The 57,671-nt window shown below is 63.4% G+C and carries 43 protein-coding genes, 2 pseudogenes, 1 riboswitch and 1 other annotated feature (2 of these 47 running past the window's edge); of the genes and pseudogenes, 23 read left to right on the forward strand and 22 right to left on the reverse strand.

Going from position 1 to position 57,671, the window contains the following annotated elements:
• The 4 genes in view from CG51_RS09540 to CG51_RS09555 are tightly spaced (each overlapping or abutting the next) and all read right to left on the reverse strand, a layout consistent with a single transcriptional unit that may run on beyond the window.
• A protein-coding gene (locus tag CG51_RS09540) for a hypothetical protein (RefSeq protein WP_035744303.1) crosses the window boundary here: on the reverse strand, positions 1-367 show its beginning. 758 nt of this gene lie to the left of the window's left edge; only the first 367 of its 1,125 coding nucleotides appear in the window; its start codon is at positions 365-367; its stop codon lies beyond the left edge, outside the window.
• Positions 364-3,597, reverse strand: coding sequence for a cobaltochelatase subunit CobN (gene cobN / locus CG51_RS09545; protein WP_035744305.1), 3,234 nt, complete (start codon positions 3,595-3,597; stop codon positions 364-366). The genes CG51_RS09540 and cobN overlap by 4 nt, the downstream gene beginning before the upstream one ends.
• Entirely contained in the window at positions 3,597-4,613 is a 1,017-nt protein-coding gene (gene cobW, locus CG51_RS09550) for a cobalamin biosynthesis protein CobW (protein WP_035744307.1), read from the reverse strand. Before cobW ends, cobN begins: the two co-directional genes overlap by 1 nt.
• Positions 4,614-4,976, reverse strand: a complete 363-nt coding sequence (locus tag CG51_RS09555) for a DUF1636 domain-containing protein (RefSeq protein ID WP_035744309.1) — start codon at positions 4,974-4,976, stop codon at positions 4,614-4,616.
• Between the two features lie 107 nt (positions 4,977-5,083).
• A riboswitch (cobalamin riboswitch) is annotated at positions 5,084-5,288 on the reverse strand.
• A gap of 33 nt (positions 5,289-5,321) precedes the next feature.
• Between CG51_RS09555 and cobO the strand changes: the two genes are divergently transcribed.
• Positions 5,322-5,948 (forward strand): cob(I)yrinic acid a,c-diamide adenosyltransferase, encoded by a 627-nt coding sequence (gene cobO, locus CG51_RS09560; protein ID WP_035744421.1) that lies wholly within the window; start codon positions 5,322-5,324, stop codon positions 5,946-5,948.
• Positions 5,949-5,968: 20 nt separating this feature from the next.
• On the opposite strand, the gene CG51_RS09565 is transcribed toward cobO, so the two are convergent.
• Positions 5,969-6,895, reverse strand: coding sequence for a glycine reductase (locus CG51_RS09565; RefSeq protein WP_035744311.1), 927 nt, complete (start codon positions 6,893-6,895; stop codon positions 5,969-5,971).
• A gap of 104 nt (positions 6,896-6,999) precedes the next feature.
• Positions 7,000-9,678, reverse strand: a complete 2,679-nt coding sequence (locus tag CG51_RS09570; protein WP_051930339.1) for an aminotransferase class III-fold pyridoxal phosphate-dependent enzyme — start codon at positions 9,676-9,678, stop codon at positions 7,000-7,002.
• Positions 9,679-10,430: 752 nt separating this feature from the next.
• Here CG51_RS09570 and CG51_RS09575 point away from each other — a divergent pair.
• Both CG51_RS09575 and CG51_RS09580 read left to right on the forward strand, forming a co-directional pair.
• Complete coding sequence (locus tag CG51_RS09575) at positions 10,431-11,165, forward strand: VPLPA-CTERM sorting domain-containing protein (protein WP_035744314.1); 735 nt, start codon at positions 10,431-10,433, stop codon at positions 11,163-11,165.
• A gap of 347 nt (positions 11,166-11,512) precedes the next feature.
• The gene (locus tag CG51_RS09580) at positions 11,513-14,380 is read left to right on the forward strand and encodes a DUF11 domain-containing protein (protein ID WP_143412900.1); all 2,868 of its coding nucleotides are present in this window, start codon (positions 11,513-11,515) and stop codon (positions 14,378-14,380) included.
• Here CG51_RS09580 and CG51_RS09585 read toward each other — a convergent pair whose 3' ends face one another.
• From CG51_RS09585 to CG51_RS09615, 7 genes and pseudogenes are all read right to left on the reverse strand, one after another.
• The gene (locus CG51_RS09585; RefSeq protein ID WP_035744423.1) at positions 14,381-15,793 is read right to left on the reverse strand and encodes a SulP family inorganic anion transporter; all 1,413 of its coding nucleotides are present in this window, start codon (positions 15,791-15,793) and stop codon (positions 14,381-14,383) included.
• 26 nt (positions 15,794-15,819) lie between these two features.
• Positions 15,820-15,874: a sequence feature (sul1 is cis-regulatory element that is thought to sense ions involved in sulfur or methionine metabolism; They are found in Alphaproteobacteria), on the reverse strand.
• Between the two features lie 124 nt (positions 15,875-15,998).
• Positions 15,999-18,290 carry an arginine/lysine/ornithine decarboxylase gene (locus CG51_RS09590; protein ID WP_035744317.1) on the reverse strand — a complete coding sequence of 764 codons (2,292 nt, stop codon included), beginning with the start codon at positions 18,288-18,290 and terminating at the stop codon, positions 15,999-16,001.
• Positions 18,291-18,553: 263 nt separating this feature from the next.
• Positions 18,554-18,797: pseudogene (locus tag CG51_RS09595) on the reverse strand (transposase); the annotation flags it as partial.
• 325 nt (positions 18,798-19,122) lie between these two features.
• Positions 19,123-19,884: an ABC transporter ATP-binding protein gene (locus CG51_RS09600; RefSeq protein WP_051930341.1), complete on the reverse strand. Its 762-nt coding sequence runs from the start codon at positions 19,882-19,884 to the stop codon at positions 19,123-19,125.
• Positions 19,885-19,889: 5 nt separating this feature from the next.
• Positions 19,890-20,909, reverse strand: coding sequence for an ABC transporter substrate-binding protein (locus CG51_RS09605; RefSeq protein ID WP_035744319.1), 1,020 nt, complete (start codon positions 20,907-20,909; stop codon positions 19,890-19,892).
• A 6-nt stretch (positions 20,910-20,915) separates the two neighbouring features.
• Entirely contained in the window at positions 20,916-21,800 is an 885-nt protein-coding gene (locus tag CG51_RS09610; RefSeq protein ID WP_051930343.1) for an ABC transporter permease, read from the reverse strand.
• A 126-nt stretch (positions 21,801-21,926) separates the two neighbouring features.
• Complete coding sequence (locus CG51_RS09615; RefSeq protein ID WP_035744322.1) at positions 21,927-24,362, reverse strand: membrane-bound PQQ-dependent dehydrogenase, glucose/quinate/shikimate family; 2,436 nt, start codon at positions 24,360-24,362, stop codon at positions 21,927-21,929.
• Positions 24,363-24,458: 96 nt separating this feature from the next.
• Here CG51_RS09615 and CG51_RS20020 point away from each other — a divergent pair, with 96 nt between their 5' ends.
• Together CG51_RS20020 and CG51_RS19515 are read left to right on the forward strand one after the other, a co-directional pair.
• Positions 24,459-24,611, forward strand: a complete 153-nt coding sequence (locus tag CG51_RS20020) for a hypothetical protein (protein ID WP_233141222.1) — start codon at positions 24,459-24,461, stop codon at positions 24,609-24,611.
• A gap of 391 nt (positions 24,612-25,002) precedes the next feature.
• Positions 25,003-25,702: pseudogene (locus CG51_RS19515) on the forward strand (transposase); the annotation flags it as partial.
• Between the two features lie 335 nt (positions 25,703-26,037).
• On the opposite strand, the gene CG51_RS09625 reads toward CG51_RS19515, so the two are convergent.
• On the reverse strand, positions 26,038-26,910 hold the full coding sequence (locus CG51_RS09625; RefSeq protein ID WP_051930345.1) for an IclR family transcriptional regulator domain-containing protein: 873 nt from the start codon (positions 26,908-26,910) through the stop codon (positions 26,038-26,040).
• 237 nt (positions 26,911-27,147) lie between these two features.
• On the opposite strand from CG51_RS09625, the gene CG51_RS09630 reads away from it, so the two are divergent.
• The 9 genes from CG51_RS09630 (at position 27,148) to CG51_RS09670 (ending at position 37,229) form a co-directional block, all read left to right on the forward strand.
• Complete coding sequence (locus tag CG51_RS09630; RefSeq protein WP_156961337.1) at positions 27,148-27,936, forward strand: amino acid ABC transporter ATP-binding protein; 789 nt, start codon at positions 27,148-27,150, stop codon at positions 27,934-27,936.
• A 1-nt stretch (position 27,937) separates the two neighbouring features.
• Positions 27,938-30,268: a xanthine dehydrogenase family protein molybdopterin-binding subunit gene (locus CG51_RS09635; RefSeq protein ID WP_035744326.1), complete on the forward strand. Its 2,331-nt coding sequence runs from the start codon at positions 27,938-27,940 to the stop codon at positions 30,266-30,268.
• Positions 30,269-30,297: 29 nt separating this feature from the next.
• Entirely contained in the window at positions 30,298-31,155 is an 858-nt protein-coding gene (locus CG51_RS09640) for a transporter substrate-binding domain-containing protein (RefSeq protein WP_035744328.1), read from the forward strand.
• Between the two features lie 102 nt (positions 31,156-31,257).
• Positions 31,258-31,923: an amino acid ABC transporter permease gene (locus CG51_RS09645; protein ID WP_035744427.1), complete on the forward strand. Its 666-nt coding sequence runs from the start codon at positions 31,258-31,260 to the stop codon at positions 31,921-31,923.
• A gap of 3 nt (positions 31,924-31,926) precedes the next feature.
• Entirely contained in the window at positions 31,927-32,589 is a 663-nt protein-coding gene (locus tag CG51_RS09650) for an amino acid ABC transporter permease (protein ID WP_035744330.1), read from the forward strand.
• On the forward strand, positions 32,582-33,805 hold the full coding sequence (locus CG51_RS09655; protein WP_233141221.1) for a pyridoxal phosphate-dependent aminotransferase: 1,224 nt from the start codon (positions 32,582-32,584) through the stop codon (positions 33,803-33,805). Before CG51_RS09650 ends, CG51_RS09655 begins: the two co-directional genes overlap by 8 nt.
• Positions 33,806-34,248: 443 nt before the next feature.
• The gene (locus CG51_RS09660; RefSeq protein ID WP_035744333.1) at positions 34,249-34,683 is read left to right on the forward strand and encodes a PaaI family thioesterase; all 435 of its coding nucleotides are present in this window, start codon (positions 34,249-34,251) and stop codon (positions 34,681-34,683) included.
• Positions 34,684-35,568: 885 nt separating this feature from the next.
• Positions 35,569-36,792, forward strand: a complete 1,224-nt coding sequence (locus CG51_RS09665; RefSeq protein WP_035744335.1) for a GTP-binding protein — start codon at positions 35,569-35,571, stop codon at positions 36,790-36,792.
• An 89-nt stretch (positions 36,793-36,881) separates the two neighbouring features.
• Positions 36,882-37,229, forward strand: a complete 348-nt coding sequence (locus CG51_RS09670; RefSeq protein WP_233141220.1) for a DUF6525 family protein — start codon at positions 36,882-36,884, stop codon at positions 37,227-37,229.
• Positions 37,230-38,097: 868 nt separating this feature from the next.
• On the opposite strand, the gene CG51_RS09675 is transcribed toward CG51_RS09670, so the two are convergent.
• The 6 genes from CG51_RS09675 to CG51_RS19125 all read right to left on the reverse strand — a co-directional run bounded on the left by CG51_RS09675 (position 38,098) and on the right by CG51_RS19125 (position 45,419).
• Entirely contained in the window at positions 38,098-38,544 is a 447-nt protein-coding gene (locus CG51_RS09675) for an SRPBCC family protein (RefSeq protein ID WP_035744339.1), read from the reverse strand.
• A 12-nt stretch (positions 38,545-38,556) separates the two neighbouring features.
• Positions 38,557-40,173 carry a hydantoinase B/oxoprolinase family protein gene (locus tag CG51_RS09680; RefSeq protein ID WP_035744340.1) on the reverse strand — a complete coding sequence of 539 codons (1,617 nt, stop codon included), beginning with the start codon at positions 40,171-40,173 and terminating at the stop codon, positions 38,557-38,559.
• 23 nt (positions 40,174-40,196) lie between these two features.
• Positions 40,197-42,275, reverse strand: coding sequence for a hydantoinase/oxoprolinase family protein (locus CG51_RS09685; protein WP_035744342.1), 2,079 nt, complete (start codon positions 42,273-42,275; stop codon positions 40,197-40,199).
• A gap of 191 nt (positions 42,276-42,466) precedes the next feature.
• On the reverse strand, positions 42,467-43,282 hold the full coding sequence (locus tag CG51_RS19120) for a cupin domain-containing protein (RefSeq protein ID WP_051930349.1): 816 nt from the start codon (positions 43,280-43,282) through the stop codon (positions 42,467-42,469).
• Entirely contained in the window at positions 43,279-44,013 is a 735-nt protein-coding gene (locus CG51_RS09695; RefSeq protein ID WP_158212530.1) for an HpcH/HpaI aldolase family protein, read from the reverse strand. The genes CG51_RS19120 and CG51_RS09695 overlap by 4 nt, the downstream gene beginning before the upstream one ends.
• 110 nt (positions 44,014-44,123) lie before the next feature.
• Positions 44,124-45,419, reverse strand: coding sequence for an NAD(P)/FAD-dependent oxidoreductase (locus tag CG51_RS19125; RefSeq protein ID WP_084695131.1), 1,296 nt, complete (start codon positions 45,417-45,419; stop codon positions 44,124-44,126).
• A gap of 115 nt (positions 45,420-45,534) precedes the next feature.
• Here CG51_RS19125 and CG51_RS09705 point away from each other — a divergent pair, with 115 nt between their 5' ends.
• From CG51_RS09705 to CG51_RS09730, 6 genes are all read left to right on the forward strand, one after another.
• On the forward strand, positions 45,535-46,020 hold the full coding sequence (locus CG51_RS09705; RefSeq protein ID WP_035744347.1) for a (2Fe-2S)-binding protein: 486 nt from the start codon (positions 45,535-45,537) through the stop codon (positions 46,018-46,020).
• The gene (locus tag CG51_RS09710) at positions 46,013-46,858 is read left to right on the forward strand and encodes an FAD binding domain-containing protein (protein ID WP_051930354.1); all 846 of its coding nucleotides are present in this window, start codon (positions 46,013-46,015) and stop codon (positions 46,856-46,858) included. The genes CG51_RS09705 and CG51_RS09710 overlap by 8 nt, the downstream gene beginning before the upstream one ends.
• A 708-nt stretch (positions 46,859-47,566) precedes the next feature.
• Complete coding sequence (locus CG51_RS09715; RefSeq protein WP_035744350.1) at positions 47,567-48,961, forward strand: MmgE/PrpD family protein; 1,395 nt, start codon at positions 47,567-47,569, stop codon at positions 48,959-48,961.
• A 260-nt stretch (positions 48,962-49,221) separates the two neighbouring features.
• Entirely contained in the window at positions 49,222-49,596 is a 375-nt protein-coding gene (locus tag CG51_RS09720; protein WP_233141219.1) for a Zn-ribbon domain-containing OB-fold protein, read from the forward strand.
• Positions 49,597-49,599: 3 nt separating this feature from the next.
• Positions 49,600-50,751 carry a thiolase gene (locus CG51_RS09725; RefSeq protein WP_035744353.1) on the forward strand — a complete coding sequence of 384 codons (1,152 nt, stop codon included), beginning with the start codon at positions 49,600-49,602 and terminating at the stop codon, positions 50,749-50,751.
• 2 nt (positions 50,752-50,753) lie between these two features.
• Positions 50,754-52,883 carry an acetate--CoA ligase family protein gene (locus tag CG51_RS09730; protein WP_233141227.1) on the forward strand — a complete coding sequence of 710 codons (2,130 nt, stop codon included), beginning with the start codon at positions 50,754-50,756 and terminating at the stop codon, positions 52,881-52,883.
• Positions 52,884-53,002: 119 nt separating this feature from the next.
• On the opposite strand, the gene CG51_RS20025 is transcribed toward CG51_RS09730, so the two are convergent.
• On the reverse strand, positions 53,003-53,212 hold the full coding sequence (locus CG51_RS20025) for a hypothetical protein (protein WP_143412988.1): 210 nt from the start codon (positions 53,210-53,212) through the stop codon (positions 53,003-53,005).
• A gap of 286 nt (positions 53,213-53,498) precedes the next feature.
• Here CG51_RS20025 and CG51_RS09740 point away from each other — a divergent pair, with 286 nt between their 5' ends.
• Complete coding sequence (locus CG51_RS09740) at positions 53,499-54,422, forward strand: SDR family NAD(P)-dependent oxidoreductase (RefSeq protein ID WP_035744360.1); 924 nt, start codon at positions 53,499-53,501, stop codon at positions 54,420-54,422.
• Positions 54,423-54,505: 83 nt separating this feature from the next.
• Here the strand turns inward: CG51_RS09740 and CG51_RS09745 are convergent, their stop codons facing one another.
• Positions 54,506-55,414: a LysR family transcriptional regulator gene (locus CG51_RS09745; RefSeq protein ID WP_051930355.1), complete on the reverse strand. Its 909-nt coding sequence runs from the start codon at positions 55,412-55,414 to the stop codon at positions 54,506-54,508.
• Between the two features lie 150 nt (positions 55,415-55,564).
• Between CG51_RS09745 and CG51_RS09750 the strand changes: the two genes are divergently transcribed.
• Together CG51_RS09750 and CG51_RS09755 are read left to right on the forward strand one after the other, a co-directional pair.
• Positions 55,565-56,710: a TAXI family TRAP transporter solute-binding subunit gene (locus tag CG51_RS09750; protein WP_035744365.1), complete on the forward strand. Its 1,146-nt coding sequence runs from the start codon at positions 55,565-55,567 to the stop codon at positions 56,708-56,710.
• A gap of 67 nt (positions 56,711-56,777) precedes the next feature.
• Positions 56,778-57,671: the 5' end (the start) of a TRAP transporter permease gene (locus CG51_RS09755; RefSeq protein ID WP_198947657.1), read on the forward strand. Its footprint extends 1,080 nt past the window's final position; 894 of the gene's 1,974 nt are visible here — the first part of the coding sequence; it begins with the start codon at positions 56,778-56,780; its stop codon lies beyond the right edge, outside the window.

The raw sequence follows: 57,671 nt of genomic DNA on the forward strand, positions 1-57,671 counted from the left end.
CCAGATCCTCCGCCAGCGCGGCCTCCAGCGCGGCGCTCAGCCCGAGGGTCTCTGGATCATTCGTTATGGGGGTCGTCAGGATGTTCCGCCGCGCTTCCCTCGCGGGATCATCGTCGAGCAGGTCGAGGGTGTGCAGCGCCTGGTGCAGTTCGGGAAGCGATTTCTGCCGGATGCCACGGAACTGAAGACTCGCGCGGTTACCGAGATCGAATTCCCCAGACCCGTGCGCTTCCGCCAGATCGGCGAGGGCCAGCGCTTGCCCGATTCCGAGGCGTGAGGCCCGGGGGCGAAGGCGGACTATCAGCCCATCCCCGGATTCCATGGGGCGGAGCGCGCCTGGACACCAGCCCTTTACGTTGTGGCTCATGTCAGCCCCGCTGCGCGGCTGTTGGAACGGGATCGCCAGAGCCCCGCTTCGGCAAGAGCTGCGAAACACCCCTCCATGGCGTCAAGCGCCGCCGGATTTGCATGGGCGAGGAAAGCCCGAACGTCCGGTTCATCGAGCGTCGCCGCGTGGTAAAGGTCAAACAGATGCGTGGGCACGACACCAGCGAGATGGGCAAAGGCGGCCATGTGGTCGAGCGTGGCGGCGATTTCCGCCGCGCCGCGAAAGCCGTGCCGCATCATGCCGCGTATCCAGGCGGGATGGCTTGCCCTTGCCCGGACCACCCGGGCGATTTCCTCAGCCAACGGACGGGCGCGGGGGCGTTCGGGCCGCGTCGCGTCAAGGTGGTAGAGCGCGGGCGGCATCGCCCCGATCCGGGCCATTGCCGCCGCGAAACCGGCCTCATGCGCCGCATAGTCTTCGGCCAGGAGAAGGTCCGTCTCGGGGAGATCCTGCGTGTGGACGAAACTGTCGGCGTTTCGCAAGCGCTCCTCCAGCGCGGCACGGGCGGGTGCACCGTTCGCGTCATGGGCAGAGGCCGCGAGCCATGCCTCGCCCGCCGCCTGGCGCCCATCCTCCGTGAGATCGCCGAGCGTAATGCCAAGACCATAGCTGCCGGGTTTCGGGCAGAAGACCCGGGGCCCTCCGGGCGATGCGACGTAGGGATTCATGTCAGCGGCCTCGTCCCTGAGGGCGAGCGCCCCGATCGCGGCTTCGAAAAGCTGTGCAAGATCGGGAAAGACATCCCGGAACAGGCCCGAAACCCGCAGCGTCACTTCTGTCCGTGGCCGATCCATGAGGGCGAGGGGAATGATCTCGTAACCCGTCAGCCGGTCGGAGGCATCGTCCCAGACGGGCCTCACACCGGCGAGATGCAGCGCCATGGCGAAGTCCTCTCCCGCCGTTCGCATCGTCGCCGAGCCCCAGAGATTGACCACCAGTCCGCGTGGGTAATCGCCCCTATCCTGCAGGTGGCGCCGGACCAGTTCCTCGGCCAGTTTTACCCCCTGTGCGTGAGCCGCGCGCGAAGGAACGGCGCGCGGGTCCGTGCCGTACATGTTGCGCCCTGTCGGGAGAACGTCACTGCGCCCGCGATAAGGTGAGCCGGACGGCCCGGGCAGTATTGGCTTGCCGGAGAGGGCGGCGGGAAGAGACCTTTGCTCCGCCTCGACGGAGGCACGATCCCCTGCCAGTCCGCCCCCCGCCTGCGGCGTGCCGCGACCCCATATGTGCAGTCCCTCGCCGAACTGGCTTTCCTTCACGTCGCAGACGAAGCGGTCGATACGCGGGATCGCCTCCGCCGCCGATGCGTTCCCCGGAAGGCCAAGGTCGTCCTCGATGCCCGCCCGCTGGGCCTCCTCGCGAATGGCGGAGATCAGCCGGGTGCGGCGCGGCGGGTCCAGCCCGTCGGCGGTGGAATACTCATCCAGCAGACGCTCGATCCGCAGAAGTTCCGGTGAGAGGCCGCTCTCGGCCAGCGGCGGGGGCAGATGGCCGAGCGTCACGGCACCAAGGCGGCGGCGTGCCTGCGCGGCCTCTCCCGGATCGTTGACGATGAACGGGTAGATTACCGGCATCGCGCCGGTCAGCGCCTGCGGCCAGCACACAGGCGAAAGCGCAGCGGCCTTGCCGGGCAGCCATTCCAGCGTGCCATGTGCGCCGATATGCACGATGGCATCCACCTGCTCGCGCAGCCAGAGGTAGAAGGCGGCATAGGCGTGGCAGGGGACGCGGGTCGTATCGTGATAGGCGTCCTCCCGGTCCTCTCCGCCGCCGCGCTCCGGTTGAAGCGCCAGCAAAAGGTTGCCGCGACGGGTGGCGTGAAAGGCGAAGTCCGCACCCGCGACATCGCCGTGGGTCGCGCGCAGCTCCGCCTGCAATGCTTCGGGAAGGCTTTGGAGTGCGTGGCGGTAGGAGGCGAGGGGCCACTGCACTCTTTCGTCGAGTGCCGCTTCCAGCGCGGGGCCGGAGGGCGCCGAATGGCCTGCCTCGCGCAAATCCTCAAGCATCGCCTCTGCCGATGCAAACACGTCGAGTCCTACGGCATGTGCCGCTCGGTGGGCCTTGCCGGGGTAGGTGGACAGGACAAGCGCCACGCGTCGCTCTGCGGGAGGCAGCATCGCAAGCCGGTGCCAAGCGCGCACACGGGCGACCGTCGCGGCAATACCGGGCGCATCCGCCCCATGCCGGGACTGGGTGAACTGCAGATCCGCATTCCGCGCCCGCTGCTCCTTGAAAGAAATCACGCCTGCACCGATCCGCCCGTCCACCTCCGGCAGCGCGACATGCATGGCCAGATCGGAGGGGGAAAGGCCGCGCCCGGACTCCTGCCACGCCGCGCGTGTGGACGTGGCGTGGATAGCCTGAAACACCGGCACACGGGCCGCTTCGAGCGGCGACGCCCCCTCGCTTCGGGCGGAGAAGGCGGTAGTGTTGACGATCGCGACAGGTGCCAGCGCAGGCAAGATGTCACGAAGCCATGCGGCGGCCGCGCTGTCCTTCAGGCTTGGCAGGAACAGACCCGCGGCGCGAAAGCCCTCCCGTTCAAAGCCCCGGATCAGTTCCGCGATCCCATCCGTATCCGCAGAAGCGAGCCAAGCGCGATAGAACGGAAGGGCGACAAACGGCCGTGTGTCGCCGGGCGGATCGCACGTCGGGCCGGTATCGGGATGCCAGAAGCCGAAGGAGGGCAGCGTCTTGGACCCGGGGACGGGTCCGGCATACAGCCCCGCGGCCAGAGCAAGCTGTGCCAGAGCCCCTTGCGCCGCGATTTCTCCCCCTGCTTCGCAGAGGGTGGAAAGCCTTCGCAGCGTCGCCAAGGGGAGCGTGGAGGCAACGTCCAAAGCCGGATCTGGGCACCCGTCGGCAGGCAGGATGGCAAGGGCGATGCCCCTCTCCCGTGCCAGCCGCGAAACCTGTTCCACGCCGTAGGACCACCATGATGCGCCCCCGATGAGCCGGATCAGAACTCCCTTGGCCCCCGAAAGCGTACGGTCAATATATGTGTCCACGGACAGCGGATGGGCGAGCGCGGACAGATTGGCCAGCCGCAACGAGGGCAGCCCCTCCCGCCCCCGATGCCAGCCCGCCGCGAAAGCCCCGAGATCACTGTCGGAGAACGACAACACCACAAGATCCGCAGGCGATTGCCCCAGATCCTGCGGCGTGGCCGTCTCCTCCAGCCCGTGGCTTTCGCGGAACAGGACGTGCATCAGAGGAGCGCCGCCCGCACGGCTTCGGCATCGAGATCGCCCTTCTCCGCGATGACGACGAGCCGCCCCTGCCGCGGCTGCTCCCCCCAGAGGCGGTCGAACTGATGGCGAACGCGCGGGCCGACGGCCTGCACCAGAAGGCGGAGTGGTCTGTCCCTGACCGCCACATGTCCCTTCACGCGGAGAATCCTCTGCTCGCCCGCCAGCGCGGCGACCCGGTCGGCCAGCGCCTGCGGATCGGCTATCTCCGGCATGTCGAGGACAATGGTGTCGAAATCGTCGTGGTCATGCTCCTCCTCCCCGTCGTGGTGGGAGGGGCGGGCGTCCAGCCCATCTTCTGCGGCGGCGTTGAGCCCAAGCACGACGCGGGGGTCGATCATCCCCTCGGTGAGTGCGATCATCGGCAGCGCGCGGGGTGCTTCGGCTCCGATTATCCTGCGCGCTTCCGCCAACCCGGCCTCACCGGCCAGATCGGCCTTCGACAGCAGCACGATATCCGCGCAGGCGATCTGATCCTCGAACACCTCCGACAGCGGCGTTTCGTGATCGACCTCCGACGCGTCGCCCGGATGCGCTGGATCAGGCGCGAAAAGGCCCTTCGCAACCGCTTCTGCATCCGCCACGGCCACCACGCCATCGATCGTGATCCGCGAGCGCAGGTCGGGCCAGTCGAACGCCTTCAGCAACGGCTTCGGCAAGGCAAGGCCGGAGGTCTCGATCACGATATGATCGGGCCGCGGCTCCAGCGCCATCAGCCGCTCGATGGAGGGGATGAACTCATCGGCGACGGTGCAGCAGATGCAGCCGTTGGTAAGCTCGACGATATTCGCCTCCGGGCAATCGGCATCCGCACAGGCGCGGATCAGGTCGCCGTCCACCCCGACATCGCCGAATTCGTTGACCAGCACCGCCAGCCTGCGCCCGCCGGGATTCTGCAGAAGATGCCGGATCAGCGTGGTCTTTCCCGCGCCCAGAAATCCGGTGACGATGGTGACGGGGGTCTTTTCGATGGACATTCAATCCTCCAGAGGCGGGATGCGGGCGATGGTGTTCTTGCGGATGACCTCGGGTCGCGCACGCCACGGCACCACGCCATCGGGCGCGGCCGCATAGGCGTGGATCATGGCGATCAGGTCATCGAGGTGGAGGTCCGGGTTCAGGGCGCCCTGCACATAGGTCCAGCGCCCGCGCCCGCGAAGGACCACGGCGCAACCCTTCGAGCAGGCCGACAGGCATTGCTGGCGCCGGTGGTCGATGCCCGCGCGCGCAAGCGCGTCAGACAGACGCGCGCCATCGCGGGGCGCATCGGGGGCCACGGTTGAGTCGGCACCTTGCAGGCGGCAGGTGGTACAGACCACCAGTTCCATCGCATCGCTCATCGGCCCCTCCGGCCAGACGGTCTTGGCGGACGGGCACAGAACGGGGTTGCCGGAACGGCAATCACCGCCCTGCGGCACACCCCGGCCGCGGCTTCGGGCAACCGCCCTGGGGGCGGCAGATCGCGGCAGGTCTCCCGGCTTGCGGATGTCAGGGTTTCCCCTAGCGGGCGCCCCGCCTTCCCGGTTTCCCAGTGGCTCTGCGGGCGACCTCTCCGGTCACGGTCGCGGGGGCGGCTGCGTTGGGGCGGTGAAGCCTGTCGCATTCCCTCTTAGCCTGCCATATGGCAGGAACCAGCGATGCGGACAGCCAAGCCACGCCGCGCGCCGGAAGTCAAGGAGAGTGCCGTGCCCGATGACACCATCACGCCGGAGGAAGCCGCCGCCCATGCGGAGAAAAAGGCGCGCATCAAGGCAGCGCGGGACCGCATGATGGCCCAACGGACCGGAGAGAAGGGGCTGGTGATCGTTCTTACGGGTCCGGGGAAGGGCAAGTCCTCCTCCGCCTTCGGCATGGTGCTGCGCTCCATCGCCCATGGCATGCCAACCGCCGTGGTGCAGTTCATCAAGGGCGCGATGACCACCGGGGAGCGCGATCTGCTGACCGGCAGCTTCGGCCACCTCTGCCGGTTCCACACCATGGGCGAGGGTTTCACGTGGGAGACGCAGGACCTTGCCCGCGATCGCGCTGCCGCGGGGGCGGCGTGGGAAAAGGCGAAAGAGATGATCCGCGATCCCTCGATCCGTATGGTGCTCCTCGACGAGATCAATATCGCGCTCCGCTACGATTATCTCGACATCGCGGAGGTGGTGGCGTTCCTTCGGGATGAAAAACCCCCGATGACGCATGTCGTGCTCACCGGACGGAACGCGAAATCCGAATTGATCGAGGTTGCCGATCTGGTAACCGAGATGCAGGCCGTGAAACATCCGTTCCGCAATGGTATCCGCGCACAAGCGGGCGTCGAGTTCTGAACGCGGCGGCCGGCCGGTGTTCAGGGTGCCCCCAGCGTCTCGGCCCTGACCCGCCGGGCAGTCAGCCGCGCTCTCTCCGCTTCGGCCCGCAGGACGGCGACTTCATCTTGGGTGCGGCTGTGAATGTTAGAGTAATCGAGCTTCCAGCCCGGATCGGGTGAAAACGTCTCCGGCGAGTGCATTGTCGTCCGAGGTCCGGGCGCGTGTTCCAGCATGTCGAGGGCGCGATGAAGGTTACGCAGTTGCGATTCAGGGTCGTTGGGACGCCCCGCCGCATTGCCGAGCGGCATGTCGCTGAACAGCAGACGCGGGGCGCCGGCATGCTCCACGATGTCCTTCGCCGCGCCCATGATGACGGTGGCGATGCCGTTTTCCTCCAGATGCCGGGCCACGAGCGTGACCGTCTGATGGCAGACGGGGCAATTCGGCACGAGAATGGCGGCGGTCACGCCATCCTCCCGGCAGCGGGCCAGTATCTCCGGCGCATCCACCTCCATGGTGTGGCGTTGGCTGCGGTTGGTCGGAGCGCCGTGAAACCGGGGGGCGATCCGCCCGATGCGCGGAGCCGCCTGTCGCAGCGCCACCAGAGGGAACCACGCGCCCTGATCGGTCATGTCGGCATTCTTCCGGTCAATGCCGACATGGGCGATCCGCAGGTCCGGGTCTGTGGCGGTGGGGAGGGAATAGACCTCGTAGAACTTCGCCGCGGAATTGTACGGCGCACCCTGTCCCTGCGGACCCTTGGCCGCATCGTAGGGCACGGCTGTGGTGATGAGGGTGACCGTGCTCAAGGCCAATGGAACGGTCAGCGGAGTAAAGGGCGCGTCGGGATGGTGCGCCCATTCGTAGGGCCTCTCATAGCCGAGGCCAAGATACCAGTCCCGCGTCCGGCGCATGTAACCGACAGGTTCCGTCAACGCGGCATCAGTCTGGCGTCTTTGCATCATCCCGGCCCTCTCTCCCTCTCCGTGGCGCGTATCGAATGCGCCACGCAGCGGCCAGTTGTGCGCACAGACAGCCGGTTTGTCCATGGCCCGGTGATGCGGCAACCTTACCAGAAACGATCGGACCGGTTGCGGATGCCATTATCGGCGACGAGGGAGGACAGGGAATGCTCAGAGTACGGAGGCACACCCGCCCGTCCACCGACCCGGTCGACGGCTTTCCGGCGGAACTGAGCGGCGAAAGCGTTTATTTCCGCATCTGTCACCATATCGCCATACCACTGGGCAGGCGCCGGCTCGAAGCCATGTTCCTCAGCCAGAGCCGAGAGCAGGTCGGCATCCGCCAGGGTGAGTGTGGAGCCGATGCTGAAGTCTCGTTCCTGACCAGAGAGAGCCAGAAGCATCGTCTCGCTCAGACAACCCCAGGCGATGTTGGCAGGCAGCGTCTGGAAAGGCCCGAGGTCCACTTCTCCCGGTGGGCGCACGAGACCGCCATCAAAGACCATCACGCCAGTGCCGCGCAGATCAGCTTTCTGCACGTTCGGCGGACGCGCCACATCGCAGACCAGGGTTCCGGGCTTCAGCCGCCGCGGATCGACAAGCACGGTATCCGAACTCGTCGCCACGAGCACGACATCCGCATCCGCCAGTGCCGGTTCCAGATCGGTCGTCCAGGAGAGGGCGTGTGCGTGACCCGCTTTCGCTTTCGGCGGAACGTGGATCGTCTTCTCCGTGTCCATCTGGCGGACAGAGCGCGCCAGCCGCCCCGGCGTCCATGCATCGGTGCGCGGGCTTCTGGCGAGCGAGGCAAGGATGTCGTCGGCGACCTTGGAGAGCAGGCGCGGCGCAAAGGGATTGCGGGCGTTCCCCACCAGCGTCATGCGTCCGGCCCGGCGGGCAAGCAGCATGGCTCCAAGCCGCCCGATCGCTCCCGATGCGCCCACGACGACCACATGGGCATCCTCGAGGGCAATGCCGGTGCGACGGCAGAGCTGGGTGATCGCCTTCACTGCGGAGACGGTGGTCAGCGTGTTCCCGCTGGTGATGGGCACACCCCGCCCCGTTACGGTTTCACCCCCACGCGTGACGATCGAGGTGAAGGCACCGAGACCGACACGGCATGCGCCCTGTTCCCCGGCGATGGCCACCGCTTCCGCGATCATCTGGCGCGCTTCGGCCTTTCCTTTGCCGCGCATGTCACCGGGCAGCATCGGAACCGAAAGCAGCCAGCCGGATGCAACCTTGCCCGCGCGGGAGGTGACGTCGGGAATTTGGTGCACGATGCCCGGTCCAAGCCCCTTCACCCACGCCTTCCAGCTTGCCAGTTCTTCCTCGCTGAATTGTCGCAAGGAGGCGTCGGAGCGGAAGATATCCTCGTCCTCGGTGTAGTGGATCACGAAACCGAAGCGGCCCGGGACAAGGCTGCCCTTCGGCACCACTGCCGTCTGCGGTGCCATCTGCGGCACTTCTTCGGCAAGATCCCCGCTCCTCCGCGCGATGAGGTGGCGCACGAGGGAGTAGTAGTCGTTCTCATGGATGATCCGGCAGACCGCTTCGAGCGCCGCCACCGCCTTGTCGAGCCCGTCACGACCGAGGATGAGCGGCGGTTGTAGCCGCAGAACGCGGCTGTCATTGAACAGCGGAGCCGTCAGCACCTTCTGCACGTTGACGAGATAAGAGGCGATAAGCGCCGTCACGCCTCCGTTGAAGCCGGCGTGCGCCATGATGGCCGAATTGCGACGCTCCTCGAGCGGCTGGAACTCCAGACCGAGCATGTATCCGCGGCCGCGGACCTCCCGGATCACGTCGGGATAGGCGCGCTGCAATTCTTCAAGCCGCGCCCGGATGTAGGTGCCGTTCTCCGCCACGCGCCGAACCAGCGCCTGATCATCCTCCAGCAGTTGATCGAGCGTCGCGCGGGCAACAGTGGCAGCCAGTGCATTGTTGGCGAAAGTGGAACTATGGAGCCGCCCGAAACGGTCATCCCACGCGGAAGGGCGTACGATGCAGGCTCCAATCGGCATCAAGCCGCCGCCGAGTGCCTTGGAGAGCAGCAGCATGTCGGGCACTTCCTGGAAGCTCGAACAGGCGAACAGCTCGCCGGTACGCCCCAGGCCGGTCTGAATTTCATCGAGAATCGTCAGGACGCCATGCTTTCGGCAAAGGGCGATCGCTGCTTCTGCGTAACCCTCGGGCGGGCAGACCACGCCGCCCTCTCCCTGAATGGGTTCGAAGATGAAAGCCGCGATACCATCCGCAGATGCGACAAGGCGCGCTTCGAGAGCGGCAAGATCGCCGTAGGGAACGTAGTCGAAATCGGGGGCAGGCGCGTTAAACCCCTGCTGATAAAGCGATTTTCCCGTAGCTGAAAGCGCGCCGAGCGTCTTGCCGTGAAAACCGTTCCGGGTGGACAGGATCAACGCGCGACCGCTCCTTATCCGTGCGAGCTTTATCGCGGCCTCCACCGTCTCCGCTCCGCTGTTGGCAAGCGTCGTGACGGAAAGGTCACCCGGCGTGACCTCAGCCAGCCGCTCAGCCAGCCGCTCAGCCTCCGCCGAATGGAGGGGCTGGATCAGAGACGGCATCTGGGCCGCCTGAGCTGCCCGCAAGGCCGCCCAACCGCGCTCAGGATTATGCCCGAAGGGCAGCGCACCGTACTGGGAGAGGAAGTCGAGATACTCTTCTCCGTTTTCGTCAAAGAGACGCGCGCCACTTCCCCGGACCATTGCTCCGTTCAGCGCGAATATCTCCAGCAACTTTGAGCGAGCAGGATTCAAAAAGGACATGAAGGCTCCATTCAGATCTTGGTCGGCTGCTGTCACCGGGGCGAAGCAGTCGGTTGAAGAAGGTCAAACGCATCACGGAGTTGCCGGCCCGAGGGTCGGCAACGTCGGCTCGTCGGTATGTGTCTGAGAGGGCAGCAGGCAGCAGAAGATTGCGAATTCGGGTCGAGTGATTGCTGGATAACTGGCAATGCCTGCCCTAAGAAGCCCAACTTCAATCATGTCTGACATTTCGGCATTTTGCTGCCGACGATGATGATCCCAATGCGCGGTTTTGCGCGACAATCCCCCAATGGTTGTGTAATTGTCTCGGAAACGAGCGTGATTTTTTGAGCAGCTCGCGAATTTCACTGCTGCGCCGCCGCATCCAGTCTCGGCTATTCGGTGACTGATCAGTCCAGTGGTGAAGGGGCGATCTCGCCGATTTCCGGCGCGATTTTTGCCGGATCACCGGGGATGCAATGTTTCTTTATTGATTACAATGCGAAATTTTCCGGTTGAAGGCGTGGTTGGCTTGAGGCCGTCGCTGATGCCTCATCGCGTTCAAGTCGACGTGAGTCGTTCCACCATAATTTCTAAAGAAATTCCTGCGCCGCAGCGCCCCGCCGTTCCGATGCAAGTGGACAATCCGTAGGCATTTTTAGATTGGACGCTGATTTTGCAAAACTTTTGTCAAAAAGACTCGCGCATTAATCATTTATAGGTTTAGATGGTTAAGCACTTTTGATCGGTTGTCACACCCTAGGAGGTATCCAATGGTATTTAAATTCCTCGGCGCCGCAGCATCCACGGCGTTTCTTCTTACGGGCGTCCCCGCATCTGCGGTGACCCTCGTTCTGGACAGCTTTTCCTCTGAGCAGTGGGTTCAGGATGGCCCCACCAGCGACAACCCCAATGCTTCCGAACTAGCGGACATGGGTATTCTGGGTGGCGCTCGCGATCTTGCTGTTCGGAACACCAAGGCCGATGGCAACAACACGGCCACCTCCGAAATGCGCGTTACGGGCGGGAACCTGAAGTTCTCTAACGTGGCTGGCGCGCGCGGCACGGGTTGGATGACCTATGACGGCATCGACGGCGACGGTGTTAACGTTGCGACCACCGGTCTTGGCGGTGTGAACCTGAACATCGGGCGGAACCCCTACTTCTACTTTGCCGCGCCGGCGAATATCGTGTTCGACCATCTCGCCGCCTTCAGTGTCACGGCTTGGGACATGACCGGCAAAACCGTCACCTACAACGAACTGCTGGCTCCGGGCTATAATCCCAATCTTTACTTCAGCGAGTTCACGGGCGACGCCGGCTTTGACTTCGGCAATCTTGGAGCGCTTCAGTTCATGATCAGCTCCTCCGATACCGCCGATGCGGTTGACGGAGCAATCAGCCAGATCGAAGTACGCGCGAGTGTTGTCCCGCTTCCCGCCACAGCCCTGCTTCTGATGGGCGGTGTGGGTGGTCTCGCGGTGCTTCGTCGTCGCAAGCAAGCGTGATCACATTAGCTCTCTGAGCTTGATATTCTTCAAGACGCCGATCCAAACAAAGGGTCGGCGTCTTTGCATTTCAAAAATTTCGTAAGGGATGAGCGCAAAATTAAGCTCCTGATAGTATTCGTTATTAACGATACTTCAGGTAGGCGATATTTTGTTTCAATATTGTAGAAGAATCATTATCATTATTGCGACCGTTAGTATATATTCTGCAATCCTATAGAACATTATTGTGCGAATTCTTTTTAGATGGATTGAGTGCAATGGCGTGTTTTTCCACTGGTTTGCATTCTGCGAAGATTTTTCTGGCGTGTTCGGCACTTGAGATCCTTCCTGCAGGTGCGCGGCCCGTGCCAGTCACGGTGACCATAACCTCTGTCGAGTGTACGCAAAACGAGGAGTGCGACGCCGCTGGGATAGAGGCCGCAGGTGAAGATTGGCCGGACTTTTATGCACGCGTGTTCATCAATGGGGTGCAGGTTGACACGCCCAGAGCAGATGACGATCAGCAGAAAATCCAGCCATTCTGGACTGTCACCGGCACGGTGGACGATTCGGTCACGTCTGTGGTGCCCATCACAATCCAGATCTGGGACCACGACAGCACGAGCGGTGACGACATTGCAGATTCGTCTCCTCAATACGATCACAACAACCTCGATCTGGTTCTTGATCTCGCCACCGGTCGTTGGTCGGGAGATACAGCGACAAGCTGCGCCACTGGCGACGGGGTGGATACAGACGACGATGATTACTACCCGGTCCGCGTCTGCTTCGACATCTCCACGATCTCCGCTTCCGGCGATGCCGATGGCGACGGACTTTTGGACACATGGGAGATTTCGGGGCTAGATGCCGATGGCGATGGTACAGTCGATATCGACCTTCCCGGCATGGGGGCTGACCCGCAGCATCAGGATATTTTCCTTGAGCTTGACTACGAAGCCGGTCGGCCGCCCACACGGGACGGTATCAATGCCATGAAACGGGCCTTTGCTGCTGCACCGCGGCCCAATCCCGACGGCACGACCGGGATAAACCTTCATGTCGATGCGGGCGCGCTTTTCGATGCGGGCGCGGATGAGGCGGGTAGAGCCGGTACCTGCACGAACGGCATCGATGACGATGGTGATGGATTGACGGACGGCCAGGATGGCAGTTGCTTCTATCTCGACGCCAGTCGGGAGGTGGGTGTCGGTGATTGCGGCAACGGTATCGATGATGATGGCGACGGTCTGGTTGACTCTGCTGATCCGCAATGCCTGGTAGGTGACAATCTGGGCGGAGGCACGGTCGTCACCATTACCGCGGCAACGCGCGCCTGCGGGCTGGACGGCAATTTTGCCGCTATCAAGGCCGCACAGTTCAATCCCAATCGGGCATGGGTGTTTCACTACGCCATACAGGCGGCCGCCCCGCCAAACCCTCCGCCTCCCGCGCCGCCGCTCTCCTGTGCCGGCGGAGAGGGAGAGATAGGGGGCAACGACTTCATCTCTCACAATCTGGACGCGGGGACGGTGATGCATGAGCTTGGGCATAACCTGAATCTGCAACATGGAGGCTCAAACTCCATGAACTGCAAACCGAACTACATTTCGGTGATGAACTATAACTTGCAGAGCGGTATTCCGCAGGTTACGGGCGGCAGGATTCTCGACTACTCGCCCCCCCGGACCGCGCTCAACGGATCGACGCGTGCAACCGCTCCGCTTTTACCGCTTTTGGAAAACGCCTTGAAGGAGGCGCTGGCCGTCGATCCGGCCGATGCGAGCAACTCCATCGTGTTCATGAACGGACAGAGCCAGATCACTACCGTGGGCGCGAATACGCTGCCGGACTGGACGGGCGATGCCTCCCTGCCCACAGGGGCGGGGATCAATATCGACAACGGCATACCCGCAACCGCGACCGCCCCCGCTACGGGTGCTCCCGGCTGTGCCAATACCGCGTTAAACAGTCTCCTCGCCGGCGATAACGATTGGAACCGGGTTGCACTGAACTTTCACCAGTTTGGCGCCGGGGCGAGTGGTGCCATCGTGCGCAATGCGGAAACCAGTCCGACGCAGGAAGATTTGGACCGGATGCAGCAGGAAATGCGGCGCACCGATCTTGAACTGACGCTCACTGCCGCGCCCGATCCGGTCGCTGCGGGAACGCCTGTGACCTACGCCGCCGTCATCGTCAATCACGGGCCAAATCCTTCGCTCGCGACGAGCCTCGATCTTGAGGTTCCGCCTGCGTCGGCGCTGTTTCTTTCACCCCCACCCGGTTGTGCCGCCCCATCTCCGGATAAGCTGTCCTGTACAATCGGCATGCTCCGTCCGGGAGAGACCCGGACGCTTACAATGATCGCCATGCTGCCCGCCGATCTGATCTACCTCGCCGGTGCGCCCTTTACGATAGACGCGACGGGCAATGTCACCGACCGGGCTGGGAACGACGCAGTTCCGACAAATAACACGAGTATGGCGACGGTAAAGGCGGTAGCTGTCGCGGACCTCGCCATCAGCTCCTTCGAACCCCCCAACCCGCCGCGTCAAATGCTGGCCGGTGAACCTGTGGTGATAGAACTCGCCTCCATTCTGGGCAGTGGCGGACCTTCCAGCCCGATGGATACGCTTCTCACCCTGCGCTCCATGACCGATAACGGTGCCAATGTGACGCCGACCCTCCTCACCACGACGCAGGCGGCGCTGCGGCAGGATGAGGCCCGTACCGTCTTTGACCACGCTATCCTGCTCTGCAAGGAGCCGGGAAATCACAAGTTCCGCTTCGAGCACCGGATCGCGCCGGATCGCGCCCCCGACAGCGATCCAGCGGCGGGCAACAACACAGCGGTCCATGATTTCGCGATAGAATGCCTGCCCGGTGAACAGCAGCCGCCTTTGTTTGAGACACCGGAAAGGCTGCTGCGGGGGTTGCGGGAGGCAGGACTGGACATCAGTGTGGGGGAGAGCGATCTGCTTTCCTGGTTGTCGACGCACCCTCCCTCAACCTCCTATCCGGCGATCATCACGTCAATCATGCAGAACGGCTGGCACTTCCGCCAACCTGCCTACATCGACGTGATCGTGTGGAACTACGAACAAACCCCCGGCGTCACTCCTCCCCGCCTGACGGCCGATGTCGATACGGAAGTTCTGAAACGCGCGATCCTCGCCGCGTCCAATGAGCGGAACGGAAAGACCATCGAGGATTTCAACACGTTGCTGCAATGACTATCGGCGAGACGGGATGGCCGTGGAGAGACCCCGAATTGTCACCTCCAGCCCATGTTGTGCGAAACGCGCCTTCACCTTTTCCAGAGCCGAAAGAGCGCTTATATCCCAAAGGGTTGCATTGGTCAGATCGATGACCACCGGCCCATCATGGTCGATCGGATCGAAGGCCTCGGTGAAGGCGTCGGCAGAGGCGAAAAATACCTGTCCCGCGACGGTATAGACATCACCGTCGCGGTGCACGCTTTGCATTCGCGCGACCTTGGCGGCAAAGAAGACGCCGCTCATCAGTACGCCGACAAGAACGCCCAGCGAAAGGTTATGGCTCACCAGCGTCATCGCGACAGTTGCCAGCATCACCAGATTGGAGAGCACAGGCGTTTCGCGGAGACGGCGGAGCGAACCCCAGTCCAGCGTGTCGATGGAAACCATGATCATGATCGCGACGAGGGCCGCGACCGGAACTTCCCCGACGATATCCCGGAGTGTCACCATCAGCAGGAGCAGCACACCGCCCGCGGCCAGGGTCGACAGTCGGCCCCGCCCGCCATACTTCACGTTGGAGACCGTTTGGCCGATCATGCCGCAGCCGGCGATCCCGCCGAAGAGGCTCGCTGCGACATTGGCCACTCCGAGACCGCGCGCCTCCATGTTCTTGTCCGAAGGTGTCCCGGTCCGATCATCCACCACAGCGGCGGTCATCAGACTTTCGAGCAGGCCCACCATGGCGATAGCGAGAGCGGGAAGAAAAATGATGTTGAGCAGATCGAGCCCCAGGGGAACGTCCGGCAGGGCGAATGCCGGCAGCCCTTCCGGTAATCTGCCAAGGTCGGCCACACGGGGAATATCGATTCCAATCGCGGAACACAGCGCTGTCAGCGCCACGACGCAGATCAGCGGCGCGGGTATGGTGGTGGTAAACCGGGGCGTCAGGTAGATGATCGCGAGACCGGCCGCGATCACCGCATATCCGGTGGGACCGGCGGTAACGATATGCGGCAGTTGCGCCGCGAAGATCAGGATCGCCAGCGCGTTGACGAATCCTGTCCGCACCGACCGGGAGACATAGCGCATGAGCGTCGCCAACCGCGCGAAGCCGAAGGCGATCTGGAACACGCCCGCCAGCAGTCCCGCGGCGAAAAGGTACTGAACGCCGTGCTCCCGCACCAGCGGTGCCACCACCAGCGCGACAGAACCGGCGGCCGCCGAGATCATCGCGGGGCGCCCGCCGAAAATGGCTATCATGATGCTGATGACGAAGGACGCATAAAGCCCCACCGCCGGATCGACCCCGGCGGTGAAGGAGAAGGCGATGACTTCAGGGATAAGGGCAAAGGTCGCTACCGACCCGGCGAGAACTTCGCGGACAGGGTTTTCCCGCCACTGACGCAGGTAGTGTCGTGTGCTGTTCATCTGATGGAAGCGGACGCGTTTGAATGCGTTGTCCGGCGGATCGGCGGCCGGAATAGCCACCCGGACTGAACCGGGTCCATGTGAATGATGCACTTGTAGCGGAGAAGGCAGTCGTTGCCAAGCGACTCATGCCTATGATGGGCGCTCTCGTGGGTGAGCGGCTCGGGCGCGGCGGTTTCTTACCGTGCCCGAGCAAAATCATGGTTCAGACAGCAATGCAGTCGGCGTAAAACTGGACTTCGCCATTCTCGTCCTCTTCCTGCACCAGCCCATGGATATCCGTTTCAAATCCAGGGCATTCCTTCGCGAATTCGCGGTTGAACTTCAGGTAATCCACGATCTGCCGATTGAACACCTCCCCGGGGATGACCAGCGGGATGCCGGGCGGGTAGGGGGTGACAAGGCTGGTGGTGATGCGCCCCTCAAGGTCGTCGATCGGGACACGCTGGGTCGTGCGGCGGGCGATATGGGCAAAGGCATCGCTCGGTTTCATCGCTGGGACAAGCTCGCTCAGATACATCGCGGTGGACAGCACGGCCACATCGTAGCGCGCGTAGAGTTCGTGGACATGCTGGCAGAGGTCGCGCAGACCCATGCGCTCGTACCGTGGATGCTTGGCACAGAACTCCGGCATGGTGCGCCACATCGGCTTGTTCTTGGCGTAGTCGTCCTTGAACTGCTGAAGTGCCGTCAAGAGGGTGTTCCAGCGGCCTTTGGTGATGCCGATGGTGAACAGCACGAAGAAGCTGTAGAGCCCGGTCTTTTCGACCACCACGCCATGTTCCGCCAGATATTTTGTCACGATCGAGGCCGGTATGCCGGTGGCTTCGAACCTCCCGTCAAGGTTCAGCCCCGGAGTGACGATCGTCGCCTTGATCGGATCGAGCATGTTGAAGCCGGGCGCCATATCGCCGAACCCGTGCCATGACTCCTCGCCGTCGGAGGGATGGATGCCGTCCGCGTCGGTCCGGCGGAGTACCCAGTCCTTCGCGCGGCCGATACCCTCCTCCTCCAGTTCCTCCGGTCCCCAGACCTGAAACCACCAGTCGTCATCGCCGAATTCGGCATCGACCTTTCGCATGGCGCGGCGGAAGTCCAGCGCCTCGGCGATGCTCTCCTCCACCAGCGCCGCGCCCCCCGGCGGCTCCATCATGGCGGCGGCCACGTCGCAGCTCGCGATGATGCTGTACTGGGGGCTGGTGCTCGTGTGCATCAGATAGGCTTCGTTGAAGAGGTGCCGGTCGAGCTTGGTATCCTGCGAATCCTGAACGAGCACGTGGCTCGCCTGACTGATGCCTGCCAGCAGCTTGTGGATGGACTGGGTGGCATAGGTCACCGAATGCCGCGCGCGAGGCCGCTTCCGTCCCATCGCGTGAAACTGCCCGTAGAAAGAATGGAAGGACGCATGCGGAAGCCACGCCTCATCAAAGTGGAGGTTATCCACATAGCCGTCCAGCATGCCCTTGATGACTTCCGTGTTGTAGAGCACGCCATCATAGGTGGATTGGGTCAGCGTCATGATCCGCGGTTTGACGGTTTCCGGATCCACGCCCTCCAGCAGGGGATTTGCGCGAATCTTTTCCTTGATGGACTCGATCTCGAATTCGCTGTGCGGGATAGGGCCGATGATGCCGAAGTTATTGCGCGTCGGCCGCAGGAATACCGGCACAGCGCCGGTCATGATGATGCTGTGCAGGATCGACTTGTGACAGTTGCGATCCACTACCACCACGTCACCTGAAGCAACCGTGTGGTGCCAGACCATCTTGTTGGATGTGGATGTGCCGTTCGTCACGAAAAAGCAGTGATCGGCGTTGAATATGCGGGCGGCATTGCGCTCAGAGGCACCAATCGCACCGTTGTGGTCGAGAAGCTGCCCGAGCTCCTCCACCGCGTTGCAGACATCAGCGCGCAGCATGTTTTCGCCGTAGAACTGATGATACATCTGGCCGATGGGGCTTTTCAGGAAGGCCACGCCTCCGGAATGCCCGGGGCAGTGCCAGGAGTATGAACCATCCTCCGCATAGTCGAGCAGCGCCTTGAAGAACGGCGGCTGGATGCTTTCCAGGTAGCTCTTGGCCTCGCGGATGATGTGGCGGGCCACGAACTCCGGAGTATCCTCGAACATGTGGATGAAGCCGTGCAGCTCTCTCAGGATGTCGTTGGGCAGGTGGCGACTGGTCTTGGTTTCGCCGTATACGTAGATCGGCACATCTTCGTTCTTGCGCCGCACCTCGCGGATGAAGCTGCGCAGATTTTCGATCACCGGGTCGTCGTCCGGACCCGGGCTGAACTCCTCATCGTCGATGGAGAGTACAAACGCGCTGGCGCGGGACTGCTGCTGGGCGAATTGCGAAAGATCGCCGTAGCTGGTCACGCCAAGAACGTCGAAGCCCTCGTTCTCGATGGCCTCCGCCATCGCGCGGATCCCCAGGCCCGAGGAGTTCTCGGATCGAAAATCCTCATCTATGATGACGATGGGAAAGCGGAATTTCATGTCATCCTCCGGGGAAGTGGCAACGGTTGCGCGACAGGTGCTTTTTGCACAGCCTCAGTCAAGGTCAACCCATGGGCTGAACTTGGAAGAAGATGGTGCCGCCGGATATCGGAATGGTGATCGCCAGCAGGTCGGAACCGACCCCGGATCACTCACCTCGACCCAATCCCCGGCCCTAGCCGCAGTGGCACAGACATCGAGTTCAGCCGACCACCCGGCAGAATGCTTTAATGGGTGGCCAATGAACGCCGCACGCCGCTACGTCATGTTGACAGATGGTGGAGCCATAGCCTGATGCAGGCGATGTCGACGAAGCCGAGAAAGCTGTCTGCAGTCTTTGTCGTAGCGGGTTGCGAGCCGGCGACTGTTCTTCATCTTGTTGAAGCACTGCTCGACCATGTTTCGCAGGGTGGAGATGGTCATGTCGACGCTCTTGCGAACCTTCCGGTTCTTGCGCATCGGTATCATGGGTAGAGCGTTGCGGTTCTCGATGTCTTCGCGGATTTTCAGAGTCATAGCGCCAGAAAGACGCCGATCAGGCTGAATTCGCGCCTATCAGAGCAAGCTGGCGATCCCCCAGCGACGTATGGAAGGCCGCGGCCTCGCTCGCCTGACATCCAGAAGCTCCCTATCAGTTTTCAACGAAGCCCTGTTAATGTGACAACAACTGCGGTGCCGATATCGATGCCGCGCGGAGGCCCCCCGGAAATCCTGCGACCGATCAATATGGTCGCGCCCGCCGGTCGCATGAGGTTTGCCGATGCCGTGGCGCGGTGCAGGAACTGGCGGCAGGAGCCGGGAGCGTAGGAAATCGCCCTGCACTGTCGGGGGGTCAGGGTGCCGGTGGTATCGGTGCGATGGGGTCGGTCAGCGCGTCCCGCAGGTCGTTCGCCGTCTGTGCAAAGGCCGGAGCGTGGCGTCGACCCGCGCCGCGTGGCCCGAGAGCGGGCGTCACGACGTGCCGGACGCGGCCCGGACGGGGCGACAGCAGAAGGATGTCATCCGCCATCACCAGCGCCTCTTCGATCGAATGGGTCACGAACAGGATGGCGCGCCCGGATTGCGTTCCGGCCAGACGAAGGGTGACCTCCTGCATCTCTTCGCGCGCCAGTGCATCGAGGCTGGCAAAGGGTTCGTCCATCAGGATCAGTGGCGCGTCCGTTGCCAGCACGCGCGCGAGGGCGAGGCGTTGCTGCATGCCGCCGGACAGCTGCTCCGGCCAGGCATCGGCCGCGCCGCTCAGCCCGACCTGCTCCAGCAGGGCGGCGATCCGGGCCGGGCGCCTGCGTCGGGGGACCGCCGGCATCACCACGGCAAGGTTGTCTGCCACCGTCCGCCAGGGCAGCAGGCGCGCGTCCTGAAAGACCATTGCCGTGCCGAAACCGGGGCGGGGTGGTGCGCCGTCGATAAGGACGCGGCCCGACTGGACAGGCTCCAGCCCGGCGATCAGCCGCAGAAGCGTGGTCTTGCCGCAACCCGACGGGCCGAGCAGGACCGTAACCCCGCCACGGCGAAGTGTGAAGGTGATCCCGTCCAGAACCGGGCCGTCGTAGCGATGGCCAAGCCCGTCGACCAGAAGAAGCGGCTCCCCCATCCCGATCAGCGCGACAGCGTGTCGCCAAGATCGGAGACACCAAGACGCCTCAGCACCCCGTCCATGGGCGCAAGCGACAGCCAGCGTGCGGGATCGGCGATGTAACGCGAATTCTGGTCCATGCCGCGTTCATACCACGTCTGGGCAAAAAGAAGCTCGCTCCGCTGCACACCGCCGTTCACGGTCCAGTTGCCGGCGTAATAGCCGGTGAGCTGTTCCAGCGTCTCGTGCGATACGTCGGGGCGCGCCTTTGCCATCGCAGCGGTCCAGAGTTCGGGGCGTGCCGCAAAGTCGCGCGCCGCACGGGTCAGCGCGGTCAGAATACGGTCCAGATCATCGGCGCGGGTCTCCAGCGTGACGCGTTTGACCACGTTCACCTTGGACACGACGGGAGCGGCGGCGAAATAGTCCTGCACGTCCACCAGCAGGTGAAGACCGCTCCGGTCGGGCAGCGACAGATAGCTGCCGATCGACAGGGTCGTGGCATCCACGCGCCCTGCCATCAGCGCCTGCCCCCGGGCCGCAGGCTGGCCGATGGGCACGAGGGTCAGGGCGTCGAGGCTCACGCCACGCGCCGCCAGCACGGCGGCCGACAGTGTGTGGTCAAGACTGTTCGGCTGGCCGATGCCGAAGGTTCCACCCGTGAGCGTGTCGAGGGTGACATCCTTTCGGGCGGCGATCACGAAGGGAAGGGATTTGTCAGAGGAGTGCACCGCGACGATATCGGTCACCCCTTCGCGATGCAGCGCGAGCAAGGCTTCGAGCGAGATGTTTGCCATCTCCCCCGACCCCGATTGCAGGGCGGCGACGGCCATCGGTGTCTGGCGCACGGAGACGAGCTCCACCTCCACGCCTTCCCGCGTGAAATAGCCCTCCTGCGCGGCGAGGTTAAGCAGCGAATTGGGCACGAGCGGCGCCTCCGTGTCGGTCACGATGATACGGAACGGTGCGGCGGCCACGCTGGTGGCGAAGGACAGCGCGCCAAGAAGCGCGATCAGCAGCGTGCGGAGAAGGACGGGTGGCATTGGACCTCAGTGAAACAGGCGCTTGCGGGAAGGAGGCGGGGTGAGCAGGCGTTCGATCAGGGAGATGAGCGCGGTGGTGGCGGTACCGATCAGGGCGAGCGTAAGGACGGTGACGAGATACGGCCCCATGCGAAAACTGTTGCCGTAGGTGATGAGCAATGCGCCAAGGCCGGTCATCGCCATGTAGATGTCCGCGATGACGGCGGTGACAAGCCCGCTCACCGCACCAAGCCGCAGCCCGGCCATGACCGGGTGGAACGCGGACGGAAGCAGGACGTGGCGCAGCCGCGCAACGCGCGACATTCCAAAAGCGCGGGCCATTTCCCGCAGCGCGGGGCTGGCACCCCGCAGGCCCGTATAGCTGTTGATGAGGATCGGTATTACCGCGCCCAGGGCCACGATCAGCACCTTCGCAGCGTCCCCCAGCCCGAACCACAGGATGATCAGCGGCATCAGCGCAATGAGCGGCGTTGCCGCGAGCGCGTTGAGGTAAGGGTTCATTGTCCGACCCAGAAGCGGTGCAGCGCCCAGGGCGAGCCCGAGCGGAATCCCCGTCACTGCCGCAAGGGCCAGCCCGCCGAAGTAGATTTTGAGCGTCGCGCCAAGCGCGCGGAGATAGTCCTGACGGTGGTCATGGAGAAGGGTGCCGAGGGCCTGCAGGGTTTCTGACGGCGTGGCAAAGAAACCGCGTGGCAGGGTGTTGCCAAGCCAGGACCACCCGGCGAACAGCAGGGCCAGAACCGCAAGCTGCAACCACAGGTGAAGCGGGCGACGGGCAAGCCAGACACCGGCCTCCCGCAGTCCCTGCAACAGGTCCGCCGCCTCGCGCCGGAGGGCGGCGAGGGGGGCCGACTTTCCGCCACGAGCGGGTTCGGGAGAAGGCGGCGCCATGGGGGCCTTTCGGTGGCTGGGGTTGGGGCGTTCCGTTCGGATCCGGCGGCGCGGGGTCCGCCGGATCGGAGCGACACGACCGGGGGGGGGTCCTGCCCGGCCCTGTGGCCGGACAGGAGCATGACATCAGGCGTCGGGAAGCGCGAAGGCGATCACGTAATCGCCCCGGTCCATCGACTGGCGCGCGCCACCGGCGGAGATGACCACATATTGCTTGCCGGTCTTGGGCGAGAGATAGGTCATCGGGCCGCCCTGGCTGCCGACGGGAAGCGGGGCCTTCCAGATCTCCTTGCCCGTGGCTGCGTCCCAGGCGCGCAAGTAGTAGTCCTGCGTCCCTGCAAAGAAGACGAGCCCACCCTGCGTGGCGAGCGTTCCGCCCAGCGTGGGCAGACCCACCGGGATCGGAAGCCCCATCTTCATTCCCAGCGGGCCGGTTTCTTCCACCGTGCCCACGGGAACCTGCCAGGCGATGCTGCGGGTCTTCAGGTCCACCGCGGTCAGCGTGCCGAAGGGTGGCTTTTGGCACGGAATGCCGAGGGGCGAGAGGAACCGGTTCTTGACCACCGCATAGGGCGTCCCGCCAAGCGGCACCTGACCCATGCCGGCATTGGGAGATTCGCCGCCGTCCGACAGCGATGCGTCCTGCTGCTGCGGCACCATTTCCACCCAGAGACCCAGGCGCATGTCATTGATGAAGAGGAGGTCGTTGTTCGGGTCGACCGACACGCCGCCCCAGTTCATGCCGCCAAGCGATCCCGGGAAGCTCAGCGAAAGATCGACGTCGGGCGCGGTATAGAGCCCTTCGTAACGCATAGACTTGAAGCTTATCCGGCAGATCAGCTGATCAAACGGCGTGGCCCCCCACATGTCCGATTCAGTCAACGTCCGTGCGCCGATCTGCGGCATGCCGACCGAAACGGGCTGGGTGAGCGCGTAGGGTTCGTTGGGGATCGTGGCGGGTTTGACCGCCCGCTCTTCGACGTCGGTGAGCGGCTGGCCGGTCGCGCGGTCGAGCACGAAGATCTGGCCGGCCTTGGTCGCCACGACCAGCGCGGGGATCCGGCTGCCGTCCGGTTGGGGGAAGTCGATCAGGGTCGGCGCCATGGGAATGTCGAAATCCCACAGGTCGTTGTGGACCGTCTGATAGACCCATTTCTCCTGCCCGGTCGTCGCGTCGAGCGCGAGGATCGTGGCACCGTATTTGTGGTCCATCGCCGTTCGCGTCACACCGTAAAGGTCGACGGAGGGAGAGCCGAGCGGCAGGAAGACCGTGTTGGTCGCCGGATCATAGCTCGACCCGGACCAGACGTTCGCGGAGGAGCGGGTATAGGTCTCACCGGGGGCAAGCACCCTGTTCGGCGTCTCGGATCCGGTGTCGAAGGCCCAGCGGAGCGCGCCGGTGATCACGTCGAAGCCGCGGATCACGCCGCCCGGCATGTCGACCTGCACGTTGTCCGCCACTCGACCGCCGATGACGATGGTGGTTCCCGCCACGGTCGGGGCGGCGGTGAGGGTGTAGTAGGCCTTGTTCGCGATGTCGCCGATTCCCTCCTTCAGGTCGACCACGCCGTTTGTGCCGAATTCCGTGCAGAACGCGCCGGTGTCGGCGTCGATGGCAAAGAGCCGGGCATCGATCGAATTCATGATGATGCGGCGTTCGCAGGTCGCGCCTTCGGGAAGCACTGCCGGCAGGACGGGAGAGGCCGCCGGAGCGGTCGGCTGGGGCAGGGGCGCCGTCACGTCGAAGTAGGCAAGGCCCCGGCAACGTTCCCAGACCCCGCCCACCGTGGCGTTGATGTCCGTGCGCCAGATCTGCGCGCCGGTATCCGCGTCGAGCGCGATCACGTTGTTCTTGGGCGTGCAGAGGAAGACCTTGTCGCCCACCTGAAGCGGCGTCAGCTGATCCTCGGCACCCGAGCCGGTGGACAGCGGAATGTCACCCGTCCGGTAGGTCCAGGCGACCTCCAGCCGGTCCACGTTGTCCACGTTGATCTGATCAAGCGCCGCAAACCGGTCGTTCGTCGCGCCATTGCCGTAATGCGCCCAGTCCTGCTGCTGCGTCTCGGGCGTGACGGCGACCCGGCGCGCGGCCGGGGCGGAGGCCGTGACTTCGGGGTGAATGGCGAACATGGAGGCAAAGCCCGCGACGCCTGCCGCCAGCAGCACGACCGCGCAGGCAAGCGGCCCGAACGGACGCGCTGTCCGCCCGTCCGCCCGGTTCAGCACCGGCAGGGTGGCAAGAACCAACCCGGCCCCGATCGTCATGGCGAGCAGTCGGGAGATCAGGCCCCAGTAGTCCAGGCCTACGTCATAGAGCGACCAGATGACGGTCGCGGCATAGGTGGCAAGGAAGATCCACGCGCCCGCGGGCCGGCCGCGGACGATCTGGATCGCCGCAAGCAACAGGCCGACACCGGCAAGCAGGAAATACCAGCTTCCGCCGAGGGTGACGAGCTTGCCGCCCCCGATGATGAAGAAAAGCCCGGCTGCGGCGAGAACGCCTCCGAGCACCCAGAGCCAGATTCTGGCCACCGTTCCCGGCGGACCGTCAGAAGTCGTCATGTGTATTTCCCTTCGCTAGGATACCCGGGGAGGCGGGTTGCCGAAGATTTAGCGCGGGTCCGTAGCGTGCGAAGAGCGCAAAGTCCAGAAAGAGGGGTGAACCAAGATAAGGGGGCGCGACAGGCTACGCATGACACGGGTGTGATCGCGGAAGCCGCCGACCGCGTTGTCGTGATGTATGCCAGCCGCGTGGTGGAGGTCGGGCCGGTTCAGGCGGTGCTGACCTATCCGCGCCACCCCTATCTATAGGCGCGGCCTGATGGGGTCCATTCTTCCCCTCTAGCTGTTTGCTCCCCCGGTTGATGGCGGGTTCCATTCATTGGATGGAAGAACGTCCTATGGGACGAATTCGTCGCGGCAGTGTGGCGGCGCGCCAGCTTTGGCAGAACGGTATCGACCCTATGAAATTCACCTCCGATAAGGACCATTTTCGTTATTGTCCGGTGATCTGGAGTAATTTCGCTGCCGCCAGCGGTTTGGGATCGGGTGGCCATCGAGGTGAAGGATTGAGGTGAAGTTTCGACGCTTCAACCTCAAGCCATACGAAGACCCCCGACGACCAAGAGCAACATGGACCTGTCCGAGCGGCTCGCCAAGCACCATCAAGGTGACTTCCGCGCACGATCGCGGAGGTCGTGCTGCCTGGGCGTCGATGAAGAGCTTCCACACGAAGGAAAGCGCGACCTCCGACGGAGGCGACGATCCGGGCGGTCTGCCCACATCTCCCCCTGACCAGTCCACCGCCGAGCCCAACGAGATGCCCCGCCCCACACGCTGCCACCGCAACGCCGAGTCGACTTCCGTGGCGAGCGGCGTTCCAACGCGACCCATGCCTCGACGACCGATCCGGAGGCCCGGCTCTTCAAGAAGTCACCTGGCACCGGAGCCATGTTGTGCTTCATGGGACATAGCCTGATAAAGAACCGCTCCGGCCTGACCATGCAGGCCGACCTGACCTGCGCAGACGGCCACGCCGAACGCCGGGGCGCCGTCGACATGCTTCACCGCCATTTGCCCGGATCGACCCGGCGCCTGACACTGGCGGCAGACCGCGGCCATGATAGCGCTGACTTCGTCGCCGAGCCGCGCCAGATGGTCGTCACGCCGCACGTTGCCCGGAAGTCCCGGCACTCTGCCATCGACGGCCGAACCACCCGGTACCCCGGCTACGCCAAGTCGCAGCGGCGCCGGAAGAAGATCGAGGAACATTCGGCAGGGTGAAGACCGTCGGCGGCATGACTCAAACCCTGTATCGCGGCATCGAGCATGTGCGCGCCCGCTTCACCTTGGCGATGGCGGCCTCTAACCTGGCCAGACTGCCGAAACTGCTCGCAGCCTGAGCCGGAAAGCGGCTACTCGGACTGCTATCCTCGCACACCACGCAGCATCGAGCCTTGCTTGGGGGGAAACCGTTCCGCACAGCAGACTTTTTCAGTGGGCTGTTAGAGTTTGGAAGAGCGCCGTGACATTCGCAAATGGCCGCTTCAGCGCTTCGCGTCGGTGCATTCCGCAAGGCACAACCGTTTCTCTCTGCCCGCCCGTCGCGGCAGCGCCATCACCACCGGATACCATCGTCCTGAGGCCTTCGACACATGGAGGGCGGAGCCTCTGTCGCCTGAAATCCCAAATCACTGCGCCATTTCGCAACCATGCCTCGTTAACGCGATAACGCCATTCAGCCTTCGGAGAAGCCGCGTCGCACTACCAGTTCGTGATCCACGTTTCTTGACCTCGTGACGAAGGCCCGGCTGATGTTTTCTGCGGCGCGCTGTATCGCTGGCAGAAACTGCGATTTGACCTGCTCGGCGTTCGCCCGCGTCATGGGTGTGCCGACGTTGATGGCCGCGACAGCGCGCCCTTCGGCGTCAAAAACGGGCACCGCAACCGATATCAGACCCTCCTCGAATTCCCCTTCGACGAGCGCGTAACCCTGATCGCGTACCGTCGCGAGACGCTCTGCAAAAAGGACGGGATCGGTGATCGTCCGCGGCGTTACCGGTTTCAGAAGTTCGGGGTTGAGAATTTCATCCAGTTCGGCGGGCGGCAGGTGTGCAAGCAGCACTCGCCCGAGGGCAGAAACAGCGGCCGGCACCCGCGTACCCACTGAGATCGTGACGCTCTGCACGATCCGCCGGGCCTCTGCACGGGACAGATAAACGACGTCGGATCCGTCCAGCACAGCGAAGGAGCAATTTTCCGAAAGTTCCTGCACCACCTCCTCGAGATAGGGCTGAACGATCTCCCGAAAGTTCCAGGTCGAGAGGTAGGAATAGCCAAGTTCAAGCATTTTGGGCAGCGGGCTGAAAGATTCCTGCTGATTGCTGAGGTATCCGAGCTCTGTCAGCGTGAGCAGGAAGCGGCGTGCCGCAGCACGGCTGAGGCCGGTACGCTCGGCGACCTCGCTGGTCGTGACCTGCGGCTGATGTTCGGAAAAGAGGCGCAGAACCTCGATGCCGCGTGCGAGAGCAGAAACGAAGTCAGCCGGCTTGATCTTGCCCGCGGCGTTCGCGGGTTTGCGGCTTGTCGAGGCCTTGGCGATTCTCGCCATGCGATACTCCCTTGGGTCTTTGCGGACGGGTTGGGGCCGGGTCTGCAGGAAATGGCGACCGCTGGGCCACGCGATATCGCACAGTATGATGGCATTTCGGGCAATGACAAGATCACATTGCGGAATGAAAGGACTGATAACGGGCAAAATTCATATTTTCGCACCGATGTGCGAAAAATGGTTGACACTTAAGATCTAAGACGCGAATTTTGCTTGTCCGCAAAAGGAGGAGCCGCTTTGGAAGCTCTGAGGATTGAGAAGCTCGTCAAGGAATTTGGCTCCATCCGCGTGCTGAAAGGCATTGATTTAACCGTCAACCGCGGCGAGGTGGTTGTCGTGCTTGGTTCATCCGGCTCCGGTAAATCGACCATGCTGCGTTGTGTCAACCTGCTTGAGACACCGGACGAAGGTGCGATTTACTTGGATGGCCAGAAAATCGGCAGAGATTCGGGCAAAAGGACGGAATATCCCGCGGCAGAGCAGACGAAGGTGCGCGGGCAGGTTGGGATGGTATTCCAGCAGTTCAACCTCTTCCCCCATCTGACGGTCGAGCAGAATGTGATGCTGGGGCTTCTGAAGGTCCGCAAGCTCGGAGCGGTGGAGGCGCGGGCCATCGCGCACACCTGTCTTGACAGGGTGGGAATGGCGGACAAGGCCGGGCGTTACCCTGCCGCGCTGTCGGGCGGACAACAGCAGCGTGTGGCGATCGCACGCGCGGTGGCTATGCAGCCGACATTGATGCTTTTCGATGAGCCCACGTCCGCGCTCGACCCGGAGCTGGTGGGCGAAGTTCTGAACTCCATGCGGCTTCTGGCCGAGGAGGGCATGACGATGATCATCGTCACGCACGAACTGGGCTTCGCCTATAACGTCGCGACGCGCGTGGTCTTTCTCCACAACGGCTGCATCCATGAGGACGGACCGCCGCATGAGGTGCTCGTTCGCCCCCGGACACCCCGGATGAGGGAGTTTCTCGCGAGCCACTCGCAATTCCGCATTCCCGAGCACAAGATGGCGGCGGAGTGAAATGCAGGGCATTGCGCAGACCGCTCATCGGATAGAGGATCGCCGTTTTCTCCGGGGGGAGGGGCGCTACCTGGCCGATATTCGTCCCGAGGGTTGCACTGCGATGGTGGTCGTGCGCTCTCCACACGGCAATGCACGGATAGGAGGTATAGACACTGCGGTGGCTCTCGCGATGCCGGGAGTGCTCGCGGTCCTGACCGCTGCGGATGTCGCGACCGCCGGGGCGAAGGCGCTCCCCTGTCTGGCGGAGATAGGCAAGTGGGACTGGGCACGGCCGGTGCTTCCGTCCCGGCCGTTGCTGGCTGCGGATCAGGTCCGGCATGTCGGGGAGCCGGTCGCGGTGGTGATTGCCGAAACGCCTGACATGGCGCGCGATGCGGCAGACATGGTCGTCGTCGACTATGAACCGCTGGAGACCTGCGCGACCGTGGAGCAGGCCCTTGCGGGAGAAACAAGCATATGGCCCGAGGCCCCTGACAATATCGGGTTTGACTGGCATTCGGGTGATGCAGAGCGGGTTGCCGACGCTTTTGCGCGTGCTGCCAACGTCGTATCGGTGGACCTTCACAATAACCGGGTCGCCGGCATGTCGCTGGAGACGCGCGGTGCGATAGGGGAGTGGGATACGCGCGAGGAGCGGTTCACCCTGTATGTCTCCTCTCAGGGCGGTCATGCGATCCGCCGCATCCTGTGCCAGAACGTGTTTGGCATTCCAGAGGGGCGGATGCGGGTCATCACGCCGGACGTGGGCGGTGGGTTCGGCCCAAAGATTTTCACCTATCAGGAATATGCGCTGGTGCTGCTGGCGGCGGCGAGACTGAACCGGCCTGTAAAGTGGGTGTCGGATCGCGGCGAGTCCCTGATCAGCGATACCCAGGGGCGCGCGCAGACCTGCCGGGCAGAACTCGCGCTCGATGACACGGGCCGCTTCTTGGCAATGCGGTTCGACTGCCTTTCTGACATGGGGGCCTATCCCGGCCAACATGGGCCGAACATCGCCACGGTTGCAGGCGACGGCCTGCATCCCGCGACCTATGACCTGGAGGCCGTGCATGTCCGTGTTCGCGGCGTTTTCACAAATACCCTGCCGACGGATTCGTATCGTGGTGCCGGTCGGCCCGAAGTGATCTACGCCGTTGAACGGCTTGTAGATGCGGCGGCGCGCGAGCTCGGCTTCGATCCGGTGGATCTGCGGCTCAGGAATTTCGTGCCGCGCGGGAAGATGCCCTTCACCACTGTCACGGGGCAGGTCTACGACGATGGGGATTTTGCGCAGTTGACGGCGCGCGCCGTCGCGCTTTCGGATTTCACCGGGCGCGAGTCGCTTCGGGAAGCGGCACGGGAATGCGGCAAGCTCTCCGGAATGGGCCTGGCTTATTTCATTGATCGCTGTGGTCGGGGGCTGGATGAATTTGCGGAACTGCGCTTCGATCCGTCCGGTTCAGCAGTGCTCTTGGTCGGCTCGCAGAACAACGGTCAGGGTCATGAGACGGCCTATGCCAATATCGTGGCGCAGGGTCTGGGATTGGATCGCAATCTGATCCGCGTCGTTCAGGGAGATACGGATCAGGTCGCCTTCGGTCGCGGCACAGGCGGGTCGCGCGCCCTCGCGGTCGGGGGGAATGCGGTACATCTGGCCACGGGCCGGATACGCGCAAAGCTTGAAGCCATTGCGGCGCATCTGCTGGAGGGTGACATTTCGGCGCTCCGGCAGGAGGAAGGGAGGTTCCACCTCACCGGGACGAACCACAGCGTGACGCTGGCAGATTGCGTGCGCGCGGCTTTCGCGCCCTCGCTCCTGCCCCCCGGCATGGAGCCGGGGCTGTCCATCGCTGCGCATTATCGACCGGAACGTCCAACCTTTCCCAACGGCTGCCATATAGCGCGGGTGGAGATCGATATCGAAACGGCGGAGATCCGGCTGACACGTTATGTCGCGGTGAACGACGTGGGCACGATCCTCAATCCCAGGCTGGTGGAAGGCCAGTTCCACGGCGGTCTGGCGCAAGGCATCTCACAAGCGCTGTTGGAAGAGGTGGTCTATGACCCGGAAACCGCTCAGCCGCTGACCGGTTCACTGATGGACTATTGTTATCCGAAGGCAGACGATTTCGTCGCCTTTGAGACGGATTTCGTGGAAATTCCCTGCCGCACCAACCCGCTTGGCGTGAAAGGTTGCGGCGAGGCGGGGACAATCGCCGCGCCGCCCGCCATCGCCAATGCGGTGATGGACGCGCTGCGCGACTACGATACGGAGGGCCTTCAGATGCCCTTCACGGCACCAAAGCTCTTTGCCGTCCTGGCGCGCGGACCCCGCGCGGCGGGAAAGTGAGCGCACAAGGCCCCAACACGGAGAGAAACATGACGATCGGCACGTGGATGAAAGCAGCCGCCGTTGCGGCCGCGTTAATTGCGCCGGGCGCGGCGCTCGCTCAATCGACCTGGGAGCAGATCCAGTCCACCAAGAAGGTGCGGATCGGCTGTGCACAGTCAGAACCCTGGTGCTTCAAGGATCTGAGCGGAACGACGGACGGCGTGACCGTAACTTCTAACGGCAGTGTCTATCGTGGCGTTGCTGTCGCCCTAGGCAAGTATATTGCCGATTCGATGGGGGTGGAGCTCGTGGTCGTGGATACGACCTGGGGCAATGCGGTGGCCGGGCTTCAGGCGAACCAGTATGACTTCATGTTCCAGCTTGACGCAACGCCCGAACGTGCGATGTCGATCGACTTCGCCGGACCGGTGATGTGGTATCCGGTAGCGCTCGTGGTGAAGGACGATTTCGCACCTACCACCTGGGCAGAGTTGAGCGACCCGAAATACCGCCTGGCCGCGCCTGCGGGGACGACTTTCGTGGATGTCATCTCGGAGAAAGCGCCTGCCGCAACGCTCGCGACCTTCCAACAATCGAGCGAAGCCATCGCCGCCTTTCAGTCCGGCCGCGTTGACGGGGCGGCCTCAACCGGGCCGATGGCGGATGTCACCCGCCTTCGGCTGAAATCCGGCAAGACGCTCGTGCCGAAGCCTGTGGTCGCGCGTCCCTCCAGCGCCGGGATCCGCAAGGAAACCGACGAACGTTGGAAGAACTTCCTGCAGGTCGCCGTGACCTATGCCTATGACACCGGCACCACGGACAAGCTCTATCGCGACTTTCTCGCCTGGCGCGGGCTTGACCCCGCCACTGCCGTCTCCACGCGGCGAGAAGATCTGATGCGCTGAGCCTCTGCCCGTTCCTGCCTTGTGCCGGGCGGGCCCATGCTCTCCTCGGGGGTCGGCAAAGGTCTGACCCGGATTGGAAGCCCTCTGCGGAAGGACGGACAGGTGGACTACGTTTGGGACTTTTCCGCCGTCTGGCGGAACATGGATCAGCTCCTCGCAGGGCTGAAGGGTACGGCGATCCTGACGGTCGCCTGTCTGACACTGGCCCTGCCGCTTGGTCTTGCGCTTGCCGTCATGCGCATGTCGCCGCAACGCCTTATCCGCTGGCCCGCCGTGGCGGTCGTGGATTTCTTCAGGGCAGCTCCGGCGCTGGTGCTCATCGTCTGGTTCTATTTCGCCTTTCCGCTTATCGCGAATGTGAATCTGGATGCTTTCGGCGCCGCCTTCCTGGCTATCGGTCTGCAATCCTCCGCTTATATGGCAGAGGTGTTCCGTGCGGGTATGCAGGCCATCGGTCGCGGACAATGGGAGGCCGCATCCGCCATCGGGCTGACCAAAGCGGCAGCGGTGCGCCATGTCATTCTTCCGCAAGCCGTGCGGCACATGATACCCGTGTTCCTCATCAGATTTGCTGAGCTGGTGAAGGGCACGACGCTCGCCGGTATCATCGCTTATGGCGAGACGGTCTATCAGGCCAACATGCTGGCCGCTCAAACATATCGGCCTCTGGAGGTCTTCACCGTCACCGCGCTGGTGTTCTTCGTGCTGATCTTTTCTATCACCGGAGCAGCTCAGCTTCTGAACGCACGTCTTGGGCGGGGAAAGTAAATCATGGGCTACGCTTGGGATTTCTCCTCCGTCATCCGCTACAAACAGGTTCTGATCGAGGGGCTGCTCGGTACCCTGTGGCTGGCTGCACTCGCTGTCACAACGGCGATGGTGGTGGGTATCGTCGTGGCGCTATGCCGTATCTCTGCAACGCGGCTGCTGTCCTGGCCGGCTGCAGCGGTCATCGCGTTCTTCCGCAATATACCGTATATCGTACAGCTTTTCTGGTTCTTCTATGCGGTGCCGGTGATCTTCGGCGTGCAGGCGTCACCTTTTCTTGCCGCCTATGTCTCCCTCTCACTTTATGGCGGCGCCTATTTTGCCGAAATCTACCGTGCTGGGATCCGTTCGATCGACCGAGGCCAGTGGGAGGGCGCGAAGGCCATCGGCCTCCCGATGGGCGGCGTCATGCGGCACGTCATTCTGCCGCAGGCGCTCCGCCGCACGGTTCCCGCTCTCACCACGCAGACGATCGAGATGGTAAAGCTTACCACCGTCGCGTCGTCCGTCGCCTATTTCGATATTCTCTACGCCGGCAAGCTGATCGCGGATCAGGATTTCCGCCCTATCGAAGCCTATACTTCGGTGGCAATTCTGCTGATTGGCGCGCTGCTCATCCTGTCATGGGCCGCTTCGCGGCTTGAAACGAGGCTCCGCCGTGCCTGATACCCTGACTGCATCCTTCCGGCCCTCCGAAGCGCTTCGGCGCACGGGTTCGTCCGCCACGATCACTATTACCCAGAGGGCGCGAGATATGCGTGCCGCCGGGCTGGATGTGATCTCCCTCAGCGCTGGTCAGCCGGACTTCAACACGCCCGCCCATATCGGCGAGGCAGCCGCCGAGGCGATCCGCCGGGGGGAGACGCGCTATCCGCCGGTTGCAGGCATCCCGGAACTCCGATCCGCAATCGCTGCAAAGTTTCGGCGGGAGAATGGATTGGAATATCAGGCCAATGAAACCATCGTCAGCACAGGGGGCAAGCAGGTGATCGCGAACGCCCTGCTGGCGACGCTCGGGCCGGGCGATGAAGTTGTGATCCCGACGCCGAGCTGGGTTTCATATCCACAGCTGACCACCTATTGCGGCGCGACGCCGGTGCTTGTCCCCGGCGATCCGCGGCACCAATACAAGGTATCACCCGAGACGGTCGCGGCGGCGATCACGCCGCGTACCCGCTGGATCATCCTGAACACGCCGAACAATCCAACCGGCGCGGTGTATTCTGCAGCAGAACTCGCCGCCTTGGCCGAGGTATTGGAGCGGCATCCGCAGGTCTGGATCCTGACCGACGACATGTACGAGCATCTACGCTACGACGATATTCCCTTCGCGACAATGGCGCAGGTCGCGCCTGAGCTGAAGGAGCGTACGTTAACGATGAATGGCGTCTCCAAGGCCTACGCCATGACAGGTTGGCGGATCGGTTACGGGGCGGGGCCACGCCCCCTGATCGCGGCGATGGAGAAGCTTCAGACCCAGATCACCTCCGGTGCCTGTTCCATTGCACAATGGGCAGCGGTGGCGGCGCTTCGGGGTCCGCAGGATTATGTGTCCCGGAGCCGCGAGGTCTTCGACCGTCGCCGGAAGTCGGTGGTCGCGCGGTTGCGCTCCATTCCGGGCATGACCTGCGACATGCCGGGGGGTGCATTCTACGTCTATCCGTCCTGCACGGGCTACATTGGCCGCACGACCCCGGCAGGGCGGCGGATCGAGACGGACGAGGATTTCGTCATGGCCCTCCTGTCGGAAGCGCGGGTCGCCACAGTGCATGGCGCCGCGTTCGGCGGCACCGACAGTTTCCGGATTTCCTATGCAGCCGCGGATGAGGAACTGATGCGCGGCTGCGACCGGATCGCAGAATTCTGCGCGTCCCTACGCTGAGATAAGGTAGTCTGCGAAGCTGTTTGTCGCGTTTGATCCCTGTCAAGGCGCGGCGGTTCGCTTGACCGGCTGCTGAACTGGCTTTCTGCCCTGTGTCGGAGTGGAGATCGTTCGCGATGTGACGAAATCTAGCCGGAAATTCAACTAATTCCGGGCGTTTCTACCCCAATTTTCTGATTTCCGGCACATAGGCATGACACTTTAGGAGTTTGTCGACGGTGTGTTAAGGAATGCCGAAAAGCCTGGCGGCTGCCATGAGGTCGGCACATGTGGGAAACCACGTGAGAAACCACAGGTTGCGGGCTCTACCAGACCGGTCTTCTGATATTTCATCAGCCGCTACACACGGCGGAGAAGGCCGCAGGGGCGAGCTGCGCCCTGTCGGTTGACATTTTAGCGATCCTCTTTTCAGGTCGTTCGCGACGATAGGGAGAGATAGAACCATGAATCCTTCAACCATGACCGGACTGGATTTGCTGCGTGCCGCAGCGGCGGGCAAACTTCCTCGCGCGTCGATCAGTGGTACGATGGGCATGTCCACGATGGAGGTGGAGGAGGGACATATTGTTATCCACGCGCGGGCTGACGAACGGCACCTCAACCCTATGGGCGGTGTTCATGGCGGTTTCGCTGCGACCGTGTTGGATTCGGTCACTGGGTGCGCCGTGCATTCTCTTCTGCCTGCGGGCGCGCGCTATGGCACTGTGGACCTCAGTGTAAAGATGCTCCGCCCCGTTCCTCGCGATCAGGCCCTGCTGGCCGAGGCCAGAGTGACGCATCTGTCGCGCTCGCTTGGCGTGGCAGAGGGGACGCTGCGCGATGACGCGGGCAATCTGCTCGCCAGTGCTTCGGCGACCTGCTTTATAAAGCGGGCCTGACAAGGTCTGAGGCTCCGGGGACGGCTGTCGGCCTTGCAGGAAAGCCGCATATCTTGCGCCCTGAAGGCGTAAACTAGGACCAGCCCACTCTTTATGCCTGCCGTCGCTACGAGGCGTTGCAAGGCTCATGACATTTAGCAGGCTGCTGAAAAAGTAGGGCACCTATCCGGGGTTGCCTCGAAAGCCAGAAATCGGTTCGGTCACGAGCCAAAACTTGCGGTTTTCGGAGCGCTCTTCAATAATGGGGGGAAGGCTTCCGCCCAACGGCAACCGCGGAATGCTCTGTCGGCAACCTGTTGGTAAGCGATGGCGCGCGCCGCGACGCTGGGATGCGGCTAAATCCTTGGGCGGGGCACGGGGAAGTCCTCCGTCCGCGAGATATCGTTTCTGCACCAGCCTTGAAGTTCTGATCGCGGGGAAATGACCCCACGCTCAACGGAGCCCCCAGAAGAACCGGCGCGGAATGCCGATCGGCACTCTCGCGATGCCGGGATGTGGGAAGCACTGCATCACAATCTACCTCGGTACCGATCAGAGCTTCTTCCGTTCTCGCCACGCCGAGACAGCTGGCCTGTGAGTGCTGGACGCGACTCCCGCTTGGTAGGAGCCCGCGGTCAATCTTCGTGTTGGCGGACTTGCAGGCCGTGGTCCGGTGACGGGTAGGCCAGAATTTCATGCCGAGAGCCCGCAACGTGGATGCCTCGTAAGAGTCCTGCTCGAAGGCGACTGCTGCGATAGCGTACCTGCAGCCTGCTACGGACGCTCCAAAAACGGCATCTCAGCGCAGCGCTCATTTGCGAAAGCAAATGTGCATTCTCACAAAAGGCTTGCGGCAGAAATGCCTGTCAGGTAATGCAACGTAATAACATAACTTTTGAGTGTGTCATGACCATCAGTTCCCTCATCCCTGATCTCAGACTGCCAGTTACAGTGCTTTCAGGTTTTCTGGGTGCAGGTAAAACGACCCTCCTCAATCATGTCCTGAACAACCGCGAGGGCCGTCGCGTCGCGGTTATCGTCAACGACATGTCGGAGGTGAATATCGACGCCGATCTCGTGCGAGGTGGAACCCAACTGTCGCGGGCGGAGGAGAAGCTGGTGGAGATGACGAACGGGTGCATCTGCTGCACCCTGCGCGACGATCTGCTGCTTGAGGTGCGACGTCTCGCGGAGGAAGGTCGCTTCGACTATCTTCTCATTGAATCCACAGGGGTCGCAGAGCCGCTCCCCGTTGCCGCGACCTTCGATTTCCGCGATGCGGCGGGCGAAAGCCTGTCGGATATCGCCCGCCTCGACACGATGGTGACCGTGGTCGACGCGGTTAACCTCACACGGGATTTCTCCAGCCACGACTTCATCGCTGATCGCGGCGAGAGCCTCGGAACGGAGGATGAGCGAACGCTGGTCAACCTGCTGACGGACCAGATCGAATTCGCCGATGTCATCATCCTGAACAAGGTTACCGCTGCGGGCCCGGTCCTGCTGGATCTGGCGCGCAAGATCATCCGCGCCCTAAACCCGGATGCCCGGCTGATCGAGACGGATTTCAGTCGGGTGGCAGCTGAGGACATCCTTGACACGGGGAGGTTCGATTTCGACAGGGCGCATGAGCATCCGCTCTGGGCCAAGGAGCTTTATGGCTCTGAAAGCCACGTCCCGGAGACGGAGGAATATGGGATTTCCTCCTTTGTGTATCGGGCCAGGCGGCCGTTCGACCCAAACGCCATTCACGCCGTTCTCAACGGAGATCTGCCCGGTGTGATCCGGTCGAAGGGGCATTTCTGGATCGCGAGCCGCCCGGACTGGGCGGTGGAGTTCAGCCTCGCCGGTGCCGTCTCCAGTGTGACACCGCTTGGTGGGTGGTGGGCTTCGGTGCCGCGCGTCCGCTGGCCCAGTCATCCAGACAGCCTCGCAGAGGTGGAAAAGGTCTGGGAGGAGCCGTGGGGTGACCGGCGGCAAGAACTGGTATTCATCGGCGCCGGCATGGACCGGGAGGCGCTGACAATGGCCTTGGACGCCGCTTTGGTCGACGCCCAGGATTTTACCCCCGCGCTGTGGAAGCAGTTGCCTGATCCGTTTCCAAAATGGCAAAAACGCCAGCTGGCTTGAGCAACCCTTTCAAACCGCAATTTTCCAGAGGCATTGGAGTGCCCGCCTGGCGGCACTGGCCTTATGCCTCGGACAGAAGGAGTCCCGCGATGGCGAAGAATCTCGCCACCTCCCTGAAGTGCCGGCGCCGGGTCTGCCAGATGGAGCGTTACGATGGGCTTCCGCCTGAACTCAGGGCGTGGCTCGCAGGGGCAGCTTTGCCGTGGAGTCCCCATTCCGCCCTGCAAGTGTGGTCGCGCGCATTTCGTGCGGCGCAAGGTGATGCGGGATCGGCTCGCGCACGGCTTGACCAGACGGAGCGGAGGATGCTGGAAAGGGACCGCGCCAGAATCTGGGGCCGCAGCTATCCTCGACCGGCTGGTCTCGACGAGACGGAGAGCGGTGGCCTTAAGCCGAAGGGGGGGCAGGGGGGACACCCTGGTAGCTTTCAGAGCTGACATCGCGGCGGCTCCGAAGTGGCTTGATGCCGTAGCTCCTCTGGGGGCAGGGCGTCGTATTAATCTCGACTGCCCAGTTTTAGGGGACATGGTTCACTTCTGCAGCTGACGGCAGGGTTTCAATGGAACGCTACGACCTGTGCGAGTGCGAATGGCGGGGGAACGCGCCGTTGTTGCCGCAAGCTGGCCGGGGAAGGCCGGATTCGGGACAGTCGCGCGGTAAACGGGATTCTTCATTCCGCACCCGAGTACCGCGGTGTGACCCGTTCCCACGGCTATTGAATGGCTTATAGCCGTTTCAACGGCTTTTTGAGGCGCGGTATCCGGCTGCGGGGATTGAGAAGCTGACCAGCGCACACCGCAACTGATCCGGTTCATCGACTGCTGCAGATTCACGCCCATCAGCTTGGCGCTGGTAAAAAAGAAGTGCGGGATCCTGTGCCTGTTCATTCTGGTGGTGGGCCATGCTCCAGGAACAGCGCCGTTCTCGATCGGGATGGCCTGCCGGTCCGCCTGCCTGTCACGCCTGGCCATATGGCATTTGCGAACGCCTCCGATATGCCGGTGTTGCCTCAGGCGTTGCCACCCGACGCCCATAGTCCAAGTTGACTGGCCCGGGCAGCTGTGTTTGCACGCGCAGGTGGCGCAAGAGAAGAAGCCCGCGTTCCTGCCCAGCGTCATAGCCACCCGGATCACGCCGCCTTCTGTTCGATCGCTGCTGCCGCGTTAACCCGATCAAAAGAATGTTCTGTAAACCTGAGCACGTCCCCCGCTTCGCCACATGCTACGAGCAACACACAGCCAGCTTCCTCTCCGCCGGCACGCTCCTATTGGAGAGGAGAGGCGTTCGATGGTATCCGTAGCTTGGTCAGGCTGTCTCCGTGATCCTCTGGTTCAGGGCATCGAAGAACTGGAGCGTGAGCTTCTTGGCGGTCGAGTCGATCAGCCGGGTACCGAGCTGTGCAAGCTTGCCGCCGATCTTCGCTTCCGCCTCGTAGCTCAGCAGAGTACCCCCTTCCACAGGGGCGAGGGCTATCACCGCGCCACCTTCGGCAAAGCCCGCAACGCCGCCCGACCCCTTGCCGAAGATGCGATAGCCGTTCGGCGGGTCGATCTCGCTCAGAGTGACCTCACCGGCGAACCGCGCCTTGACTGGCCCGACCTTGAGCGCGACCGTCGCCGTCAGCCGGTCATCCTCTCCGCGCTCGAGACTTTCGCAACCGGGAATGCAGGCTCTCAGCACTTCGGGGTCGTTGATCATCTGCCAAACCGTCTCCACGGGGGCGGGGATCAGTTGTTCGCCGGTGAGTTTCATCTCATCCTCCGCTCAGATGTAGCCAGCGGCACGATCAGCCTCGACCGCCGCCGGATCACGTTCCGCCGTTGTCCCGAAACCAGCGCCACCCGGTGTCCGCATATGGATGCGGTCGCCCTTGCGGATGACATGCTGCACCTTCTGCTCGTTCGGCGTCAACGCACGGTCGTTGATTTCCAAAACTCCAGGTTGGCCACTGTCGCCGCCCGCGATCCCCGGCGGGGGTACCACGGTCCGCTCGGCGTGGAAACCGACCACGACCGGCAGATCCGAGCGATATTCCAGCAGCGTCTCCTGCCCCAGGCCGCCGCGATGCCGCCCTTCGCCGCCGGAGCCAATGCGGAAGCGCTTGTGATGCACGCGGAAGTTCGACTGCTGCTCCATCATCTCGACCGGAACGCAGGAGATGTTGGAGGGCCAGCTAAGCACGTTGTAGCCATCGCGTTGATCGGTGCCGCCTGTCCCGCCGTTGAAGAAGAACTTGTTCACATAAGTTTCGCCAGTGGGGGTGACGCCGGTGGCCTGAAGGCTCCACAGCGGCGAACCGGGGCCGGCGGCGACGCGCGTGGGATCGGCCTTTGCCAAGGCACCGAAGACGGCAAACGGCAGGAAGTGGCCGGTCAGCGTCCGTGTCTGGCCGGAGGCCGGATAGCGGTGGTTGAGGATCGATCCTTCCGGTGCGGTGACTTCTATGGGCCGGAGTGCGCCGTCGTTGTTGGGCATGTCGGGCGCCAGAATGCACTTCAGTCCATAGACCGTCTGGGCATAGGTGTAGCAGAGCGCCACGTTCACAGCGCGGTCGACCTGCGGAGAGGTGCCGTCGTAATCCACCAAAACGCTGTCACCCTGCACCCTGACCTTGATCCTGATGGTCAGCGGCTCGACCACGCCATCGGTGTTCAATTCGTAGTGGTATTCACCATCCGGGAACTTGCGGATGGCGTCCCGCATGGCGGCCTCCGACCGATCGAGGATTTCGTCGGCGAGGCTCACGAGTTCGGTGAGCTGGTAGTCGTCCATGAGAGCGAAGAGTCGCTTTTCCATCAACTCCAGCGCGGAGACCTGTGCCCAGAGATCGCCCACCACCTGATCTGGCACGCGCACGTTCTTGCGCAGCAGCGCGATGAAGGTCTGGTCGACCTTTCCTGCGTCGATCAGCTTCAGCATCGGGACCTGAAAACCTTCCTCGAACACGTCGCGGATGTCGGAGGTGCCTGTGCGACCGCCCATGTCGGGCGAATGCGTGGTGGAGGCGGCGAAGCCCGTAAGCTTTCCGTTCAGGAAGATCGGCTTCACCACGGTCAGATCCGGAAGGTGGCCGGTGCCCATCCATGGGTCGTTGGTGATGAGCACGTCGCCCGGGTTCAGCGTCTCCGCCGGAAAATGGTCGAGGAAATGCCGCACCGTCTTCGGCAGGGTGCCGATGAAGGAGGGGATGGAGTCGGTCGCCTGTCCCAGACACCGGCCCTTCGGATCGGTGATGATGCAGGAGAAATCGTAGGATTCCCGCACGAGTGTGGAGAAGGAGCTGCGCACCAGCGCTGCCGCTGCCTCATCGACCACGGAGACGAGCCGGGTCCAGATCACTTCGAGGGTGACGGCGTCGAACCGAGGGGTTTGCATGAGCATCTTGCTGTTCCTGTCCCTGAGCGTCAGTTAGCGATGGTGACGACGATGTTGCCGTTGGGCTCCACTCGGAAGCTGCCCTCAGGGCCGACCACGAGAGTGGATTCCGGCTCCTCGATCACCGCTGGGCCGTGAATGTCGATACCGCCTGGCAGCATGATCCGGTCATAGACGGGGGTTTCGGTGAAGTCGCGAAGTTCGGGGAAATAGATCTGGCGGCGCTGTTTCACAGCTGTTTCCGGGTCGGCGCCATCCGTCTGACGTGCCATGCGCGCGGAGCCGGTTTCGGCGGAGACAGTGATGCGGACGTTGACGATCTCGATCCGGTCGGTGGGCGGGTTCAAAGTGAACACCTCCCTGTAGGCCGCGCGGAAGGCTGCCAGCACCGGCTCCATGGAGGCGGCGGAATAGGGGCCTTCCGGCAGTTCGACGACCAGTTCGAAGCCCTGACCGATGTAGCGCATGTCGGCCAACCGGCGGACATTGATCGCTTCCGCCTGCGGTACTGTCTCCGTGACGACCGCGCGGCCCTCTGCTTCCAGCCGCTCAAAGGTCAGTTCGAGGGCGGACCAGTCCACCTCGGCCACCGGCCTGGCGACTGTCGCCACGCGATCCACCCGCGCTGGGGCGATCAGCAGGCCAAGCGCCGAGGCCACACCTGCCCCCGGTGGGCATACCAACCGACCCAGGCCCAGCTTCCGCGCCACCTGATAGCCGTGCAGCGGACCACCACCGCCGGTGGTGACGAGCGCATAGCGCCGCGTGTCCTTGCCGCGTTCGGCGATGTGGACACGCGCGGCGCTGGCCATGTTCTCGTTCACGATGTCATGCACCCCCCAAGCCAGTTCGGCAACGGAAAGCCCCGTGGCGTCGGAGAGCGATCCGAGCGCCGAAGCGGCCGCCTTCGGGTCGACATTCATCGTGCCGCCGGCAAAAAAGTCGGGGTTTAGATAGCCAAGGGTAAGGTTCGCGTCCGTCACCGTGGGAAGCTCGCCGCCCAGGCCGTAGCAGGCAGGACCGGGTTTGGAACTGGCGCTTTCCGGTCCGACCTTCATGAGACCCATCTTGTCGATATGGGCGATGGAGCCGCCGCCCGCGCCGATCTCGATCAGTTCGATGGTGGATATCTTGATGGGCAGGCCTGAGCCCTCCTTGAAGCGCCGGGTCCGGGCAGCCTCGAACTTGTAGGAGATCAGCGGTTCCCCCTGATCGACCACGGACAGTTTTGCCGTTGTGCCGCCCATGTCGAAGGCCAGCACATGCGATACCTCCGACCGGTCCCCAAAGAACGCCGCCGACAGCGCGCCGGCGGCGGGGCCGGATTCGAGAAGCTGGATCGGGTTGCGCCGGGCTTCGTCAATATTGGTCAGCCCTCCGCTCGAAACCATGAGGAACAGGGGCGCGGTGACGCCGATCTGCTTCAGCCGGGTTTCGAGTTCGGTCAGATAGGCTCCTGCAAGCGGCTTGACGTAAGCATTGGCGACGGCGGTGGAGGTCCGCTCGTATTCGCGGATCTCGGGAGCGACCTCGAAGGAGGTGGTGACGGAGACGTTCGGATAGGCGGTGCGGATGAACTCCGCAGCCGCGTCCTCATGCGCCGGGTTTGCGTACGAATGAAGGAAAGAGATGGCGATCGACGTCGCGCCCTGAGCGACAAGGCTCTCCACCGCCGCCTTAAGGCTCTCCATGTCGATGGGCGTTTCCACCTCGCCCCGCGGGGTCATGCGTTCCTTTACTTCGGCGCGCAGGGTGCGGGGGACGAGAGACCGCGGCATTTCGATGAAGATATCGTAAAGCTCAAACTTCCGCTCGCGGCCGATCTCCAGAACATCGCGAAAGCCTTCTGTCGTCAGCAGCGCCGTCACGGCACCCTTTCGCTCGATCAACGCGTTGGTGAAGAGCGTCGTGGCGTGGACGACGCGATTGACGTCCGCCGGATCGACGCCTTCGCGCTGGATGATGCGCTCTGCGCCTCGGATCACCGCCTCGGAAGGGCGGTCCGGCGTGGTGAGGACCTTGAGGTTGTGCTGAACTCCCTTCTGCGGCTCGAAAAGCACGAGGTCGGTGAAGGTTCCGCCAATATCGATCCCGAGTGAATAAGGCATCGCATCGTCCCGTCTGGGGCCGCCATGTCGTTCAACGAGCGGCGGCTGGTTGCTGCTGGTGCGCCGGGAACCGATGGGGGTCGGAACCCTGTCTCGACGTTTCTACGCCTGAAATATTATTCGCACAAGTGTGCGAAAAACATTAAAAGCAAAAAATAGCCTACGATGCGACGATCAGTGCGGAACCGCGGTCAGAGATAGTCCGCGGCGTTGGAGACCCAGCCATTGGCCAGAAAATCCGCCCGCGGCGGCGCGAATATGTCGATCAGCAGATGACGACGGGCTTCCAACCCTTCGGTCGTATGAATGACTTTCGGAGGGATCACGCAAAGACTGGGAGACGGAGCCTCCAGGTGCAGATCTTCGCGCCAGACGGTCGCGTCAGGACCCCACGGCGTGCGTAGATGGTGCAGGAACCTGCCGGCCAGCGCCAACGACCCCTGCTCAAAATCCTCATGTGCATGGGGCGAGAGCTTTGTCCGGTCGCGCAGCCCGGTGTATTCGATCCAGTTGAAGCTGAGGCATCGGCTGCGCAGGATTTTCAGCCTCGGTTTGTCGGCAGGCGCGCGGATATCATCTGCATGGATGACCTGGGGCCCGGACCGCACCGGATGGCCGGGGGGCAGGAGTGGCAGTATCTCGTCTTCGGCCACGGCATAATCGGCATCGTTCAACGCATCGGCGGGCTCGGTGCCCATTATGGGCCTGATGATGGCAATCGCCGTTCCGGGCGCGGCCTCGATGGAGAAATCACCGGCGCCGAGCAGGCAGAGGGAGCGGGCAGGGGCTTCTAGCCTCCGATCATCCTGGGTCACGCATCCCGGAGCATCGGGAAAGATCGCGACCGCTTCTATGACCGCTTTCTGGTGAAGAGCTTCCGCTCCCGCCACAGCGTAGTCCACGGTGAAGCGCTTGCCTCGCGCTCGCGTCAACTTCCAACCGGCGGGGGCCGCACCCGTCGAGAATTCCACGAAGCCGGGTAGGCGGGGCATGGTCTGAATGGTCATGCTGTGATCCTTTCATCTTGGAGATCGCTCGCTGCGGCGAGAGCCCGCGCGCCTGCCAGCACCATGCCCTGATCGGATCCGATGAGAGCCAGGGAGGCACCGCGCGCGCGCAATCCGGCAAGGGCGGAGGGCGTCGCGCCATAAGCGCCAAACGCCCGGCCGGATGCCTGCGCCGCGGAGGCGACGCGGCCGAATGCCCGGTCGATTTCCGCGCCGCTGGAGCGTCCAAGCCCGAGCCCGACGCCCAGATCCGCCGCGCCGAAGAACACACCGTCGATGCCAGGTGTCGCCGCGATGGCTTCCACCTGATCCAGAGCTTCCGGATCTTCGATCTGGGCGATGACACTGACTTCCTCGCCTGCCGCGGCAAGGAAATCGGCCATGGGTCGCGCCGTGAAATCTCCATGCCGGGTGGAGCCGGCATAACCGCGTCCACCTGCTCCGAACCTTGCCCAGCGGGCGACATCGGCAGCCAGCGCGGGTGAGCGGACGTGGGGAACGAGCAGCCCGGAGGCTCCGCCGTCCAATGCCTGAAGCGCGGCTTCCGGGCTGGCATGCGAAAGTCTGACCAGCGTCGGCAGGTCGAGAGCCCGCGCCAGGGCGAGGCACCAGTCAAGCTCGCGCCGGCCCAGGGCCGAATGCTCCGCATCCAGGCAGATGAAATCTACCCCGGCCTGCGCCATGATCTCCACAATCTCGGATGCGGGCGTTTTAATAAAGGTGCCGGCCATGAAAGCACCTGCGCGAAGGCGGGCGCGGAAGCGTGAGGCTGTGCGCTCTTGGGACACAGATGGTCTCCTGTTCTGAGGATCGGCGATACCGGCGATCAACCTTTCCCGGCTCAGCGGGGCAAGGGCTCCCGCCAGCGGAAATAGTGCATCGCGACAGGGATCAGCCATTCCTGCCGCGCCGGCCATGCCACGGCTCGCGGCGCATCAAGGCGGAACAGGCTCCGAGCTTCTTCCGTGCGACCAAGGATCGCCATGGCAGCCTTGTTGCCGAGATAGGGAGCCATGGCGAGGCCCGAGAAGCAGTATCCCATTGCGAAATGTATGCCCTCATGCTGGCCGACATGGGGAAAAAGATCCTCCGTCGCCGCGCATTTGCCCCGCCAGGCATGGGAAATCCGAACATCCCGAAGCTCAGGGAAGAAATAGGCCATTTCCTCGCGGAGGCGCACGGCCATATGGCGAAGTGATGGGTGCCACAACCCCGTCCGTCCGCCAAGCGCCAGCCGGTTGTCCGGGGTGATCTGGTAGTAGGTCGAATTCTTGCGGTTGTCGTGGTAGGTGCGCCGACCCGCCTTCAGACGCGCCACAGTGGCTTCGGGGAGGGGTTCAGTGCCGATCATGAAGGCAACGATGGGGATGAGCCGTCTGTGGTGCCAGCGCTGACCTTTCGGCGTGTAGCCGTTGGTCGCCACCAGAACGTCTCGCGCAATGACCTGCCCGCGCGATGTGTGAACCGTGAAGCCCCGCGATTCTCTCTGAATTGCCCGCACGGGGGTATGGTCGAGAACACGCGTTCCCTGAGCGACGGCCTCATCGAGCATGGCCCGCGTGTAGAGCGCCGGGTTCACTGCCGCGTTGGCGCGGATATGCACCCCTCCGACGTAGCGGTCGGATATCAGTTCGGCGTCGCCCGCCGTCAGAAAATCGACAGCCTCGCCCACGTGCTGGGCTCGAAGCTCCCATTCGCGGAACAGTTTGTCGCGATGGCTCGGAGTGACTGCGCCCACCACCCGGCCGCAGTTGCGAAAGCCGATTGGGCCGTTCAGCGCGACGATGCGCGCAAAGGCATCATCATAAACCTGACCCAGTTCTCTGAACCACGCCTTTGCCGTGTCGAGGCCGCGCTCCTCCATCATCTGGCCGAAGCTGTGTTTGAAATACCGCCCGAGCATCGCTCCGTTTCGCGAACTGGCCCCACCGCCCGGAACGCCCGCGTCTAGCAGCAACACATCCCGCCCTGCCGCCGCCAGCGTCTGCGCCGCCGCCGCACCTGTCAGACCCGCCCCCACGATCACAACATCGGCGCGCGTCGGCAATGGAGCGCGGGGGCCCTGTGCCATCCCGCCAGCAAGCGTCCACCACAGGGGCGTCTCCGAAAAATCATCGGTAAATGGCGGAAGACTCATTGGCAGCCCCTCGAACTTACGTCAGAATGTTTATCGCACAACTGCGCGAAATCCAATATACGAATTTCCGACGGATGTGGGAAACCGGAGAGGGAATGGACAAGAGGACCGCGGGATGATTGAAGTGACGATGAAGGTGAACGGTCGGGAGATCACGCGGACCGTGCCGGGGCGGCGGCTGTTGGTCGAGTTCCTGCGGGAGGATCTGCGCCTCACCGGCACACATGTCGGATGCGACACCAGCCAATGCGGGGCCTGTACGGTTCACCTCAACGGGCGCAGCGTCAAGTCCTGCACTGTGCTCGCCGCAGCCTGTGACGGTGCCGAAGTCACCACGATCGAAGGTATCACCCCGACTGAGGGGCTCCATCCGATGCAGCAGGCGTTTGCGGATACCCACGGTCTGCAATGCGGCTACTGTACGCCCGGCATGATCATGACGGCACTGTCTCTCGTCCGCCCTGGAGGAGGGATGCCGGATCGGGAGGAGTTGCGTGAGTTGCTGCATGGCAATCTTTGCCGCTGCACGGGGTACCAGAATATTCTTGCGGCTATCGAAAAAGGTGCCGAGATGATGCATCGGGGGGAGTGCGATGCGTGACTTCGCCTATCATCGCCCGCGCGACCTTGCCGAAGCGCTGGCCCTCCTGGCCGATGACGACGAGGCGATGGTACTGGCAGGGGGGCAGACACTTCTGCCCACTCTGAAACAGGGACTGAACCAACCGTCCGCATTGATCGATCTATCGGGGATTGCGGGACTTTCAGACATCCGTGAGGTCGCGGGCGGGTTCGAGATCGGCGCGATGGCCACGCACGCGGCCGTGGCAGGCGATCCCGGGCTGTTACGCAGGTTTCCCGCTTTCGCGCGGCTGGCCCGGCAGATCGGAGATCCCCATATCCGCAACCGGGGAACGATTGGCGGCTCCCTTGCCAACAATGATCCCTCTGCGGATTATCCGGCCGCGCTGCTTGCCTGCGGCGCCGTGATCGTGACGGACAGAAGCGAGTTTCAGGTGGAGGAGTTCTTTGCCGGGCTTTTCACTACGGCGCTGGATTTCGGCGAAATCATCACCCGCATCAAGGTGCCCCAGCCGAGACGCTTCGGATATGCCAGCATCCGCAACCCCGCCTCCCGCTATGCAAGCACCGGCGTCGCTGTGGCGGAGCGCCAGGATGGAACGACGGTTGTCGCAGTGACGGGAGCGGGGCAGGATGGTGTGTATCGCTGGTCGGAGGCCGAGGCGCGCCTGAACGATGACTTTTCGGTTGCGGTCGTGGAGTCCCTCATGCCCGACGCAGATGACATGATCGCCGATGCGCGTACGCCGGGCGCATACCGGGCGGCCCTTGTCCTTGCCATGACTAAGGCCGCCGTAAGGGCGGCACATCAGCAGCAGCCCTGCCGCGGCTCTACCGATGGCGATGACGGCTCGTGATCTGCGGTTCTCCGCCCGCGCCGGTGTCGCGCTTCCTCTGGGCAATCATGCGGAAAGGACCGAGAGGCATCGGTAACATGAGCGGGATGGCGCTTTTCTGCGTTCACGGCCCGTGCCACGCGGGCTTATGCAGGGCATTCGGGATCGGGCGGCAGAGACGTTCGGCTGAGGAGAGCGCCGTGCGCCGAAGCGGCTGAACGGAAGTGGATGCCCCTCCTAAGACGCCATCTTGCCCTCCGTCCCTCTTGCCGCCCGTATTGGGCGAGGCAGCTCCCTCTGATACTCCGATGGCCACGCGGAGCGGGCTGCCCGCCTGCCTCGCGACCGGTTCGCGGCAACTCTGGCGATCACCTCGGGAGCAGGAGTTTCTACGGTCCGTCCTTGCCGAACTATCTCATGATCCGCGTGTTAGGCGAAAGCGGAGCATCCGGCCCTCCCCCGTGGCGCGTAAGGCACCAGAGGCGGTCTGCAAAACCGGGGGCATGTGATCCTGCAATACCTGCAGTAACAAATCGGCATTTTCCATTGCGTGTGAAACTGCTCATTTTCCAGTTGTGCCAATTCGGACTGGCTGGAACACGTGCGGGGCGTCATACCTGCGGCTCTGTGGCAGTCCGGGCGAACGGGCACTTCCGCAGAGCATCGCGCCAGAGACATGTCTGGCGTATGTCCTTGGGGAGCCTTTGGGAGAGGGTGGGGAGAATAAACATGGAGCGGGAAACCGCAGGCGACATTACCGGGACGCTGGCCCGCTTTGCCGCGCTGACCTCGTGGAAGGACATGCCACCGGCGGTTCCCCGGCGAGCGCTGGCGCTCACCACCGATCTTGTCGGCTCTATCCTCCGCGCGGCGGGAGAGGCCGAGTCCAGTCCCGCCGTTCTGGCCATGGTCGAGAGGCTCGGCATGGCGGGAAGCGGACCCTGCACCGTATTCGGACTGAACCGTCGCTACGGGGCGGCGGCAGCGGCGTTGTTGAATGGTACGTTTGGCCATTCTCTTGATTTCGACGACACTCATTCGGATAGTTCGCTGCATCCGAGCGCGCCGGTGGTTCCCGCGGCGCTCGCGGCGGCGGAGCTCACCGATTCTTCCGGCGAGGCGCTTCTGGCGGCGATTGTTGTCGGTTTCGAGGTGTGTTGCCGGCTGGGCATGGCGCTGGACCCGACCGCCCACTATGCGCGCGGCTTTCACCCTACAGCCACGGCTGGCGTCTTCGGGGCAGCGGCGGCGGCAGGTCACATCTTCGGTCTGGACCCGGAAAGGATGTCCGCCGCCTTCGGCATTGCGGCGAGCCAGGCTTCCGGCTCATTGCAGTTTCTTGAAAACGGCGCCTGGAACAAGCGGTATCAGGTGGGCGAGGCAGCGATGAAGGGGCTCATGGCGGCGAGCATGGCCCAGGAAGGTTTCGTCGGCTCGCGGGCACCGATCGAGGGCCGCATGGGGCTGCTCGCCGGCTATACGGACGAACCGCATCCCGAAAAGGCCACTGCGGGGCTCGGTGAAATCTGGGAGACGCTGCGGATCGGGGTAAAGCCCTATCCCGCGTGTCGCTATACCCATGCCGCGGTCGATGGGTTGCTCTCCCTGCAGAGACAACATGGCTGGAAGCCGGAGGAGGTCGCTGCGGTCTCTGTCGGATTGCACCGCAACGGGATCACACTCGTCGGGGCACCGATCGAGGCGAAGCGGCGCGCGCGGAGCATCGTGGAGGGTCAGTTCTCCATGCCCTTCGCCGCGGCCGTCGCCCTGCTCCGGCAGCGGTTCGGCTGGGATGATTACGATCTTCTCGGAACGCCGGAAGCCGAGGCAATCGCCGCCCGCATCGATGTGTGGCAGGACAGCAGTCTTGAAGGCCTGCGACACCCGTTCGGCGCGACCCTGCGGGTGGAGGCCCGGGGCGAGCGCCATGAATTGCGTGTGCCGGATCCCTCCGGTGAGCCCGAGACATTCCCAGATGAAATGGCGATGGCTTCAAAGTTTCGCGCGCTGGCAAGGCCCGTCCTCAACGCCGACAGCGATAGCTGGCTTGCTCATCTGCGAGGTCTGGAAACCGCCGTTTCCGTCCGCGGGCACTTGACAGGGCTGGCCGCTAGCCGCGTTTGACGACGCCTCAGAACGGGCATTCGGGAAGACCCTTCCTTCGGGAGAGCCGCTGACGGCGTCCGTGCCGCAACGCTTGATGCAGGCGTTCATCGCCTGGCTCGTCGGCCGTCCCTCGGGTGCAGCGGGTCTAACGGCGCATATCCACCGACGCGTCGTGAGAGGGAGTGGAAATGCTTCCCCGGCATCACTGATAGCAAAAACATGCATTTGTTGGGGAAGCACTAGTTGCGCCAGCATGAGGGCGGGATGGAGGAATTTCGATGAACAAGCTTATGCGCCCCGCGGTGGATGCCAGCGGCCCGCAGGCGATCTATGAGGCTTTTCTCGCTCGGGGAAAGTTCATGATCCAGCGCGCCCGGGCAACGGGCGAGCACGTGTTCTACCCCCGGGTGCTCTCCCCCGCCGGAGAGGATGATCTTGAGTGGGTAGAGGCTACGGGTCGGGGCACGATCTATGCAGTCACCGTCAATCGCACCCGCGAAGGGGCCCATAACATAGTTCTTGTCGATCTGGAGGAGGGCCCGCGGATGATGACGACCATCCCCGGGGTGGAGACTGCCCTCATTGGGGCCCGCGTAAAAGCGCGCATTGAGGCAGGCGATCCTCCGCGCGTCGTCTTCGACCTGGAGGAGTAACGCATGGCACATTCTCTCCGGGGCAAGACCGCTATCGTGGGCATGGGCGCCGCCGGGCTGGGTGAGGCGCCGGGCTATTCGGCGATGGAATTGCTCGGCCAATCCGTCCACGCTGCCCTGGCGGATGCGGGCATGCGGCTCGCCGATATCGATGCGGTCTTTGCCGCAACCAGCAGTCACGCCTTTCCCACCCTGAGCGTGTCGGAATATCTCGGGTTGAAGCCGAAGTATTTCGACGGGACGAATGTCGGCGGATCGAGCTTCGAGATGCACCTGCTGCAAGCCTCGCTCGCTCTGGAGGCCGGGCTCTGCGAAGCGGCGCTGATCTGTTACGGCTCCAATCAGCGCACGGCGGGCGGGCGGCTGGTGTCTATGTCCGAACCCCAGTGGCATGAAAGCCCGTACCACCCGCGCCATCCGATCACCGCCTATGCGCTCGCGACGAGCCGACACATGCACCAGTTCGGAACGACGCGGGAGATGCTTGCCGATGTCGCCGTGGCGGCGCGAGGCTGGGCCAACATGAATCCCGAAGCCTTCGCGCAGGGTCCGCTCAGCCGCGAGGACGTGCTGGCCAAGCGCATGGTCAGCGATCCCCTCAGCACGGGGGACTGCTGTCTCGTGACGGATGGCGCGGCGGCTTGCATCCTTGTCCGGGCCGAGCGGGCAAAGGACTTTCCGAAACCGCCGGTGTATTTTCTCGGAGCAGCGGGCGCGAGCTGGCACCGTTCGATCCAGTCCATGCCGGACTTGACGGTGACCGCAGCCTCGGACAGCGGGCCGCGGGCGTTCGAGATGGCAGGGGTGGATCGGTCTGATGTCGATCTGCTGATGCTCTATGACGCCTTCACCATCAACACGATCCTGTTTCTCGAAGATCTCGGCTTCTGTCCCAAGGGGGAGGGCGGGCGTTTTGTGCAGGACGGGCGTATCGCCCCGGGCGGGGAGCTTGCGGTGAACACCAATGGCGGCGGGTTGTCCTGCGTGCATCCGGGCATGTACGGCATGTTCCTGATCGCGGAGAGCGTCGCGCAGATCCGGCGCGAGGCGGGCGAACGGCAGCTTGAGCGCGCCGATATCGCCCTGCTGCACGGAAATGGCGGAACGCTCTCCAGCCAGGTGACCGCCTTCCTTGGGTCGGAAGCGGTGGTGTGACCATGCGCGATCTTGCGATGAAATATGATTTTGCCACGCTCGACTCGTTATTGTCGCCTCGCTCCGTCGCTATCATCGGGGCCTCGGACGACCCGACACGGATCGGCGGGCGGCCGATCGCGGCGATGCTTCAGGCGGGGTATCAGGGGCGGCTGCTTCCGGTGAATTCCGGACGGAGCATGGTGCAGGGGCTGGTCTGCCACCCCGATGTCGCCTCCCTCCCCGAGACGCCGGAGGCCGGGATCGTCGCTGTCGCAGCCCAGCATGCGCCCGGCGTGGTGGAGGCGCTCGGGCGGCGCGGCTGCCGGGCCGTCACGCTGTTCTCTGCAGGGTTTGCCGAAACCGGAGAGGCGGGCCGGCGCGCGCAGGAGGAGGTGCTCGCCATTGCCGGTCGTCATGGGATGCGTGTGCTTGGCCCGAACACGCTTGGCGTTTACAACCTCGCGACGGGATACTTCGGAACCTTCTCCTCCTCGCTGGAGCTCGCCTTGCCGCTGCCGGGCCGGGTCGGCATCGCCAGCCAGTCGGGAGCATTCGGGGCGCATCTCTCCGTTCTCGCACGGGAACGCGGCATCGGCGCCTCGGTGCTCATCACCACCGGCAACGAAGCGGATGTGACGGTGGCCGACGCCGTAGGCTGGATGGCAGGCAGTGATGCGGTCGATGTCATCTGCGCCTATCAGGAGGGCTTCAACGATCCCGAGCGCCTGCTGGCAGCACTCGATGCCGCGCGCGCTGCCGGCAAGCCGGTCTTCATGCTGAAATCGGGGCGCAGTCAGCTGGGCGCCTCGGCTGCGGCCTCGCATACCGCTTCTCTTGCGGGTGATGACGCAGTAGCCGAGGCGGTTCTGGCGGATCACGGCGTGATCCGGGTCCGTGATACCGACGAGATGCTGGATTTCGCCTATGCGGCGCGGGCGCGTGTCTTTCCGCGTGATAATACGCTCGGGATCATCACGATAAGCGGCGGGGCAGGTATCGTTGCTGCCGACGAGGCAGAACTGGCAGGCCTTCCGATGCCGCCGATGCCGGGCGCCGCGCAAGACCGCCTTCGGGAAGTGCTGCCCTATGGCGCGCCGGGCAACCCGCTCGACTGCACCGCACAGGCGCTGAACGATCTTTCGCTGTTCGAGACCTTCACCCGCTCGGCCTTGCAGGACGGCGGCTATCGTTCGGTGCTGTGTTTTCTGACCTATGTTGCCGGCGGAGCGTCGCTTGCGCCCCGTCTGCTCGAAACATTGCGCCGGATCCGCGCGGACTTCCCGGACCGGCTGCTCGCCCTCTGCCTACTGGGACCGGAGGAGGTCCGCCGGGCCTATGAGGACGCGGGTTATCTCTGCTTTGCCGATCCGGGACGGGCGGTCAGGGCCATCGCCGCAATGGGGCGGGTCGGGGAGATGCGCGGGCCGCAAACCCAAGCCCTGCCTTCCCTTCCGGAGATCACGCTTCCCGGTCATACGCCGGATGAGCATGAAGCCAAGCGTATCCTGACCGCCGCCGGCATTCCCGCCGCGCCGGAGCGGATCGTCAGTTCTGCCGAAGAGGCGATGGCGGCCGCGGATGACCTGGGATTTCCGGTGGTTCTGAAGATCGTCTCGCCCGATATCCTTCACAAATCCGATATCGGCGGCGTGCGGCTCGGTCTCGCCGACGGCGAGGCGGTGCGAGAAGGCTATTACGGCATTCTCTCCGATGTCGGTCGCGCCGCCCCCGCTGCGCGGGTCACGGGGATGCTGGTCGCGCGGCAGCTTACGGGCGGCGTCGAATGCTTCATGGGTATCAACCGGGATCCCACTTTCGGCCCCGTGGCGGCCTTTGGGCTGGGCGGTATCTTTGTGGAGGTTCTTAATGATATCGTGCTGCGCCCCTGTCCTTTTGACGAGTCTACGGCGCGGGAGATGATCCTCTCTATCCGCTCCGCACCTTTGCTGACCGGCGCCCGCAACCGGTCTCCGGTCGATCTGGATGCGCTGGCGGCGCTCCTGTCGCGCCTGTCTGTCTTTGCGGTGGCCGCGGGGCCTCGGCTTCTCTCCGTCGATCTCAATCCCGTGCTCGCCCGGCCCGATGGCGCCTGGGCGCTGGATGCTGTGGTCGAGATCACGGAAGACGGTATGGAAGACGGAGAGGAATGACCGATGACGACCGGCTGATGACCCGCGGCAGTCTTGAGGCGCGCGCGGCGTGTACGCCCGGCTCCTCCTCCACGGCGGGAGGGTTTTGCGGTGAGCTTCGGCGGTTTCGGGGTCGTGGCTCAGCCGAGTGTGGTGTTCATGGCATCACCGCGGTTGCGGGTCTTGCGCCGGAGATCGCCAATATGCGGCGCGCTGGGAGCTTCTCGGCAAAGGCGATTGACGACGATGCGGGCCAACAGGCCCAAGGCCCGGTCGGTCACCGGTCCGGTCGGCCGATTGTCACGGCGGGCGGTAGCCGCGACCTTGCCCGGGGAATGGCGCAGGGTCACGTGGCCATCTCTGCTCCGTTTGCGGATCTTTTGCAGCAGAGCGAGGCGCGGGGCCGCATCCCTCCCTGCCGAAGATCGACCGGTCGGCCTTCATGGGACGACCAGAGACTGGATCATGGAGCCGGTAGCGATCTTTTGAGGCGGCTTCCGGAAGCCGCAGCGGTTTTCCCGCCAGCGGTCCGGTTCGAACTACCGAGACTGTCGAAGATACGGAAGAACATCGTGGCCCGACAGGTGCTCGGCCCCGATCGTTGAGATTGACCGCTGGAAGAGGGAGGAAAAGGCGATGACGGTGGATCTGGGATTGCGCGACAAGGTTGCGATCGTCACGGGCGCAGGCGGCGGAATCGGGCGTGGCATCGCGCTCGAATTTGCCCGCGCAGGCGCGAAAGTTGTCATCAACGATATCGGCGTCTCGCTGGGCGGCACCGGCGAGCGCTCCTCCACGCCGGCGGAGGAGACGAAGGCGATGATCGAGGCCATGGGCGGCGCGGCGATCATCAGCACCGAGAGCGTGTCGGAATGGGCCGCGGCACGGCGCACGGTTGAAATGGCGATGGATCATTTCGGACGGCTTGACGTGGTGGTCAACAATGCGGGCATTCTGCGGGACGTCATCTTCTACAAGATGGAGCCCGCGGACTGGGAGGCTGTCATAAGCGTCCATCTGAACGGCAGCTTCTACATGAGCCGTGCTGCTGCGGAGCCCTTTCGGATGCAGGGAAGCGGCGCCTATGTGCATATGACCAGCACGTCGGGACTGATCGGCAATTTCGGACAGGCGAATTATTCCGCCGCCAAGCTGGGCATCGTCGGCCTGTCACGGTCCATCTCTCTGGACATGGCGCGGTTCGGTGTGCGCTCCAACTGCGTGGCCCCTTTCGCCTGGAGCAGGATGACGTCCTCCATCCGTGTGGACAGCCCGGAGCAGCAGGTGCGGGTTGATCGCATGAAGCTGATGACGCCGGAGACGAACGCGCCGCTTGTAGTCTTTCTCGCCTCTGCAGCCGCGGAAGGGGTCACGGGACAGGTGTTTGCCAGCCGGATGAACGAACTCTTCCTGTTCAGTGCGATGCGGCCCGTGCGAAGCGTCCATTCTGCCGACGGCTGGACGCCGGAAACCATTGCCGAACGCGCCATGCCCGCGATGCGGGGCGGGTTGGTTGCCGCAGAACGCAGCCCCGAGGTTTTCTCCTGGGATCCGGTCTAGTCTCGCGTGGAGAGCGAACGCCCTGATGGCCTCACCGTGGAGATGAGGTCACGCATGCCGATGTCCGTCGTCGATGTCCGTCGTCAGAGAGTGGTGCCCGGCCACTCGCCGGAGGTGACAAGGTCGCGGACGGTGTTGTTCAGCATCTCGGTGAACGGTCTCATGAGGCGGCTGGGTTGCCGGTTCAGCGACGTCCAGATCACGAGCATACGGCCGAGGGCCGGCTCCTCTATCGGCCGGGCCACGAGGCGTCCGGCCTGCACAAGTGGGAAGACGCTGACCAGCGGAAGGACCGTGCTGCCGGCTCCGCGCTCCACGAAAGCGAGGAGGGTGGGCAGGATGTCTATCTCCAGAGCGATGTTGAGCGGCACGCCATTCTGCAGTGCTGCCTGGTCAATCAGCTTGCGCAGCCCGTGGTCAGGGCTGGGCAGGATCGTTGTCGCGGCGAGGGCTTCCCGCAGCGAAATCGGCGCCTGCGGGCTTCCCGGTGGCTGGATCAGGAACAGTCGCTCCATGAGCAGGGGCTGCACCCTCACCAGCGGAACCTTTGCGCCCTGATAGGTCAGGCCTATGTCGATGGTACCGCGTTGAAGCCAGTCCTGAACATGCCCTGAAAAGCCGGTGGTGATACGCAGCTTGACCTCCGGGTAAAGCCGGAGGGTGTCAGCCACCAGCGGAGTGGCAAGAACCTCTGCAACGGTTGGCGGCAGACCCAGCGTGATGGTCCCCCGCAACCGGTGATCACGTGCGGTTATGTCCTGCACCATGAGTTCTACGTCTTCCAGCACCTTGCGTGCGCGATCTGCAAGCGTCTGCCCTTCTTCCGTGGCTATGACCCCGCGTCCGTGCCGGCTAAGCAGGCGTACGCCCAACTCATCCTCCAGCGCCTGAACCTGCCGGCTTAGAGCGGGTTGAGCAATCTGCAACCGCTCTGCCGCAGCGGTAATGCTGCCAAGTTCGACGATCTGCACAAAGCTGCGAAGCTGACGCATGTCCAAGATGCCGATTCCTTATAGCAGTTATGTCTTCAATGCACTTGAAACATAGGTGCGGACAGGACAGCGTGGCAAGTGGAGGAGATCGAGGGGGGTTGCGCCGCGTCCTGCACCTGCGTGTCCCGCTCATTTTGGGGGGAAATCAAAATGAACGATTCACCGGTTCTGCGCGTCCTGCGCAGCGGGTTGTCTGCGCTTGTCCCGTTGGCTCTTGCCGCGGCAGCCTCGGCTCAGGAGTTGCCGCGGACGATGATCTGGTCATCCTACGACGTGGGGTCCGCCGGCTATTCCGAAGCCTCCGCCATCGCGGATGCGCTTGGACAGAAATACGGCACGAAGGTAAGGATCCAGCCCTCTGGCAGCGGTATCGGCAGGTTGCAGCCGGTGCTGATGGGGAGGGCGGATTTTGGTTTCCTGTCGACGGAATCGTTCTTTATATCCGAAGGAATATACGATTTCGCAACGCCTGAATGGGGACCGCGGAGCCTGCGCACCGTCGCGGGACGACCCGCTTCCTTTTCCATGGTCGCGGCGGCGGATGCGGGGATCGAGACCGTCAGCGACGCAAAGGGCAAGCGGATCGCGCTGGTGGCGGGCAATCCGTCCATCAACACCAAATGCGAGGGTATTCTTGCCTTCGGCAATCTCACGCTCGATGACGTGAAGGTCGTGATGTTCCCGACCTATTCGGCGGCAATGGCCTCGATGACCAAGGGGGAGTCCGATGCCACCTGCACCACTGCCACGGTCAGCCAGCTCTACGAACTCGCAGAGTCGCCGCGCGGCCTGCACTGGGTTGCGGTCGATCCTTCCAATGCCGAGGGCTGGGCGCGGCTGAAGGAGGTCTCGCCCATGATGGGACCGTTCGAGGAGAGCATCGCCGCAGGTCTCAAGGACGGCGAGAAGGTCTGGATGACGTCCTACCGGTATCCTGTCATCGTCTCTCTGGCCGAAAAGTCGGATGATGAGGTCTATGCCTTTATCAAGGCGCTGGATGAGACCTTCGGCACGTACAAGGACGCCACGGCGACGATGAACCGGTGGGATCTGCACATCTCGGGGCAGCCGCCTGTCGATATTCCCTTCCATGAGGGCGCGATCCGATACCTGCGCGAAAAGGGCATCTGGACCGAAGAAAACCAGAAGTGGAACGACCAGCGTCTTGCGCGGATGAATGCGCTCACCGCCGCTTGGGCCACCTTCCTGCCGGAGCACAAGGATATGGCGGCCGGGGAGTTCGCGGACGCCTGGCTCAAGCGCCGGGCTGAAGTCGTGACTGCCCTGAGCAACTGATCGGAGAAGCATCGGCGGCGCGTCCCACGTTACGCGCCGCTGCGATTCCCCTCGCAGGAGAGTTCGCATGCCCAGACAAAGCGAAGCGCCGGAGCAGACCCCTCACCACAGCATCGAAATCGCCGAAAGCGGAAATACCCGGCCGACCGGGTGGGCCCGGATCGTCGCGATGGTGCTTGGCGCGGTGGGCCTCGTCATGGCGATCAATCAGGTATTTCTGCTCAACCTCTTCGGTTTTCAGCCGCTGGGGAACAGCTATCTCTACTATCTGATCGGCATCTTCCTGTCGGTCGCGTTCATCGTCACCCCCGCTCGCAAAGGCGATACGGCGACCCGATGGTATGATTGGGTGCTTGTTGCGATCACGCTGGCCTGCGGTGCCTATCTGGGCATGAACGGTTTGCAGATCATCACCAATGGCTGGGAGTTCGAGGCGCCGCTGGCCGCAAACATCGCCTCCGTCGGGCTGGTGCTGGTGGCGCTGGAGGGTGTGCGCCGGGCGGGGGGGTTGATCCTGCTCGGGACGGCATTGTTCTTCGGTGCCTATCCGATATTCGCGGACTACATGCCGGGCTTCCTGTGGGGGACGGAGTACAGCCTGATGGGCACCTTCCGCGTCCATGCCATGGGGGTGGAAAGCATCATCGGCATTCCCATGCAGGTGGTGGCGGAGCTGGTGATCGGCTTCGTAATCTTCGGCTCCGTTCTGACGGTGACCCGGGGGTCGGAGTTCTTCATGGATCTCGCGGCGGCGCTGCTCGGGCGGAGCCGGGGCGGCCCGGCCAAGGTCGCCGTGCTGGGAAGCGGGATTCTGGGATCCCTTTCCGGCAGCGTGATTTCCAATATTCTCACGATCGGACCTTTCTCGATCCCGACGATGAAAAAGACGGGATATCCGGCGGTCTATGCCGCGGCGATCGAAAGCTGCGCTTCCACCGGAGCCACGCTGATGCCGCCTGTC

The sequence above is a fragment of the Haematobacter missouriensis genome (assembly GCF_000740775.1).
GTDB classification, from domain to species: Bacteria; Pseudomonadota; Alphaproteobacteria; order Rhodobacterales; family Rhodobacteraceae; genus Haematobacter; species Haematobacter missouriensis.

What these genes read in the sequence shown, in the direction of transcription:
- CG51_RS19125 (WP_084695131.1), bottom strand. Translation starts at nt 45,419, where the DNA reads ATGAGTCTTCCGCCATTTACCGATGATTTTTCGGAGACGCCCCTGTGG.
- CG51_RS09590 (WP_035744317.1), bottom strand. Translation starts at nt 18,290, where the DNA reads ATGAAATTCCGCTTTCCCATCGTCATCATAGATGAGGATTTTCGATCC.
- CG51_RS09635 (WP_035744326.1), top strand. Translation starts at nt 27,938, where the DNA reads ATGCAGGGCATTGCGCAGACCGCTCATCGGATAGAGGATCGCCGTTTT.
- cobW (WP_035744307.1), bottom strand. Translation starts at nt 4,613, where the DNA reads ATGTCCATCGAAAAGACCCCCGTCACCATCGTCACCGGATTTCTGGGC.
- CG51_RS09725 (WP_035744353.1), top strand. Translation starts at nt 49,600, where the DNA reads ATGGCACATTCTCTCCGGGGCAAGACCGCTATCGTGGGCATGGGCGCC.
- CG51_RS09610 (WP_051930343.1), bottom strand. Translation starts at nt 21,800, where the DNA reads ATGGCGCCGCCTTCTCCCGAACCCGCTCGTGGCGGAAAGTCGGCCCCC.
- CG51_RS09730 (WP_233141227.1), top strand. Translation starts at nt 50,754, where the DNA reads ATGCGCGATCTTGCGATGAAATATGATTTTGCCACGCTCGACTCGTTA.
- CG51_RS09740 (WP_035744360.1), top strand. Translation starts at nt 53,499, where the DNA reads ATGACGGTGGATCTGGGATTGCGCGACAAGGTTGCGATCGTCACGGGC.
- CG51_RS19120 (WP_051930349.1), bottom strand. Translation starts at nt 43,282, where the DNA reads ATGACCATTCAGACCATGCCCCGCCTACCCGGCTTCGTGGAATTCTCG.
- CG51_RS09570 (WP_051930339.1), bottom strand. Translation starts at nt 9,678, where the DNA reads ATGTCCTTTTTGAATCCTGCTCGCTCAAAGTTGCTGGAGATATTCGCG.
- CG51_RS09660 (WP_035744333.1), top strand. Translation starts at nt 34,249, where the DNA reads ATGAATCCTTCAACCATGACCGGACTGGATTTGCTGCGTGCCGCAGCG.
- CG51_RS09665 (WP_035744335.1), top strand. Translation starts at nt 35,569, where the DNA reads ATGACCATCAGTTCCCTCATCCCTGATCTCAGACTGCCAGTTACAGTG.
- CG51_RS09705 (WP_035744347.1), top strand. Translation starts at nt 45,535, where the DNA reads ATGATTGAAGTGACGATGAAGGTGAACGGTCGGGAGATCACGCGGACC.
- CG51_RS09680 (WP_035744340.1), bottom strand. Translation starts at nt 40,173, where the DNA reads ATGCTCATGCAAACCCCTCGGTTCGACGCCGTCACCCTCGAAGTGATC.
- CG51_RS09745 (WP_051930355.1), bottom strand. Translation starts at nt 55,414, where the DNA reads ATGCGTCAGCTTCGCAGCTTTGTGCAGATCGTCGAACTTGGCAGCATT.
- CG51_RS09695 (WP_158212530.1), bottom strand. Translation starts at nt 44,013, where the DNA reads ATGGCCGGCACCTTTATTAAAACGCCCGCATCCGAGATTGTGGAGATC.
- CG51_RS09640 (WP_035744328.1), top strand. Translation starts at nt 30,298, where the DNA reads ATGACGATCGGCACGTGGATGAAAGCAGCCGCCGTTGCGGCCGCGTTA.
- CG51_RS09670 (WP_233141220.1), top strand. Translation starts at nt 36,882, where the DNA reads ATGGCGAAGAATCTCGCCACCTCCCTGAAGTGCCGGCGCCGGGTCTGC.
- CG51_RS09565 (WP_035744311.1), bottom strand. Translation starts at nt 6,895, where the DNA reads ATGATGCAAAGACGCCAGACTGATGCCGCGTTGACGGAACCTGTCGGT.
- CG51_RS09715 (WP_035744350.1), top strand. Translation starts at nt 47,567, where the DNA reads ATGGAGCGGGAAACCGCAGGCGACATTACCGGGACGCTGGCCCGCTTT.
- CG51_RS09675 (WP_035744339.1), bottom strand. Translation starts at nt 38,544, where the DNA reads ATGAAACTCACCGGCGAACAACTGATCCCCGCCCCCGTGGAGACGGTT.
- CG51_RS09605 (WP_035744319.1), bottom strand. Translation starts at nt 20,909, where the DNA reads ATGCCACCCGTCCTTCTCCGCACGCTGCTGATCGCGCTTCTTGGCGCG.
- CG51_RS09555 (WP_035744309.1), bottom strand. Translation starts at nt 4,976, where the DNA reads ATGAGCGATGCGATGGAACTGGTGGTCTGTACCACCTGCCGCCTGCAA.
- CG51_RS09720 (WP_233141219.1), top strand. Translation starts at nt 49,222, where the DNA reads ATGAACAAGCTTATGCGCCCCGCGGTGGATGCCAGCGGCCCGCAGGCG.
- CG51_RS09650 (WP_035744330.1), top strand. Translation starts at nt 31,927, where the DNA reads ATGGGCTACGCTTGGGATTTCTCCTCCGTCATCCGCTACAAACAGGTT.
- CG51_RS09600 (WP_051930341.1), bottom strand. Translation starts at nt 19,884, where the DNA reads ATGGGGGAGCCGCTTCTTCTGGTCGACGGGCTTGGCCATCGCTACGAC.
- CG51_RS09625 (WP_051930345.1), bottom strand. Translation starts at nt 26,910, where the DNA reads ATGGCGAGAATCGCCAAGGCCTCGACAAGCCGCAAACCCGCGAACGCC.
- CG51_RS09585 (WP_035744423.1), bottom strand. Translation starts at nt 15,793, where the DNA reads ATGAACAGCACACGACACTACCTGCGTCAGTGGCGGGAAAACCCTGTC.
- CG51_RS09685 (WP_035744342.1), bottom strand. Translation starts at nt 42,275, where the DNA reads ATGCCTTATTCACTCGGGATCGATATTGGCGGAACCTTCACCGACCTC.
- cobN (WP_035744305.1), bottom strand. Translation starts at nt 3,597, where the DNA reads ATGCACGTCCTGTTCCGCGAAAGCCACGGGCTGGAGGAGACGGCCACG.
- CG51_RS09575 (WP_035744314.1), top strand. Translation starts at nt 10,431, where the DNA reads ATGGTATTTAAATTCCTCGGCGCCGCAGCATCCACGGCGTTTCTTCTT.
- CG51_RS09710 (WP_051930354.1), top strand. Translation starts at nt 46,013, where the DNA reads ATGCGTGACTTCGCCTATCATCGCCCGCGCGACCTTGCCGAAGCGCTG.
- CG51_RS09615 (WP_035744322.1), bottom strand. Translation starts at nt 24,362, where the DNA reads ATGACGACTTCTGACGGTCCGCCGGGAACGGTGGCCAGAATCTGGCTC.
- CG51_RS09750 (WP_035744365.1), top strand. Translation starts at nt 55,565, where the DNA reads ATGAACGATTCACCGGTTCTGCGCGTCCTGCGCAGCGGGTTGTCTGCG.